A 40868-nucleotide genomic window follows, 5' to 3' on the forward strand; every position below is an offset into this window, starting at 1 on the left:
GCTGCGGGGCGAAGGAGACGGTCCGCACGTCGTCCACGGTCAGCACCGATCCGTCGCGGAAGTAGCCGGAGATCCTGTCGGCGAAGGCGTCGACCTGGCGGATGTTGTAGCCCGTCGTGAGAGCGCCGGCCCGGGTGAACCGCTCGCGGGGAGCGCGGGCCAGCCGGTTCACGATCTCCTGGGCGGTCGACCGCGCGTCCGCGAGCCACGCCTCCTCGCCCCGGGCCGCGATCGCGTACTGGCGCTCCCGCAGGGCGAAGGCGTCCTCGAGGCGCTCGAGCGCCGCATCGACGTGGGGCGCGGAGTAGCCGCCCTTGCGCAGGGTGAACGCGGTGTGGCGCAGGTCGGCGGCGCGGAGGTCCGCCGGTCCCCCGGAGAGCTGCGAGTAGGCCTCGCGCGCCGACGCGAGGAAGGAGTCGACCTCGGCCGTGTCGTAGCCGGGACGGGACTCGCGGGCTCGGGGGAAGGGAGCGGTCATCCCGACATCATGCCAAGCCGCGCGCCGGGAGCGGAATCGGCACGCCCCGGCGAGGCGTGCGCTCAGTGGGCGAAGAGGAAGTACAGCACGTAGGCCGCTGCGGCCGACGGCAGGATCGAGTCCAGCCGGTCGAGGACTCCCCCGTGGCCGGGCAGCCAGGAGCTCATGTCCTTGATGCCGATGTCGCGCTTGATCAGCGACTCGGCGAGGTCGCCGAGCGTCGCGGTGAGCAGCACCACGGCCCCGAACACCGCACCGACCCACCAGGGCTGGCCGAGCATCAGCAGGGCGAGCAGGACGCCGACGACGATCCCCGCTACGGCCGCACCGGCGAACCCCTCCCAGGTCTTCTTCGGGCTGATCCGCGGTGCCATCGGGTGCTTGCCCCAGGTGAGTCCGCTCACGTAGGCGCCGGTGTCGACGACGATCACGAGCACCAGGAACGCGAACGCCCAGAGCTGGCCGCCGGGCTCGGCGACGAGACGGATCGCGAAGGCGCCGAGGAAGGTCGTGTAGCCCTGGACGAACGCGCCGAGGCCGATGTCGAGGGCGAGGTCCCTCCGGCTGGAGGCGGTGCGCCGGAAGAGCTGCTCCCCCAGCCGCCAGAGGCCGACGAGGACGGATCCGCCGAGGACCGTGGCCCACGCGGCGCCGAGGCCGCCGTAGTAAGCGGCCGGCACGGCGACGACCGCCACGATCCCGGTCGGGATGCGCGGGATGTCGCGACCGGCGTGGCGCAGGGCGTTCGAGAGCTCCAGCGCCGCGAGCAGCACCACCACCCCCGCGAGCACCATGAAGAGCTCCTTGACCAGGAGGAGGCTGACGACCATCGCACCGCCGCCGAGGAGTCCGATCGCGGTCGCCGACACGAGGTTCCGGCCCGAGCGCGCGGTCAGGCGGTCGTTCGTCGCCTCGAGCTGGGCGCGGGTCGCCTCGAGCTGGCGCTCGACGTCGGCCCGGCCCTGCTGGGCGCGCGCACGCAGCGCGTCGCGGGTGACCATCCGGGATCCCCGGGCACCCGGGACGTGCGGAGACGGTCTCTTCTCGCCGCCCTCGGGTCCTTCGGGGATCTCGGGCACCGCTACACCTCGAGCAGTTCGGATTCCTTGCGCTTGAGCGCCTCGTCGATCGCGTCGACGTGCTGCTTCGTGAGCGCCTCGAGCTCCTTCTCGCCGCGGGCGAGCTCGTCGTCGCCGATGTCGCCCTTCAGCGCGTCGAGGTCGTCCTTGCCCTTGCGGCGGATGTTGCGCACCGCGATCTTGGCGTCCTCGGCCTTGGTGCGGACGATCTTGACGAACTCCTTGCGGCGCTCGGCGGTGAGCTCCGGCAGGGTCACCCGGATGATCGTGCCGTCGTTGGTCGGGTTCGCGCCGAGGTTCGGCATGTCCCGGATGGCCTGCTCGATGTCGCGGAGCGAGCCCTTGTCGTAGGGCGTCAGGACGAGCGTGCGGGCCTCCTGGTTCTGCATCGAGGCGAGCTGCGACAGCGGCGTCGGGGTGCCGTAGTAGCTCACCAGCACCTTCTGGAACATGCCGGGGTTCGCGCGTCCGGTGCGGACCGTGGAGAAGTCCTCCTTGGCGACCTCGACGGCCTTGCCCATCTTGGTCTTCGCGTCGGCCAGTACATCCGAGATCACAGGGAGCTCCTTAAGAGAGGGAAGTGGTCAGTCTAGTTCGAGACGAGCGTGCCGAGCTCGGCGCCGCGGATGGCCTTCGCGACGTTGCCCGAGGGCTCCATGCCGAAGACCTGCATCGGCATGCCGTTGTCCATGCAGAGGCTGAACGCGGTGGAGTCGACCACCTTGAGGCCCCGCTGGAGCGCCTCCTGGTAGGTCAGCGCGTCGAGCTTCTTCGCGTCGGGGTTCGTCCGCGGGTCGGCGTCGTACACGCCGTCCACGCCGTTCTTGGCGACGAGGACCACGTCGGCGTGCGTCTCGAGCGCGCGCTGCGCGGCGACCGTGTCGGTCGAGAAGTACGGGAGTCCGGCGCCGGCGCCGAAGATGACGACGCGGCCCTTCTCCATGTGCCGGATCGCCCGGCGGGGGATGTAGGGCTCCGCGACCTGCGTCATCGCGATCGCTGACTGCACGCGCGTCTCGGCGCCCGCCTGCTCGAGGAAGTCCTGGAGGGCGAGGGCGTTCATCACCGTGCCCAGCATGCCCATGTAGTCGGCCCGGCCGCGGTCCATGCCGCGCTGCGAGAGCTCGGCTCCGCGGAAGAAGTTGCCGCCGCCGACGACCACCGAGATCTCCACCTCGGTCGCGGCATCGGCGATCTCGCGCGCCAGGGCGCTGATCACGTCAGGGTTCACGCCGAGCGTGCCGGCTCCGAACGCCTCCCCCGACAGCTTCAGAAGCACCCTGCGGCGCTTGCCCGTCGTCATCGCATCCGTCTCCGTCATGGACGTTTCCTCCCGTAGACCCGTACAAACCTATCCCGCGCGGAGCGGGCCCCGCGACCACGCCCGGGACCGCCCCGGGCAGAGCGAAGGGAGCCCGGGTCGACTGAACGACCCGGACTCCCTCCTGCAGTGCTGTTAGGCGCCGACCTTGAAACGGGCGAAGCCCGACACGGTCAGGCCCGCGTCGCTCAGGACCTTGCTGACGGACAGCTTGTTGTCCTTCGCATAGTCCTGGTCGAGCAGGGCGACCTGCTTGAAGTACGCGTTCACGCGTCCCTCGATGATCTTCGGCAGGGCGGCCTCGGGCTTGCCCTCGCCGCGCGAGATCTCCTCGACGATGCGGCGCTCGTTGTCGACCTCGGACTGCGGCACGTCCTCGCGCGAGAGGTAGGACGGGTTCGCGAACGAGATGTGCTGGGCGACGGAGCGCGCGGTCTCGGCGTCCTCACCCGCGTAGCCGACGACCACGCCGACCTGCGGGGGCAGGTCCTTGTTCGTCTTGTGGAGGTAGATCGCGAAGTGCTCGCCCGAGACGGAGGCCACGCGGCGCAGCTCCACCTTCTCGCCGAGGATCGCGGCCTCGTCGTTGATGAGGTCGGCGACGGTCTTGCCGTCGGCGGGGGCCGCGAGGGCCTCCTCGACCGTGGTCGAGCCGGCGGCGACCACCGCGGCGAGCACGGCGTCGGCGAGGGCGATGAACTTCGTGCCCTTGGCGACGAAGTCGGTCTCGCAGGCGAGCTCGATCATCGTGGCGACGCCGTCCTTCTCGGCGGCGGCGACGAGGCCCTCGCTCGTCGAGCGGTCGGCGCGCTTCGCGTTGCCCTTGGCGCCCTTGAGGCGGAGGATCTCGACCGCCTTGTCCAGGTCGCCGTCGGCCTCGACCAGCGCGTTCTTCGTGTCGACCATGCCGGTACCGAGCTGCTCGCGCAGCGTCTTGACGTCAGCGAGGCTGAAATTTGCCATGTTCTCGGAACTCCTCTTGGTTCGGAAACCCTGTGGCGCCGTCACTCGCGGCGGGCTCACGGGAGGAGCCCAGCACGCCGAGGTGACGGCGGTTCTTACTCGTGGTGAACGTGCACCGACCGAGCGGGGGCCGGACGACCGCGGGTGCGGCGTCCGACCCCCGTCACGGAACGGGGTGTCAGGCGGTGGCGGTCTCGTCGGTCGAGGTCGCGGCGGCGTCGGCCTCGGGGGCCTCCTCCGCGGCGGGGGTCTCGGCCTCGACGACGGCCTCGTCGGCGGTCTCGGCCTCGGCGTCGGCGACCTTCTCGGTCTCCGCGCCGGCCTGCTCGTTCGGCTCCTGCACGTCGGCGGCGGGCGCACCGGTGGAGAGCAGCTCCTGCTCCCACTCGGCCAGCGGCTCGACGGCGGAGACGTTGCCCTCGGCCTCGGGCTTCTGGTGGCGCTGGATGAGGCCCTCGGCCGCAGCGTCGGCGACGATGCGGGTAAGCAGGCTCACCGAGCGGATCGCGTCGTCGTTGCCCGGGATCGGGTACTGGACCTCGTCCGGGTCGCAGTTCGTGTCGAGGATGCCGATGACCGGGATGCCCAGCTTCTTGGCCTCGTCGATCGCGAGGTGCTCCTTCTTGGTGTCGACGACCCAGAGGGCCGACGGCGTCTTCGAGAGGTTGCGGATGCCGCCGAGCGACTTGTGCAGCTTGTCGAGCTCGCGCTTCTTGATGAGGAGCTCCTTCTTGGTGAAGCCGCTCTTCGACGTGTCGTCGAAGTCGAGCTCCTCCAGCTCCTTCATGCGGGCGAGGCGCTTCGAGACCGTCTGGAAGTTGGTCAGGAGGCCGCCGAGCCAGCGCTGGTTCACGTAGGGCTGGCCGACGCGGGTCGCCTGCTCCGAGATCGCGTTCTGCGCCTGCTTCTTGGTGCCGACGAAGAGGATGGTGCCGCCGTGGGCGACCGTCTCCTTGACGAAGTCGTAGGTCTTGTCGATGTAGGCCAGCGACTGCTGGAGGTCGATGATGTAGCTGCCCGAGCGCTCGGTCAGAATGAAGCGCTTCATCTTCGGGTTCCAGCGACGGGTCTGGTGCCCGAAGTGGACGCCGCTGTCGAGCAGCTGGCGCATGGTGACGACTGCCATGAGTCGTTCTCCTTGTCTCGGGGCCCGGGCGCACGACGGCGCCGAACTCCCGTTCGGTTGTCTGCGACGGCCGGTCGGCACGTCGCCCTGGCGCCCGGCGCACTCCCGCCCCGGCCGCATGAGCGGAGAGGGACCGTGGGGAGCGGAGGCCGAATGGGCGCGCGTAGTCACCCCGACGAGCGAGGTGCTCCGTGGAGTCTAGCACCAGGACGGCCGCCTCCCCCGCTGCTGCGGGAGGGCGGCCGTCGGGGCTCGGAAGACCGGTGCTACTTGCGCGCCGACTTCATCACGGTGCGGATGTGCAGGGTGTCCATCTCCTCCAGAGAGCGGCCCTTGGTCTCGGGCACGAACATGAAGACGAAGACGAACGAGATCGCCGCGAAGGCGGCGTAGAGGCCGTAGGCCAGGGTGAGCGACACGTCCTGCGAGAGGATCGGGAAGGTCACCGTGATGGCGAAGTTCGCGATCCACTGGGCCGATGCCGCCAGGCCGAGGGCGGCCGCCCGGATCCGGTTCGGGAAGATCTCGCCGAGGAGGACCCACACCAGCGGGCCCCAGGTCGCGCCGAAGAAGACGACGAACGCGTTCGCCGAGACGAGGGCGATCGGCCCCCACGCGCCGGGCAGCGAGACGTCCTCTCCGCTGATCGTCGACTGGCTGAAGGCGATGGCCATCAGCGCGAGCGAGACGGCCATGCCGGCCGAGCCGACCAGCAGCAGCGGCTTCCGGCCGACCTTGTCGACCAGGAAGATCGCCACGAAGGTGACGACGACGTTCACGACCGAGGTGAAGACCGAGATCGCGAAGGAGTTGGACTCGTCGAATCCGACCGCGCTCCAGAGCGAGGTGGAGTAGTAGAAGATCACGTTGATGCCCACGAACTGCTGGAACACCGACAGCAGGATGCCGACCCAGACCACGGGGAGCAGGCCGAGGGCGGGGCCGCGGAGGCTGGAGCGCTTCGCGTTCTCGGAGTCCTCGTCGATCTTCTTCTGGATGTCCGCGAGCGCCTCGTCGACCTCGTCGCGCGGCGTGACCGTCGCGAGCACCGCGCGGGCGTCCTCGGAGCGGCCGCGGGTCGCGAGGTAGCGGGGCGACTCCGGCAGGGTCAGGGCCAGGAGGCCGTAGATGACGGCCGGCACGGCGCAGGCGATGAACATCCAGCGCCAGGCGGCGACGCCGAACCAGAAGGGCTCGGAGGCGCCGTCCGCGCCGTTCGCGATGAGGGTGTCCGAGAGCAGTGCGGCGAAGATGCCGAGCGTGATCGCCAGCTGCTGCAGCGACGCGAGGGCTCCGCGGATGGCCTTGGGCGCGATCTCCGAGATGTAGGTCGGAGCGATCACGGAGGCGATGCCGATGCCGAGGCCGCCGACCACGCGCCAGAGCACGAGGTCCCAGACCGCGAACGCCGCGCCGGCGCCGATGGAGGAGATGAAGAAGAGCCCGGCGCCGAGCAGCATGACCTTGATGCGGCCCCAGCGGTCGGCGAGGCGGCCCGCGAGGTACGCGCCGAGTGCGCAGCCGAGCAGCGCGGAGGCGACGGCGAAGCCGATCAGCGCGGCCGAGAGCTGGAACTCGCCCTGCACCGCCTCCACGGCACCGTTCACCACCGACGAGTCGAAGCCGAAGAGGAAGCCGCCGACCGCCGCCGCGATCGCGAGGCCGATCACCTTCCTCTTCAGCTTCGCCGCCGAGGGGTTCGGGATGTCCGCTCTCCCGCTGGTCGTGTCAGATCGTCCGCTGGTCATGGTCGTCTCCGATTCTCGCCGCCGGTGGGGGCGGGGTGCCGCTCCCGAGCCGGATCACCGGCACGTTACTCCTCGCCGCGGCACCACCGGGACGGGTTGCGCTCTCCCCCGGCCGATGTCCTCCCTCCACAGCCGGGCCCGTCGCGCTCTCCTCCCCTGATCCGCTCGGCCGACCACCGGTCCCGGACCCGCTCCAGGAGGCTGGCCGCATGCTCCGATCCCGACTCCTGCGCCCGGGCGTGTTCGCCCTTGCCGCTCTGCTCGTCGGGGCGCCTCTCGGCGCCTCGCCCTCCGGCACCTCGTCCCCCGGCCGGTCCGACCCGCGGTGGACCTCCCCCGTCGCGGGCTTCTCCGTCGTGGAGCCGTGGGGCACGCCGGCCCACCGCTACGCCCCCGGGCACCGCGGGATCGACCTCGCCGCAGCGGCCGGGCAGCCCGTGGTCGCCGTCGCGGCGGGCACCGTGTCGTTCTCGGGCAGGGTGGTCGACCGGTCCGTGGTGAGCATCGTGCACGCGGACGGTCTGGTCTCGACGGTCGAGCCGGTCGACGGATCGGTGACGGCGGGGCAGGTCCTCACCGCGGGCCAGCCCGTCGGAGCAGTGGGTGCGGGCGGCCACTGCGACGGGAGGTGCGTGCACCTCGGCGTCCGCGAAGGTGGCGACTACGTCTCGCCGATGCGGTTCTTCGGCGGGATCCCCCGGGCGGTGCTTCTGCCGATGGACGACGTATCGCAGGGTGTTGAGCGAGTGGCGCGGAAGGGTGCGTCCGGTGACTCGCGCGTCCGGTCAGGCGCGGGGGTGGGCGAGGCGGTAGGCGTCGCGGATCCGCTCGGTCGAGACGTGGGTGTAGATCTGCGTGGTGCCCAGGCTCGCGTGGCCGAGCAGCTCCTGGACGGCGCGGAGGTCGGCTCCGCCGTCGAGCAGATGGGTCGCCGCGGTGTGGCGGAGGGTGTGCGGACCGGACGGTCCGGAGCCCTGCCCGCCGTCGAGGAGCCTCGCCACCACGCCGTAGACCGTGCGCGGGGTGAGGCGCGCGCCCCGCCGTCCCAGCAGCAGGGCCCCGCTCCCGTCGCCGGTGGCGAGAGAGGGTCGGGCGCGCTCCAGGTAGTCGACGAGCGCCTCCTTCGCGGGGACGCCGAACGGGACGACCCGCTGCTTGGCGCCCTTGCCGGTGACGAGCACGGTGAGCCTGCCGAGATCGACGTCGCCCAGGTCGACGGCGACCAGCTCGGAGACGCGGATGCCGGAGGCGTAGAGCAGCTCGACGATCGCGAGGTCCCGCAGCGCCACCGGGTCCTCGGTCGCGCCTCGCGCCGCGACCGTGTCGAGCACCTTTTCCGCCTGCGGGAGCGTGAGGACCCGCGGCAGTGTCCGTCCCGACTTGGGCGTCTTGAGGCGTGCGGCGACGTCGACGGGGAGCCGCTCGGTCCGATGCGCCCAGGAGGAGAAGGAGCGGACGGCCGCGGTGCGCCGGGCGAGGGTCGCGCGGGCGATCCCCGACTCCGACTCTCGCCAGAGCCAGTCGCGCAGCAGCTCGAGGTCGAGCTCGGCGGTGAGGAGCCGCCCCTTCTCCTCCGTGTGGGCGATCAGGCGCGCCAGGTCGGAGCGGTAGCCCTTCGCGGTGGCGGGCGAGAGGGACCGCTCGTCGAGGACGTACCGGAGGAAGTGCTCGACCGAGTCGGCGAGCGTCTCGCCGGTCATGATCCGTCCGGCATCCGCGACCAGAGGTCGATGCGCCCCTGCTCGTCGAGCCCCTCGAGCCGCTCGATCAGGTCGGTGCCGAACCGCGTCGCGATCGGGGCCGGTGCCGTCGGCACGAACGAGGCGGCCACCGTCTCCGGGTGGACGTGGACGAGCGAGAGGCTCTGCGCTCCGTCGACGCCGGCGAGCTCCCGCTCGGGCGCTCCGAGGTCCATCGTGTAGCTGGTGGCGCCGGCGACGAGCACGGGCACGCCCGCGAAGGTCGCAGCCGTGGGGTAGTGCAGGTGGCCGCCGAGGATCGCGCGGACGTCGGTTCCGCGCACCACCTCCTCGAGGCGGTCGATCCCCCGCAGCTCGAGCACGGTCATCGCGCCGAGCGGCGTGGGCAGCGGAGGGTGGTGCAGGGCGAGGATCGTCCCGAGCGGGGCCGGTGCGGCGAGCTCGTCCTTCAGCCAGGCCAGCTGGGCGTCGGTGAGGTCGCCGTGGTGGAAGCCGGGCACCGCGCTGTCGAGCGCGATGAGCCGGAGCCCGCCGAGGTCGACGACCTGGTCCACGGGTCCCGCGCCCGCCGGGTCCTGCTCGAGGAGCACCCGCCGGAAGGCTCCGCGCTCGTCGTGGTTGCCCATCACCCAGACGATCGGGCAGCCGAACCGCTCGCCCACGGGGTCGAGCTGCTCGCGCACGCGCCGGTAGGCGTCCTCCTCGCCGCGGTCCGCGACGTCCCCGGTCACCACGATCGCGTCCAGGCGTCCGCCGCGCTCGGCCAGCCGGCCGACCGCCTGCGCGAGGCGGGCGACCGTGTCGACCTTCCCGTAGAGCGGAGCGCCGTCGGCCAGCAGGTGCGTGTCGCTCAGATGCGCGATGACCCTGTCGGCGGCGCGGAAGTGCCCGAGCTGCGGGCGCTCTCCGCCGTGTCCTGCTGCCGTGGCGTCCATGCCGCTCCCCTCGCCGATGCCCCTTCAGCGTAGGGCGGACCGCCGACAGCGCCGCGGCGGCGGGGCCGCTCACCCGGGTGCCCGCTCCCAGTCCCCGTCCTCGGAACGGTGGACGCGTCCGTCTGCGAGGAGCGCACCCAGCGCCGACAGTGCCGAATCGAGCGAATCCCCGGAGAGCCGGGCGACGGTTGCGGCGTCACAGCCTCCTTCGGATTCGACGACGGCCAGGACTCGCGCCTCAGCCGCGGTCAGCGCTCGGCACGATCCGTCGGCGTCGCCGACGGCGAGCAGTTCGAGCACATCCGCCGGCGAGGTGACGCAGGTCGCCGCGTACTCGCGGAGGAGCCGGTGGCAGCCGGCGGAGGAGGCACTGGTGACCGGGCCCGGGACCGCGCCGAGGGGGCGGCCCAGGGCAGCCGCGTGGCCGGCGGTGTTGAGGGAGCCGGAGCGGGCGCCGGCCTCGACGACGACGGTGCCCGCGGTGGAGGCGGCGATGAGGCGGTTGCGCTGCAGGAATCGCCAGCGGGTGGGCGTGGTGCCCGGCGGGACCTCCGTCGCGACGGCGCAGCCGGGGGTGGCGATGATGCGGTGGAGGAGGTCGGCGTGAGCCGTCGGGTAGAGGCGGTCCGCTCCCCCGGCGAGGAAGGCGACCGTGCGGCCTCCGGAGCCGAGGGCGGCGCGGTGGGCGACCGCGTCGATCCCGAAGGCACCGCCCGAGACGACGGAGACGCCTCGCGCCGCGACGCCCGCGGCGAGCTCGGCGGCCACGTGCTCGCCGTAACCGGTCGCAGCGCGGGCGCCGACGAGGGCGAGGCGGTGCGGCGGATCGAAGGCGGCGGGATCACCGCGCAGCCAGAGCAGGAGTGGCGCGTGCGGCCCGAGGTCGTCGAGCGACTCGGGCCACACGGGAGCCCCGGGCAGGAGCAGACGTGCGCCGAGTCGCTCGGCGATCTCGAGACGGCGGAACAGGAGTCTGCGGTCCAGGCGCGGTCGCCAGCGCGCCAGCCCCGACTGGAGGGCGGCGACCTCGGAGTCGAGGGGCACGGGTGCCGGGCCTCCTTCGTCGGAGGGAGCGCGATGCGGGGGCGCGAGGATCTCCTCCGCAGACGACGAGGACACGACGTGTGCGAAGGCCTCGGCCGCGCCGACCCTCTCGATGAGGAGGGCTGCGACGGAGTCGCCGGGCTCGGTCAGAGAGTTCCAGCCGCACCGGGCTGCAGCGTCGACGAGTGCGCTCCGAGCGCAGCCGGACTCACCCGAAGGCTCGCCATCGGCAGCGGAGTCCGGATCGGCTGCGCCGCTCGGCAGCAGTCGGCGAACGGCGTCGAGCTCCGCGCCGTCGAAGAGCGCGTCGGGCCGGATCACGCGGCACCTCCCCGGAGGACGAGCGCGCGCGCGAGATGGGCGGCACTCGGCCGGTCGGCTGCGTCGAGGTCCGCGAGCGTCCAGGCCAGGCGCAGGACCCGGTCGTAGCCGCGCATGGTCACCAGACCTCGCTCCAGAGCCCGGTCGAGCGTGCGGGACTCGGCACTGGTCGGGCGCACCGCGTCCGAGCGCAGCCAGGCGCCGGAGACCTCCGAGTTGAGCGTCCACGGGGTGGAAGCGAGGCGAGCCGCTGCGAGGGACCGTGCCGCGGCGACACGATCGCGGGCCTGTGCCGTCGACACGCCGGACGTGTCTCGGCGCGCGGCCAGTTGAGCCGCGCTGATGCGGCGGACCGTCAGGCGGATGTCGACGCGGTCGAGCAGCGGTCCGCTGAGCCGCGCGAGGTAGCGGCGGCGGACCGAGGGAGCGCAGGTGCAGGTCTCTCCGGGGATGCCGAAGCGGCCGCACGGGCACGGGTTCGCCGCGAGGACGAGCTGCACCCGCGCGGGGAACTCGGCGACGGCATTCGCGCGGTGGATGCGGATCACGCCGGATTCGAGCGGCTGGCGCAGCGCGTCCAGGGCCACCGAGGAGAACTCGGGGGCCTCGTCGAGGAACAGCACGCCCCTGGTGGCGCGGGCGACCGCGCCGGGACGGATGCGGCCGCTGCCGCCGCCGACGATCGCTGCCGACGAGGCCGAGTGGTGCGGACTCTCGAACGGCGGCCTGCGCACCAGCGCGCCACCGGTCGGCGCTCCGACGAGCGAGCGCATGCAGGTGGCCTCGAGCGCTGCATCGTCGTCGAGGTCGGGGAGGATGCCCGGCAAGCGCGAGGCGAGCATCGTCTTCCCGGCGCCGGGAGGCCCGAGCAGGAACACGTGGTGCCCGCCCGCCGCCGCGACGACCATCGCCTCGGCCGCCTCCTCGTTCCCCACCACGTCGGAGAGGTCGAGGCGGGCCTCCGGCTCGGACACCGTCTCAGACGGCGGCGCGGCCTCGGGGAGCACCGGCACTTCCCACTCGGCTCCGTGCCAGACGGCGGCCGCCGCCAGCGAGGAGACCGCGATCACCTCGACGCCGTCGACCAGCTCCGCCTCGAGCCGGTCCTCGACGGGGACCATCACGCGGCGCCTGCCCTCGCGGGCGGCCGCGAGCACCGCGGGCAGCACGCCCGGGACGGAGCGCAGTCGGCCGTCCAGGCCGAGCTCCCCGATGTGGACGACCGCGGCGACCGACTCCGCATCGACCTCGCGGAGCGATGCGAGCGCGGCCAGCCCGATGGCGAGATCGAAGGCGGAGCCGTGCTTGGGCATCGCGGCCGGCGAGAGGTTCACGGTGATCTTGTACTCGGCGATGGTGCTCCCGGAGTTGATCGCCGCCGAGCGCACCCGCTCCTTCGCCTGCGCGAGCGCGGCGTCGGGCAGCCCGATGATCACCATGCCCGGGGTGCCGTCGGCCGAGTGGGCCTCCACCCCGACCACGGCTCCCGCGAAGCCGACGAGACCGACCGCGGAGGTCCTCCCCAAGCCCATCAGGCCACCGCCCGCAGGTGCCGGATCTGCGACGGGACTCCCCCGGGAGCGACGATGCCGACCGCGTCGATCCGCAGATGCCGGGAGCGCTCGTGGTGCTCGTCGGCCCAGGCGTAGGCGAGTCGCCGCAGGCGCTGCGCCTTGGCCCGCGTGATGGCCTCGACCGGAAGCCCGAAGCGCGTCGACGAGCGCGTCTTCACCTCCACCACGACCAGTGCCGACCCGTCGCGGGCCACGATGTCGAGCTCGCCCTCGCGGACCCGCCAGTTGCGGTCGAGGATCTCGAATCCGTTGTCTCTCAGGTGCGCCGCCGCGATCTCCTCGCCGCGCCGCCCCAGTTCGTCCTTGTCCATGCGTCCTCCTGCCGGAAGCGTGCCGGAGCAAGAACGAGCGCTGTACGGCCGGGAGGGGATCCGGGGAGAAGAGGGCCGAGGTGGCGGGTGGGGAGGGACGTCGGCCGTGGTCTCGATACGCCGCCGGGTGCGGCTACGCGACCAGCTGATGTATCCGCGCCGCCTGAAGACGAGACCCGCGGAGCCGCGCATCCGAGAGAGCTCCGGAGCGGGGTGGGGCTGCGGGCACCGGGTCTCGATGCGCCGACGGAGGCGGCTACGCGACCAGCAGGGGGTCCGGAGCCTGCCGCGACAGCGCCCTACTCGTCGAGCGCGAGCTCCTTCGGGAGCTCGAACTCCTTGCGGGAGAGCTCCTCGACGTTGACGTCCTTGAAGGTCAGCACGCGCACCGACTTCACGAAGCGGTCGGAGCGGTAGACGTCCCAGACCCACACGTCGCGCATGGTGAGCTCGAAGTAGAAGTCGTGCTCGGTGTCGCGGCGGACCAGGTCGACCTCGTTCGCCAGGTAGAACCGGCGCTCGGTCTCGACGACGTACGAGAACTGCGAGACGACGTCGCGGTACTCCCGGTACAGTGCCAGCTCGACCTCGCGGTCGTAGTCCTCGAATTCGTCCTCATCCATCGTTGGACAATCCTACGCCGAGCCGACGGGCCCGAGCGCCGGGAGCGGCTCCTCGACGCTCTCCCGCGACTTCGACAGCCAGGTCACCCGGTGGAGCGGGGACGGGCCGACCCGCTCGATCCCCGCCCAGTGCGCGGCGCTGCCGTAGCCCTTGTTGCTGTCCCAGGCGTAGTCGGCGAAGTCGTCGTGGTGGCGCACCATCTGACCGTCCCGGCCCACCTTCGCGAGCACGGAGGCGGCGGAGACGGCGGCGCAGTCGCGGTCGGCCTTCACGCGGGTGATGATCGTCAGCTCGGCCGCCCACTCGCCCAGCGCGGGCGTCAGCCAGTCGTGAGCGCCGTCGAGGAGGACGACGGCGGTGGCGAGGTCGACGCCCTGGTCGGCGAGGCGCTCGATGCCCCTCGACGCGGCGCGGCCGAGGCCGACGATGATCCCGGTCTCGTCGATCTCGTCCGCCGAGGACTCGCCGATCGCCCAGGCGGAGACCCACTTCGCTACTCCCGGCAGGAGCGCCTCGCGGCGGGCGGGAGCGAGCATCTTGGAGTCGCGGAGCCCCTCGGGGAAGCGCCCGCAGCGGCTGCCGATCGACACGACGCCGACCGAGACCGGGCCGGCGATCGCGCCGCGGCCGACCTCGTCGCAGCCGATGACCGTCTCATAGCCCTGCCGGAAGAGGCGCCGCTCCTGCGTCAGCGTCGGCTCGGCGACGACCACCTAGCCCTGCCCGCTCTGCGCGTCGTCCGAGCCCTCCTCGGAGGCCTCGGTGTCGACTCCGCGGAACACCGACGGGTAGTCGTCGAGCCACGCCCACTGCTGCACGGGCCAGGTCACGAGGATCGCGCGGCCCACGACGTTGTCGATCGGCACGAAGCCGCCGCCCGGCTTGTCGGTGTTGTAGCGGGAGTCGGCGGAGTTGTAGCGGTTGTCGCCCATCACCCAGAGCGAGCCCTCGGGCACGACGACGTCGAAGGGGGTGGCCGAGACGGCCTGCACCCCGTCCGGCAACTTCACGTAGGGCTCGTCGATCGGGTTGCCGTTGATCTCGACCTGGCCGAGCGGCGTGCAGCAGGTCACGTGGTCGCCCGGCAGGCCGATGACGCGCTTGATGAGGTGGTCGTTGCTGTCGGGAGCGGTGAGGCCGACGAGCGCGAGGGCGGAGTCGACCGCGGCCTGGAACGGCGGCACGTTGGGCTCGGAGCTCGGCGAGAGCCATCCGCCGGGATCGCGGAAGACGACGACGTCGCCGCGCGAGATCTTCACCACTCCGGGCACGAGCTCGTTCACGAGGATGCGATCGTTCTCGACGAGCGTCTGCTCCATGGAGGAGGAGGGGATGTAGAAGGAGCGGATCAGGAAGGTCTTCACGAGGAAGGAGACGAGCACCGCGACCACGAAGATGATCAGCACGTCGCGGAGGAAGAGCAGGACTCCCCGGCGCTTGCGCGGGCGCTTCTCGGACGGATCCGCCGAGTGGCGGGCGTGGTCCTCGCCTCCGGGGAGGCGGACCGGGGCCGTGCTGTCTGTCATCGCTCGCCGTCGCCCCTACTGTGCATCACCGGGTGGACTCCCCGGACGGATCGCCCCGAGAAAGGGAGGAACCCCGGTCCATCATAGGTGGACCGGGGTTCCCGAGAAGTCGTGCGGAAGCCGCTCAGGCGTCGCGCTTCTCCTTGATCTTGGCCTTCTTGCCGCGCAGGTTGCGCAGGTAGTAGAGCTTCGCGCGACGGACGTCACCGCGGGTGACGACCTCGATGTGGTCGATGACCGGCGAGTGCACGGGGAACGTGCGCTCGACGCCGACCTGGAAGCTCACCTTGCGGACGGTGAAGGTCTCGCGGACGCCCTCGTTGGAGCGGCCGATGACGACGCCCTGGAAGACCTGGATGCGCGAGCGGGAGCCCTCGACGATGTTGACGTGGACCTTGACGGTGTCGCCGGCGCGGAAGTCCGGGACATCGCTGCGGAGGGACGCCGCATCGACGGAATCGAGGATGTGCATGCTGTATCGCTCTCCGTGCCCGCCACAGGTCGAACACCGTTTCGTTGATGGAAGTCGGTCGTGCCCACGTCGTCGCGGCTCCCCTGTGGCAGAGCCTGCGCGAGGCACAAGCGCTCATTCTGCCATGCCGCGTCGATCCGAGTCAAAGCAGGGTCGTCGGGAGGGCAGAGTCACCTGGAGGACAGGGTCGCCCTGAGGCCAGAGCCGCGCAGAGGGCGGATCCGTCGAGGGGGCCGAGCCGTGGAGCAGGGCGGGACCTCGCAGTGGGACAGCGCCTCTCGGGACGCCCGACCCCTCAGAGGACGATGGTCTGCCCGTCCTGCGGGCGCTCCGGGTCGAAGCCCTCGCCGGCGACGGGGCGGTGAGCGCCCTCGGCCTGCACGGACGCCGCCTCCGAGAAGGCGAGGAGAGTGGCCCTCGCGTCGGCGAGGAACCGCCACGCCGAGTGCCAGAAGGCCGCCACTCCGAGGACCACCGAGAGCAGGCCCAGCGCCCAGGCGCCGGGCGGGAAGAAGCCGAAGGCGATCAGGGAGAGGTGCCAGGCGCCGACCACGGCCACGTCGCCCCACGCGGGAGTGCGCGTGGGCCGAACGGTCACCCGGAATGCGACGATCGCGGCCACAGCCGCCAGCGCGACCGCCAGAATGGGGAGGGCGATCACCAGGCCGAGCACGGTCCAGCCGCTCGATCCTCCGAAGACCCCGTAGCCGAGGAGGATCCACAAGGGCAGCACGATCGCCGCCGGGAACTGCCAGGAACCGAATGCCCGTCGCGTGCGCATGCACCGACCGTACCCACCACCGCTGAGCGACGGCTCAGCGGACCCCGAGAGGATCAGGATGATCGAGCTACGCACCCCCGCCGAGATCGAGGAGATGCGTCCCGCCGGCCGCTTCGTCGGCGAGGTACTGAAGGCCACCTCCGCCGCTGCCGCGGTCGGCGTGAACCTGCTCGAGCTCGACCGGCTCGCCCACGACATGATCCGCACGGCCGGCGCCGAGTCCTGCTACATCGACTACCACCCCTCCTTCGGCGCGAGTCCCTTCGGCAAGGTCATCTGCACCTCCGTCAACGACGCGGTGCTGCACGGCCTGCCCTTCGACTACCGGCTGAAGGACGGCGACCTGCTCACCCTCGACTTCGCCGCCTCCGTGAACGGCTGGGTCGCCGACTCGGCCATCAGCGTCGTGGTCGGGACGCCGCGCGAGGAGGACCTCGCCCTCATCGACACCACCACCCGCGCGCTCGAGGCCGGCATCGCCGCCGCGCAGCCCGGGAAGAAGATCGGCGACATCTCCGCGGCCATCGCGGCCGTCGCACACGCCGAGGGCCTGTCCATCAACACCGACTTCGGCGGCCACGGCGTCGGCCGCACGATGCACGGCGATCCGCACATCCCCAACGACGGACGCGCCGGCCGCGGCTACCCGCTCCGCCCGGGCCTCGTCGTCGCGATCGAGCCGTGGTTCCTGCAGACGACCGACGAGATCTACACGGACAAGGACGGCTGGACCCTCCGCAGCCGTGACGGCTCTCGCGGCGCCCACATGGAGCACACGATCGCCATCACCGAGACGGGAAACATCGTCCTGTCCGCGCGGGATTGACCAAGCGGTGGACAGTACTGCTATCTGATAGCGATACTGTCCACGTGCGAATCTCGGAGCTCAGCCGCAGCAGCGGCGTCAGCCTGCCCACGATCAAGTACTACATCCGGGAGGGGCTGCTGCCGCCGGGCGACGCCGCCGGCCCCCAGCGGGCGGAGTACGGGGACGCCCATGTCGCCCGCCTGACGCTGCTCCGGGCGCTCATCGAGAGCGGCGGCGTCGGCATCGCCGGCGCGAAGCGGATCACGGCCGCGCTCGACGCGGGCGTCGGTCCGACAGCAGCGTTCGAGGTGGCGCAGGACGTGGTCTCCGTGAGCGCCGACTCGACCGCGTCCGCCACCGAGGCGTCGACGCGGCGGATCGCCGAGGCCGCGGGCTCCGACCACTGCGGCCACCCTGCCGTCGCGACGGCGGCACGGGCGCTCGACGCGCTCGAGCTCTCCACCGGACCGATGAGCGCCGGCTGGCTCGAGACCTACGCCCGCGCCGCCGCCCTCGTCGCCTCCGCCGACCTCGACGAACTGCAGGCCCGCGAGAGCGTGAGCGAGCAGGCTGCCGTCGCCGCCGTCGGCACCGCGCTCGGAGACGTGGTGCTGCAGTCGCTCCGGCGCGTCGCCCAGGCGCGCGAGACGCAGAGCCGCTTCGGCTCGACGGAGGTGCCCCGATGAGCGCCGCGACCGAGACGCCCGCGCCCACAGCCTCCGCTGCTCCGCACCGGCCGCTCCTGGTGCTCGCTGCCGCGATGGCGGTCGGCGCCCTCCTCTGCGCGATCGCGGTGGTCGTCGATCCCCGCGAGCTCGGCGGGCAGCCGCTCTGGGGCAAGCCGCTGAAGTTCTGCCTCTCGATCGCGCTGTACGCCGTGACGCTCAGCCTGGCTGATCGGGCTCGTGCCCCGCCGGCGCCGCCCCACCCGAGCGCTGGGCACAGTCGCGGCGGTCGGCCTGGCGGTCGAGATGGTCGTGATCGGAGGCGCCGCCCTGGTCGGCGAGCGCAGCCACTTCGACGTCTCCACTCCCCTGCACGCCGCGCTCTGGGCCTCGATGGCCGTCTCGATCGTGGTGGTCTGGCTGGCGACGCTGGTCCTCGCCGCCCTCCTGGCGCGGGTGCCGCTCGGCGACCCGGCGCTGACGCTCGCCGTCCGCGCCGGACTCGTGATCGGGCTCGTCGGGATGGCCCTCGCATTCCTGATGACGGGGCCCTCGCCCGGCCAGATCAGCGACTACCAGGGCGTCGTCGGCGCGCACGCCGTCGGAGTCGCGGACGGCGGACCCGGCCTCCCCCTCCTGGGCTGGAGCACCACGGGGGGCGATCTGCGCATCCCGCACTTCGTCGGGATGCACGCTCTGCAGGGGCTCCCGCTGCTCGCGCTGCTGCTCGGACGGCTGGCACCCCGGATCCCCGTGCTGCGCCCCGGATGCACCCGGCTGCGGCTCGTCGCACTGGCCTCGGCAGGCTGGGCGGCCGCGGTCGCCCTCACCTGCTGGCAGGCGCTGCGCGGACAGGCGCTGACCGCACCGGACGCGCTGACCCTCGCCGTCGCTACTGTGGCCGTGATCGCCCTCGCCGGAGGGACGATCCTCACCCTCGCACGAACGGAGGCCCGCGCATGAGCCGGCTGCACCGCGGCTGGACGCCGCTCGGGATCGTCTACCTCGTCCTCGCCCTCGCCGGGCTGATCGGGACCTGGACCTGGAACGTGAGGGCGATGCAGGAGGGCGCGGACGTCCTCGCCGGCCTCGCCGCAGGCGGGCCGTGGGTGTCGTCGTTCTCGACCGACCTGCTGGTCGTCGCGATCGCGGCCGTCGCCTTCATGGTGGTGGAGGGCCGCCGGATCGGGATGCGCCGCGTGTGGATCCTGGTGCTGCTCGCGCCGCTGGTCGCCCTCGCGTTCGCGTTCCCCCTCTTCCTCGCCCTCCGCGACCGGCACCTGGCCCTCGCGGCCCGGTGACCGTGCGGCGCGGGGCTAGGGAAGCAGTTCGGGGCGGACGCGGCGCGTGCGCTCGACGCTCTGCTCGTGGCGCCAGGCGGCGATCGCCCCGTGGTTGCCGCTGAGGAGCACCGGAGGGACGTCGAGGCCGCGCCAGGAGGCCGGCTTGGTGTAGCTCGGGTACTCGAGCAGCCCGTCGGAGTGGCTCTCCTCGACCAGGCTCGCCGGGTTGCCGACGACGCCCGGGACCAGGCGTCCGACGGCCTCGATCATCGCCATCACGGCGACCTCTCCTCCGTTGAGGACGTAGTCGCCGAGGCTGATCAGCCGGACCCGCGCGCGCTCGGCGGTGTGGTCCACGACGCGCTGGTCGATGCCCTCGTAGCGGCCGCAGCCGAAGACGAGGGAGGACTCCTCCGCGAGCTCGCGGGCGGTCGCCTGGGTGAACAGCTCGCCCGCGGGCGACGGGAAGATCACGACGGGGTCGTCCGCGCCGTCGAGGATCGTGTCGAGCGCCTCGCCCCACGGCTCCGGTCGCATCACCATGCCGGCGCCGCCGCCGTAGGGCGTGTCGTCGACGGTGCGGTGGCGGTCGTGGGTGAAGTCGCGCAGGTCGTGCACGCCGAGCTCGATCAGCCCGCTCTGCCGCGCACGGCCGAGCAGGCTGATGTCGAGCACGCCGAAGAACTCCGGGAAGATCGTGACGATGTCGATCCTCACGACCGGGGCTCCTCCTCGGAGGCGGCGTCGGAGGCGGCCGGGGGCTCGTCGTCGGCGGGCTCCTCGAGAGCGGAGTCCGCGTCATCGGAGGCGTCGGTCTCGTAGGCGTCCGCAGGCGCGCTCAGCGCCGGGTCCGCGAGGTCGACGCCGCTGAGGTCGACTGCGGCGGGCTCCTCCTCGGGAGCCTCCTCGAAGAGGCCGATCGGAGGCGTGACCGTGACGATCCCGGCCGCGGCGTCGACGGAGGGGACGATCGCGTTCACGAACGGCACCATCACCTCGCCGGAGGGGGTGCCGACGATGAGCAGGTCCTGCGCGGGGAAGTGGTCGACGCGGCGGACGGTGCCGACCTCGACGCCGTCGCGGACGACCTTCATGCCGACCAGCTGGTAGTCGTACCAGGAGTCGTCCTCGCCCGGCTGGGTCTGCACCTCCTCGTCGATCCAGAGGATCGCCTTCAGGAGGGTCTCAGCGGCGTTGCGGTCGTCCACGCCTCGGAAGAACGCGACGGGGTGGCTGTTGTACCAGCGCAGCTCGACGAGCTCGAGCTTCCTGCCGTGCCACTCGGAGGTGCGCGGGACCTGCAGCGTGAACGTGGATCCGGGGGTGAAGCGCTTGTCGGGCTCGTCCGTGTAGAGCTCGAGCTTGATGGCGCCCTTGAGCCCGTGTGCCTTGGTGAGTCGGGCGACGCGGAGCTGCGTCGTGCCCGGTCCGGTGACCGACACCTCTACTTGTCGGTGTCGACGACGTCGACGCGCACGCGGCGCCCGTCGGCGAGCGCGGCGACGAGAGTGCGGACGGCCTTGGCGGTGCGACCGGAGCGTCCGATCACGCGGCCGAGGTCCTCGGGGTGCACACGCACCTCGAGGACCTCTCCGCGCGGGGAGCTCGTGGCCACGACACTGACCTCATCGGGGTTCTCGACGATCCCCTTGACGAGGTGTTCGACGGCGGGAGCGAGCACTGACTACGCCTCGGTGGAGGTCTCGTCGGCGGTGTCCTCGACCGGGGCGGCCTTGGCCGGAGCCTCGGACTTCGGCTTGAGGACGGGCTTCTTCTTCGCGTCGACGACGAACGGAGCCTTGGGCTCCTTCACCTGGACGGTGCTGACGGCGTCGGCGTCGCCCTTGAAGCGGCCCCAGTCGCCGGTCAGCTTGAGGATCGCGGCGACCTGCTCGGTCGGCTGCGCGCCGACTCCGAGCCAGTACTGCGCGCGCTCCGAGTCGACCTGGATGAACGAGGGCTGCTCGGTCGGGTGGTACTTGCCGATCTCCTCGATCACGCGGCCGTCGCGCTTGGTGCGCGAGTCGGCGACGACGATGCGGTAGTAGGGCGCCCGGATCTTGCCGAGGCGCTTCAGACGAATCTTGACAGCCACAATTCTCCTGTGTGGTCGTTGACCGGTGTCCGGTCGATGATGGATGAACTGAGCCGTGAGCGTGGGGGCACACCCGGCGGAAGCTCGAGGGGGTTTCGTCGGCGGTGAGTAGAGGGTCGACCGCCTCGGACCCGACGGATCATTCTGCCAGAAAAACCGCCCCGGTGCGGGCCCGGCACGCCGCCGCCCAGCGGCACCCTCGCGGGAGCGGGCCTCGCGGGACCGGGAAGGCCTCCGCCGGGGCTCGGCGTCCGTCCCGGCCGCAGGTGGCAGGATGGCGAGGCGCGTCCCGATCGGCGGACGCCCGGATCCGATGAGGACCACGCCATGGAGATCAGCTTCGCCGCATCAGACCGCTCCACGCTCGGGATCGAGTGGGAGGTCGCGATCGTCGACCGGCAGACGGGCGATCTCGCCAACGTCGCCGATGTGGTGCTGGAGGCGCTCCGCAGCGACGACGGCGCCCCGCACCCGCACATCACCGGCGAGCTCCTGCGCAACACGGTCGAGCTGGTCTCCGGCGTGCACACCTCCGTCCGCGACGCGGTCGCCGATCTGCAGGACCAGCTGCGGCAGGTGCGCGAGATCACCGACCCCATGGGACTCGACCTCGTGTGCTCGGGCACGCACCCGTTCGCGCAGTGGTTCGACCAGGCCATCACGGACAAGGAGCGGTACCACCGCCTCATCGACCGGACCCAGTGGTGGGGCCGGAACATGATGATCTGGGGCATCCACGTGCACGTCGGCATCGAGCACCGCGACAAGGTGCTGCCGATCCTCAACTCCCTGCTCGACTACTACCCGCACCTGCAGGCGCTCTCGGCGTCGAGCCCGTTCTGGGGCGGAGTCGACACGGGCTACGCCTCGAACCGCGCGCTGATGTTCCAGCAGCTGCCGACGGCGGGCCTGCCTCCGCAGTTCGGTGCCTGGGCGAACTACGAGGAGTACGTCGACGACATGATGCGCACCGGCGTCATCGACGACCACACGGAGGTCCGCTGGGACATCCGCCCCTCGCCGCAGTGGGGCACTCTCGAGATGCGCGCGTGCGACGGCCTCTCCTCCGCGGAGGAGATCGGAGCGGTCGCCGCGCTGATCCAGTGCCTCGTCGAGCACCTCTCGTCGCGGCTGGACGCGGGCGAGGACCTTCCGACGATGCAGCCCTGGTACGTGCGCGAGAACAAGTGGCGCGCGGCCCGCTACGGACTCGACGCCGAGATCATCCTCGACGCCGCCGGAGCGGAGCGGCTGGTCACCGACGACATCCGCGACCTGCTCGTCACCCTCGCACCGGTCGCCGAGCGCCTCGACTGCGTGAGGGAGCTCGGCGACGTCGAGCTGATCCTGGTCGCGGGAGCGAGCTATCAGCGCCAGCTGCGGACGGCCGCGGCGAACGACGGCGACCTCAAGGCGGTGGTCCGGGCGCTCGCGGGCGAGCTGCGCGACGGGCTCCGGGATCCCCGCTCGTGACGCGTCCCGCCCTCCTCGCCGCAGCCGCGATCGGCGCGCTGGCCCTCGGTCTCGCCGGCTGCTCGTCCTCGACGACGACCGGCCCGGCGACCGCGTCCCCCGCCGGCACCGCCACTCCCCTCCCGACCGTCACCGCCGATCCGCTTCCGCTCTCGATCGGTGGCTCCCTGCCCGCCGGCTCCCGGGTGACGATCGTCGGCGACAGCATCGTGCGCGGTCTGACGGTCGATCCGGAGCAGGCCTGGCCCGCACTCGTCGGCGACGACCTCGGCTGGGAGGTCACGAACCTGGGCTGCGACGGCGGCGGCTTCATCGAACCGGGCGACTGCGGCGTCGCGATCGGCGACCGCGCGGAGGAGATCGCCGACACCCGGCCCGACGCGATCGTGCTGATCGCCAGCAGCAACGACCTGGGCTGGGATCCGGAGGACGTGGACGCCGCGATCGGGCCGGCGGTGGACGCGATCGTGTCCACCTCGCCCTCGGCCCGGCTCATCGCGCTGGACTCGGTCTGGGGCCCCGACCCGCGCCCCTCCGATCTCGACGAGTACGACGCGGCGCTGGTCGAGGCCGTGACGGCCGCCGGCGGCGGTGCGCTGGAGTACCCGGACCCCCTCCGCGAGGACGGGCTGCTCGGCGAGGACGGCGTGCATCCCACCGTCGAGGGCCAGCGCGCCCTGGCCGACGCCTTCGAGGTGGCGGCCGAGAAGTCCGGCCTCGCCCGGGCGGTGCCGACCGGCCAGAAGGCGACGGACGCGCCGGCGGCCTGACTCCGACGCGGGGCGCCGCCGTGACGGCGCCCCGCCGGGTCAGCGCGCGGTGCTGTTCCGGCCGTCGCGCCAGCCGAGCAGGTCGCGCACGGGCGCGAGGTCGATGTCCGGACCGGTGATGCCGAGCGTGAACAGGCGGGCGCCCAGGTCGTACTGCTGGTCGAGCACGTCGAAGGAGGCGTCGCCGACACCGCCGCGCACGCTCGCGCCGGTCGAGATCTCGATCGCGGCCGGGTCGCGGTCGACGCGGCCGCACCACTCCGAGAGCACGCCGAGCTTGCGCTCGAGCGTCGGGACGTCCGAGAAGCTGTGCCAGATGTCGGCGTGCTCGGCGACGATCCGCAGCGTCTTCTTCTCGCCGCCGCCGCCGATCATCACCGGGATGTCGCGGGTGGGCGCCGGGTTGAGCATCGACCACCGGCTGCGGATGCGCGGCATCGCCTCGGAGAGCTCGTCGAGGCGGGAGCCGGGAGTGCCGAACTCGTAGCCGTACTCCTCGTAGTCGCGCTCGAACCAGCCCGAGCCGATGCCGAAGATCAGACGGCCCTCGGCGCCCTTGGCGCTGATGTGGTCGACCGTGCGCGCCATGTCGGCGAGGAGGTCGGGGTTCCGGTAGCTGTTGCAGGTGACCAGCGGGCCGAACTCGATGCGGCTGGTCTGCTCGGCCCAGGCCGCGAGCATGCTCCAGCCCTCGAAGTGCAGGCCGTTCGGCTCTCCCGAGAGCGGGAAGAAGTGGTCCCAGTTGAAGGCGATGTCGACGCCGAGGTCCTCGAGCTGGGCGAGCGTGTCGCGGATGACCTCGTAGGGGACGTGCTGCGGTGCGATCTGGACGCCGATGCGGACGGGGCGCGCGTGTGCGGTTGTCATGCCCTCACGCTAGCGAGCGGTGCGCCTCACGGGGATCCCCGCTGCGGCCCCCGGAGGGACGGCGCGCTACTCCCCCGCCGGGTCCGGCGACGCCGAGGGCGCCTCGTCGCTCGTGGAGCGGGCGAGCTTGACGACGGTGGCCCCCTCGTCGTCGAACAGGCGGAGCCGTCCGCCGTCGATCGAGGCCATCGCCGCCTCCGAGAAGATCATCGGCAGTGCGACGCCGTCGCAGGCGATCAGCGTGCTCGGCCCGGCCGAGACGGTGAGGGCGCCCTCCTGGTCGATCGACCACTCGCCCTGCGCGCCGTTGCATCCGTCCGAGCCCGTCCAGGACCCGTCCTCCGCGATCAGGAGGAACGGCACGTCGGGCGCGTCGTAGGAGACGCCCGTCACCCAGCGGCCGACCAGGTCCTCCGGGGAGGGCGCCGTCATCGCGTCGACCCCGGAGCCCTCGGCGCAGCCGGTGAGCCCGAGCACGGCCGCGAGGACGAGGATCCCGCCCGCGCGTCCGGCCGCGACCCGCCTCATCGCCCGAGGAGCTTCTGCAGCTGCTCGAGCTCCTCCGGCGTGGGCTGGGCGCCCTTGCCGGCGCCGCCGCCCAGGCCGAAGCCGGAGCCGCCCGCGTCGCCCGGGCGGGGCCCGGAGGTGATCGCCGCGTTCTCGGCCGCGCGCTTGGCGGGGTTGCCGGACTTGCTGCTCTTCTTCTTCTGCGGCTTCGGGCGGCCCTGGTAGCCGGCGCCGGGCACGGGGCCCATGCCGGGGACCGAAGGCATGCCGCCCTTGGCGACCGTCTTCATCATCTTGGCGGCCTGCTCGAAGCGCTGGACGAGCTGGTTGACGTCCGTGACCGTCATGCCGGAGCCGCGGGCGATGCGCAGGCGCCGCGAGCCGTTGAGCAGCTTCGGGTTGACCCGCTCCGCCTTCGTCATCGACTGGATGATCGCCTCGGTGCGCACGATCTCGCGCTCGTCGAACTGGTCGAGCTGCTCGCGCATGCCCTTCGCACCGGGCAGCATGCCGATCATCTTCTTGATCGAGCCCATGTTGCGCAGCTGCTGCATCTGGCCGAGGAAGTCGTCGAGGGTGAACGTGTCCCCCATGATCTTCTCGGCGATCTTGCGCGCCTCGTCCTCGTCGAACGCGGACTGGGCCTGCTCGATGAGGGTCAGCACGTCGCCGAGGTCGAGGATGCGGCTCGCCATGCGGTCGGGGTGGAACTGCTCGAAGTCGTCGAGCGACTCGCCCGTGGAGGCGAAGAGGATCGGGCGGCCGGTGAGCGAGGCGACCGAGAGCGCCGCGCCTCCGCGGGCGTCGCCGTCGAGCTTGGAGAGGACGACGCCGGTGAAGTCGACGCCCTCCTGGAAGGCCTTGGCGGTCGCGACCGCGTCCTGGCCGATCATCGCGTCGATGACGAACAGGACCTCGTCGGGGTTCGTGACGCGGCGGATGTCGGCGGCCTGCTTCATCATGTCGGCGTCGACGCCGAGGCGTCCGGCCGTGTCGATGATGACCGTGTCGTACTGCTTGTCGGTCGCGAAGCGGATCGCGTTCTGGGCGACCTTGACCGGGTTGCCGACGCCGTTGCCCGGCTCCGGCGCGTAGACCGCGACCCCGGCCTGCTCGCCGACGACCTGCAGCTGCTGCACGGCGTTGGGGCGCTGGAGGTCGGCCGCGACGAGCAGCGGGGTGTGGCCGTCCTTGCCGAGGTACTTGCCGAGCTTGCCCGCGAGGGTCGTCTTGCCCGCGCCCTGGAGGCCGGCGAGCATGATGACGGTCGGCGGGCGCTTGGCGAACTCGAGCCGGCGCGACTGCCCGCCGAGGATCGCGACGAGCTCCTCGTTGACGATCTGGACGACCTGCTGGGCCGGGTTGAGCGCCTTGTTGACCTCGTCGCCGAGGGCGCGCTCGCGCACCTTGCCGGTGAACTCCTTCACGACCTCCAGCGCCACGTCGGCGTCGAGGAGGGCCCGCCGGATCTCGCGGACGGTGCCGTCGACGTCCGACGCGGAGAGCTTGCCCTTCGTGCGGAGGTTCTTGAAGGTCTCGACGAGTCGATCGGAGAGGGTGCCGAAAGTAGCCATGATGCCCGGAATTCTACCGGAGGCCCGGAGGGTCGGCGGGCGCGGCCGCCGATCGGCTCGCGATCGGCGCGATCACCGTGGAGCGGATTAACTGGTCCGGGTCCAAGAACAGGGTTAGGGTGGCCCGGTGATCGAGACACTGGTGGCGGGCGACTCCGCGGATCCCCTGGACTACACCGACGGCTGGGAGCTGCAGCGCCGCCTGCACGCCGAGGTGGTGGCGGGCTCGAGGCCGGACACCCTCGTGCTCTGCGAGCACTCCTCCGTCTACACCGCCGGCAAGCGCACCGAGGCGCACGAGCGCCCGGACGACGGCTCGCCCGTGGTCGACGTCGACCGCGGAGGGCGGATCACCTGGCACGGCCCGGGCCAGCTCGTCGGCTACCCGATCGTGCGGCTCGGAGAGCCCGTCGACGTGGTCGCCTACGTCCGCTCGCTGGAGGGCGTGCTGATCGCCGCTCTCGACGACCTGGGCGTGCAGGGGCGGCGCGTCGACGGGCGCTCGGGAGTGTGGATCCCGAGGGACGGCGGCGCCGACAAGATCGCCGCGATCGGCATCCGCGTCGCCTCGGGCGTGACGATGCACGGCTTCGCCCTCAACGTCTCGAACAGCCTCGAGCCCTACGCCCGCATCGTCGCCTGCGGCATCGCCGACGCCGGGGTGACCACGCTCGAGCGCGAGCGCGGCGAGGCTCCGCCCATGGAGGCGGTGCGGGCGCGAGTGGCGGCGCGCTTCTCGGAGGCGGCCCCCGCCTTCTCCGCCCGCATCGAGGAGGTCGCCGCGTGAGCGCCGAGGCCGGCGGCCGCAAGCTCCTGCGGCTGGAGATCCGCAACGCCGAGACGCCGATCGAGCGCAAGCCCGAGTGGATCCGCACGAAGGCCTCGATGGGCCCGGAGTACCGGCAGCTGCAGTCGCTGGTGAAGAGCGAGGAGCTGCACACCGTCTGCCAGGAGGCGGGCTGCCCCAACATCTTCGAGTGCTGGGAGGACCGCGAGGCGACCTTCCTCATCGGGGGCGCCCAGTGCACCCGCCGCTGCGACTTCTGCCAGATCGACACCGGGAAGCCCGCGGACTACGACGCGGACGAGCCCCGGCGCGTCGGCGAGTCCGTGGCGCGGATGAAGCTCCGCTACGCGACCGTCACCGGAGTCGCCCGCGACGACCTGCCGGACGAGGGCTCCTGGCTCTACGCCGAGACCATCCGCCAGATCCACGCCCAGGCTCCGGGCACGGGGGTCGAGATCCTGGTCCCGGACTTCACGGGCCGCGCCGAGCACCTGCAGCGGGTGTTCGACGCGGAGCCGGAGGTGTTCGCCCACAACGTCGAGACGGTGCCGCGGATCTTCAAGCGCATCCGGCCGGCCTTCCGCTACGAGCGCTCGCTCGACGTGCTCACCCAGGGCCGGGAGGCGGGGCTGATCACGAAGTCGAACCTCATCCTCGGCATGGGCGAGGAGCGGGAGGAGATCTCGCAGGCGCTGCAGGACCTTTACGACGCCGGCACTGACATCGTGACCATCACGCAGTACCTCCGCCCGACGCCGCGGCATCTGCCGGTGGACCGCTGGGTGCACCCGGAGGAGTTCGTGGCGATCAAGGAAGAGGCCGAGGACATCGGCTTCCTCGGCGTCCTCGCGGGGCCCCTGGTCCGCTCCTCCTACCGGGCCGGCCGGCTCTGGGCGCGCTCGATGGAGTCGAAGGGGCTGCCGGTCCCGGAGCACCTGCGCCACCTCGCCGACGCGGCACTGGGCTTCTCGCAGGCCGTGTAGCCCGCCACCGGGACGGCGCCGGCGCGTCGTCCCGGGCGGGGCCGCTCAGCTGACGAGCTGCTGGGCGAAGACGTGGGGGGTGAAGCCGGTGAGGTCGCCGATGCCCTCGCCCTGACCGACGAGCTTGATCGGGATGCCGGTGCGCTCCTGGACCGCGAGGACGAAGCCGCCCTTCGCGGAGCCGTCGAGCTTGGTGATGACGAGGCCGGTGACGCCCGCGTGCTCGATGAACGCCTCGGCCTGGCTCAGCCCGTTCTGACCGGTCGTCGCGTCGAGCACGAGCAGGATCTCGGAGATCGGGGCCTGCTTCTCGATGACGCGCTTGATCTTCGTGAGCTCGTCCATCAGCCCGCCCTTGGTGTGCAGGCGGCCGGCCGTGTCGATGATGACCATCTCGACGCCGGTGTCCTTCGCGAACTGCACGGTCTGGAAGGCGACGGACGCCGGATCCTGGCGCTCCTGCTGCGGGCGGACGATCTGGGCGTCGGCGCGCTGCGCCCAGGTGGCGAGCTGGTCGACCGCCGCGGCGCGGAAGGTGTCGGCCGCGCCGACCACGACGCTCCGGCCGTAGTTGCGGAGGAACTTGGCGAACTTGCCGATGGTCGTGGTCTTGCCGACGCCGTTCACGCCGACCACGAGGATCACGGCGGGGCGCTCGCTGAGCTTGAGGGTCGTGTCGTACTTCGACAGACGCTCCTCGAGGGACTCGCGGAGCATCCGCTGCAGGTCGCGCGGGTCGGTGGTGGAGTAGCGGGCGACCTTGGCGCGGAGGTCGTCGACGATCTCCTCGGTGATGTCGGGGCCGAAGTCGGCGGTGATCAGCGCCGTCTCGAGGTCGTCCCAGGTCTGGTCGTCGATCGTGCGCTTCTCGAACAGGCCGCGCAGTGCGCGGCCGAGCGACCAGGAGGTGCGTTCTGCCATGGGTCCAGGCTACCGGCGGGCGCGCCTCGGAGCGGTCGGGGAGGCGGGTTCAGGCCGGGGGCGCGGCGACGCGTTGGCCGACGACGGCCGAGACGCCGTCCTGCCGCATCGAGACGCCGTAGAGGGCGTCCGCGATCTCCATGGTCCGCTTCTGGTGGGTGATGACGATCAGCTGGCTCGAGGTGCGCAGGTCCTCGAAGATGCTGAGCAGTCGGCCGAGATTCGCGTCGTCGAGGGCGGCCTCCACCTCGTCCATGATGTAGAAGGGGCTCGGCCGCGACTTGAAGATGGCGACCATGAACGCCACGGCCGCGAGCGAGCGCTCCCCTCCGGAGAGGAGCGACAGCCGCTCGATCTTCTTGCCGGCCGGCCGCACCGCGACCTCGATGCCGGTGGTGAGCAGGTTCTCCGGGTCGGTCAGGCGGATGCTGCCGGTGCCGCCGGGGAAGAGGACGGGGAACACGTCCGCGAACGCCGCCTGCGTGTCGTCGAACGCGGAGGCGAACACGGTCTGCATCGTCTCGTCGAGCTCCTCGATGATGGTGAGCAGGTCCCGCCGGGTCCCGGTGAGGTCGGCCAGCTGCTCGGTCAGGAACGCGTGCCGCTGCTCCAGCGCGGCGAACTCCTCCAGCGCGAGCGGATTGACGCGGCCCAGCTGCCCGAGCTGCTTCTCGGCCTTCTCGAGGCGGCGGCGCTGCTCCTCGCGGACGTAGGGCCGCGGCTCCTGCTCCTCGTCCGTCTCGTCGGGGACGCCGACTCCGGGACCGTACTCCTCCACCAGCACGTCCTCGGCGAGCCCGAGCTCGGATGCGGCGCGCTCGAGCAGACCGGTGAGCTGCAGCCTCTTCTCGTAGATCTGCAGCTCGAGGCCGTGCACGCTCTCGGTGACGGACTGGAGCCGGTCGCGCACGCTCCCCTCCTCGCGGCGGAGCCCCTGCAGCTCGGCGTTCTGCTGCGAGCGCGCCGCCTCGGCCGCGACGAGCTCGGCCCGGGCCTGCTGGACGGAGCGGTCGACGGAGGCGAGGACGGCGGGGAGCGCGGCGGTCACCTCGGCCGCGGCGTCGCGCTGGCGACGGCGGATCACGGCGCGGCGCGCGGCCTCGTCGGCCGCGGCGCGGTCGGCGGCCAGCTGGCGGGCAAGCGCCTCCCCGCGGGACTGCTCCGCCCGCACCCGCTCCTTGGCGGTCTCGACGCCGAGCCGCGCCTCGATCTCGCGCTCGCGTGCGGTGTCGACGTCGCTCTGCAGACCGTCGCGCGCGCTCGCGTCGAGCACCGGCCGGGGCCTGGCGCGCGCGGCGTCGAGCGCCGACCTCGACTCCTGGGCCGCGCGCTCGGCGTCGCCGACCCGGTCCGAGGCGACGGCCAGCGCCCTCGAGCCCCGGCCGTGCTCGGCGGTGGCCGCCTCGAGCTGGGCGCGCACGCCGCCGAGCCGCTCGGTGTGGGCGGCACGGGCGGCGTCGTGCTCGCGGAGGGCCGAGAGCGCGCTCGCGGCCTGCTCCTTCGCGCCGCGGAGCGCACCGGTCTGCTCGGCGAGCTCGAAGCGGAGCCGGTCGATCCCGCCCTCGACCTCCTCCAGCCGGGCGGCGGCGGAGTCGCGCTCGGAGACGAGCTCGATCCGGCTGCGCTGCCCGCCGGAGCCGGCGCTCTGCACGGCGTCGGAGACGGTCGCGCCGTCGCGGGTGACCAGGACGGTGCCCGGATCGATGCGCTCCCTCAGGCGCCGCGCCGCGGCGAGGTCCTCGACCACGAGGAAACGCTCGAGGAGCGAGAGGACCCCGGCCGGCGCCGTGACGAGGTCACCCGCGCGTTCCGCCCCCTCGGGAACGGTGAGAGCGACGTGCGGCCGGGCGGCGTCGGCGACCAGCAGCTCGACGCGTCCGAGATCGCGCTCCAGCGCGGCGTCCAGAGCCGCGTCGGCTCGGGCTGTCGACTCGACCAGCACGGCGTCGGCGACCGCGCCGAGGGCGGCGGCGATCGCGGCCTCGGAGCCCGGCCGCACCTGGATCCGCTCGGCGACCCGGCCGCGCACCCCCTCGATCCGGGCGGCGATCAGCTCGGCCGAGCCGTCCGAGACGTCGAGGGCCAGCGACAGGGCACCCGTGCGGGCGGCCAGCGCCTCGCGCTCGCGCTCCAGGGCGTGCAGCTCCTCGCGCAGCCGCTCGATCCCGCCCTCGGCGGCCGAGACCGAGGACTGGGCGAGCTCGTAGCCCTCGTCGAGGCCGCCGTCGGGGCCGCGGCCCGCGTCGTCCAGCTCGGTCTCCAGAGCGTCGAGCGCCCGCCGCGCCGCCTCCTTCCGCCGGTCGGCCGCGTCGAGGGTGTTCTGCGCGCGCAGGACCTCGCCCCGGACGGACGCGAGACGGGAGGCGGCGGTGTCGGCCTGCCCCGAGAGGGTGGAGAGCTCGAGGTCGTAGCGCGAGACGAGGGCCGCCTGCGCGGCGATCTCCTCGTCGACCGCGTCGAGGGCGGAGCGGGCGGCGACGGTCGTGCGCTGCGCCTGGACCCACGCCGTCTCCGCGTCGAGGACGGCCTGCCGCAGGCGCTCCAGCTCGACCCGCGCCTCCTCCACCTGCGCCGGCGTCACGCGCGGCTGGATCTGCGGCTGCTCGGACTCGAGCTCGAGCATCGCGAGCCGCTGCCCGGCGAGGGCCGAGAGGTTGCGCAGCCGCTCCTGCACCGACTCCAGCTCGAACGAGGTGCGCCGGGCGTCGTCGACCGCGTCGCCGACCGCCTCCGCCTCGATCCGCGCTCGCCGGAGCGTCGCCTGCTCGAGCCGCTGCTGCAGGACCACCCGCTCGCTGTGCCGCTCGCTCTCGGTGCGGGCGAAGCCGTCCAGAGCGGTCCGGAGCGCGACCACGTCGTCGGCGAGCAGGCGCGCCCGGGCGTCGCGCACCACGGCGGCGATCGTCTGCGCCTGCCGTGCGACCTCGGCCTGGCGTCCGAGGGGCTTGAGCTGGCGCCGGATCTCGCCCGCGAGGTCGGAGAGGCGGGTCAGGTTGGCCTGCATCGCCTCGAGCTTGCGGAGCGTCTTCTCCTTGCGGCGGCGGTGCTTGAGGATCCCGGCGGCCTCCTCGATGAACCCGCGCCGCTCCTCGGGGGTCGCGTGCAGCACGGCGTCGAGCTGTCCCTGCCCCACGATGACGTGCATCTCGCGCCCGAGACCGGAGTCGCTCAGCAGTTCCTGCACGTCGAGCAGCCGGCAGCCGCGTCCGTTGATCGCGTACTCGCTGCCGCCGTTGCGGAAGAGGGTCCGGGTGATCGTCACCTCGGTGTACTCGATCGGCAGGGCGCCGTCCGAGTTGTCGATGGTGAGCGCGACCTCGGCGCGGCCGAGGGGTCCGCGGGTGGAGGTGCCCGCGAAGATGACGTCCTCCATCTTGCCGCCGCGGAGCGTCTTCGCCCCCTGCTCCCCCATCACCCAGGCGAGCGCGTCGACGACGTTGCTCTTGCCCGAGCCGTTGGGGCCGACGACGCAGGTGACCCCCGGCTCGAAGGCGAACGTGGTCGGCTGAGCGAAGGACTTGAACCCCTTGAGGGTCAGGCTCTTCAGGTACACCCGGCCGCCTCGCTCCCGTCCACAACGCCTCCACGGTAGCCGACGGCCGCGGCCGGGCCGGGAGGCGGAGCCCCGACCGGCCGACGGACCGCCGCGATCCCGCACCGGAACAGGCGCAGGAGGCCGCCGCGGGCGCCGGGACGTGCACACTGGGGTGGTGAACCGCACCTCCGACCCGGCGCTCCGGATCCGCGAGCTCGCGATCCCCGAGGCCGTGGGCGCCCACGGCTGGAGCGACTTCCTCGCCCTGACCGCGATCGGCGACGCTGTGGAGGCGGAGGGGACCGCCCCGGACTGCCGGGCCGTCTCCACCTGGAACGCCGAGGAGAACCGACCGATGCTCGCCGTGAACGAGGCCGTCGGCTTCACCCCCGTCGCCCACGAGGGCCAGTGGAGGAAGGAGCTCTCATGACCCCGCTCGTCGAGCCCGGACCGCCGCTGACCGCCGCCGAGCGCGAGCGGTTCGCCCGGCAGATCCGCCTGGCGCCCCTCGGGGAGCTCGGACAGCGGCGCCTCCGGAACGCGCGCGTGCTGATCCTCGGCGCGGGCGGCATCGGCTCGCCGGTGATCACGGCGCTCGCCGCGGCCGGGATCGGGCGGCTCGGCATCGTGGACGGCGACGTCGTCGAGCTCTCGAACCTGGCGCGGCAGACGGCGCACGACGACTCCTCGGTGGGCCGGTCGAAGGCGGAGTCGGCGGCGGCGACCGCGCGGCGGCTCTCCCCCGGCATCGACGCCCGGGCCTTCCCGGTGTCGCTGACCTCGGCCAACGTCGACGCCCTGGTGGCGGGCTGGGACGTCGTGGTCGACGGCTTCGACACCTTCGGCGCGCGCTACCTCGCCTCGGACGCGACGACGCGCGCCGGGATCCCGCACGTCTGGGGATCGGCACTCGGCTTCGACGGACAGCTCTCGACCTTCTGGGCCGGCGCCCCGGGCGGAGGGGTGACCCTGCGCGCACTGCACCCCGAGGCCGAGGACGCGGGCGACAGCTGCTCGACGGTGGGCGTGCTGGGCGCGCTCTGCGCGCTGATCGGCTCGGCCATGGCGGCCGAGGTCGTGAAGCTCGTGACCGGGGCGGGCGAGCCGCTGTTCGGTCGCGTCCTCGTGCACGACGCTCTCGACTCCTCCTGGGCCGAGCTCCCTCTCGAGCGGCGGGTGCCGCCGGTCCCGGAGCGGCGGGCCGCGGCGGGCTCGATCACGGCGGCCGAGCTGCGGGAGCGGCTGGCCGGGCCGACGCCCCCGAGCGTCGTCGACCTCCGCGAGGACGACGAGGACCGGTCCGTCGCGGTGCCCGGTGCCGTGCGGATGCCGATGTCGCGCTTCGACCCCGCCGCTCTGCCGGCCGGTCCGCTCGTCCTGCACTGCGCCTCCGGGGTCCGGTCGCGTCTCGCGGCGGAGCGCGCGGCGGCGGCGGGCGTGGCGTCCGACTCGCTCGACGGCGGGATGGCGTCGTGGCGGGAGCGGTGACCCGCCCCGCGGCCGCGTGCGCCGCGGAACGGGAGGGGTGAGGCGCACCCAGCGCCCTGCCGATCGGCGACCCGGGATGTTCGGTGCTCGCAGCGGAGAGGATCCGTCCTTCTCCGCGGATCAGGGCGGAGCAGTGTCCGAAGCTGATCGGCGGTGGCGTGCTCGCGGCCACCGTTCCGAGGAGAGCACCCATGCCGACGCCTTCACCGCACTCCGCGCGGCAGGCGGCGCTGCTCGATCCTCCCGACCCGCTCGACCCCGGCGCGGAGGCGTGATGCCTGAGGTCTGGAGTCCCGCCGAGAGGCGGCTGCGCCGGCTCGGCTGGATTCCGCGGCGCCCCCTGCCGCGAGGTGCCGTCTGCGACGCGATCGTCTCGCCGCGCCTCAGCCTCAGCCGCGCCTGGCTGCAGACCGGGGAGTTCGAGGTCCTCCCCCATCCCGGAAGGCTCCGCGTGCTCTTCAGCCTCGACGGGACCGGCCGCCTCTCCGCCCGGGGCCGCGACCACCGGCTCCCGGCCGGCAGCGCTCTCGTGACCCGCGCCTCGACGGTGCAGTACGCGGCTGCGCTCAGTCCGTGGGCGCGCTTCGAGTGGCAGCTGCGCCCCTCGGTGCTCCGCGCGAGCGAGTTCGCCTCGCTCACGGACCGGGTCCTCGCCCTCCCCGAGGCCTACTGGCGCGCACTCACCGGTGCGGCGAACACCGTCCTCACTTTCGGCGTCGAGCCCTCGGACGCGGCCTTCGAGCACTTCGAGATCGCGAGCGAGCACCTCCTGGCCTCGGCCTTCTCGGCGCTGCTGCCCTCCCCCGACCGGGAGGACCGGTCCCCCGCCGCCGTGTACGCGAACGGCACGCGCCTGATCGAGCGGCACTACCGCGACCGCTCCTTCACGGTGGAGACGCTGGCGGAGCGCCTCGGCGTGTCGGTCAGCCACCTGCACCGGGCGTTCTCGGCCGCCGGCACCACCCCTCGTCAGCGGATCGAGCGCGCACGGGCCTTCGAGGCGCAGCGCCTCCTCGACGAGCTCGGCCCGCGGGCGGCGACGGACCTGGACCGCGTGGCGCGGTCGGCCGGCTTCAGCTCGCGGATCCACATGCAGCGGACCCTCCGCCGGATCGACGACGCGAGCTGACGTGGGCCGCCGCGTCCCCCGCGCCGGACGGGCTCCCGGCGAGGAGGCGGCCTGAGCGGCTCCCCCGGTCCGGCGGCGCAACGGAACGTCCACGGTCGGGCATGGAACCTCGTCGCGGCCCGTTCCGCGTCGACCGGAGGCCGGACGTTCGGCAGGATCGGCGCGTCCACCACCCCTCGCACGAAAGAAAGAAAAGGAACACCATGACGGACACCAACTCCCTGGACCCGACGGCAGCGCACTCGCGCTCCCTCCCCCCGCGGATCGACTCGACCCGCGGGGGGCCCGCCCGGCGGACGATCATGTCGGGTGCGGCCTGGTCCGTCCCCGTCGTCGCCGCGGCGGTCGCGACCCCCGCGGCCGCCGCGTCCACCGGCCTCACCCTCGCCTTCGACGCCCCGGCGTACTCCTTCCCCGCCTGCACCACGAGAACGGTCTCCGTCCTCGCCACGACCAACGGCGCTCCCGCTGCCGGCGATACGGTCACCATCACTCTCCCCGCCGGCCTGACCAGCGGCGGCGCGCAGACCGTCAGGGCGACGACCGGCGCGGACGGACGCGTGAGCATCCCGGTCACGGCCGGGAACGTGGCGCAGAACGGCATCACCCTCTCCGCCGTCTCCGGCGCCGCGGGCGCGACGGCGACCGCGAGCACCACCGCGACCACGGGGACCGCCGTCCGGTACGTCACCGACGGCGGACGGACGACGACGGAGTCGAACGGCAACGTGCCCTCGGGAGCCAAGACCGTCGGACCCCGGTACTACCTGACGGAGTCGGGCGAGCTCTACCACGGCGGGGGCCGGATCGCGCGCGGCGTCACCAGCGTCCAGGGCTTCCGCGACGAGCAGAACCACGACGTCGCCGACTTCGTGGTCGACGGCGTCTTCTACCGCTTCGTCACCGGAGACGCCGCACCGAAGGCCATCGGGAGCGGCGTGCCGGCCGGATCGACGGTCCATGCGCCCGCCTTCTACGTCACACCGAACGGCGAGCTGCGGCGCGCCGGCGGAGCCCTCGTGACCACCGGAGTGACGAGCGCGGACTCCTTCCGCGACCAGAGCAACAACGACGTCATCGACGTGATCGTCGGCTCGGAGCTCGTCCGCTACATCTCCTCCACGAAGAACCAGGTCTACGCCAGGAACGTTCCGGCAGGATCGACGGCCTTGGCGCCCTCGTACCACCTGACGCCGGACGGGCGCCTCTTCAACAGCAGCATCCTGGTCGCCACCGGGGTGACCAGTGCCGACGCCTACCGCGATCGACAGAACCGTGACGTCGTGGACGTGATCCAGAACGGCGCTCTCGTCCGGTACGGCGCGTTCGCGGACAGGACGCAGCCGCAGATCCGCGTCGCCTCCGGTGTGCCCTCCGACGCCACCATCTTCGCGCCGGACGCCTACGTGACCCGGGACGGCCGGGCCTTTGTCAGCGGCGTGCTGGTCGCCACCGGAGTCTCCTCGGCGTTCGGATTCCTCGACGTGCAGAACCGCAACGTGCTCGACACGATGACCAACGTCCTGTGCCCGTGACGCACGGGATCGGCCGCTGATCCGGTCCTGCCCCGCCGCACGCGGGTCCGAGGGAGGCGTCCCGCGGGTCCCTGTGCGGCGGGACAGGACCAGTCCGTCCTCGGGATGCAGCGTCCTCCAGAAGCGCGGACGCACCTGCTGCGGACCGCGCGGATCGGACGCACCGGTCCGGTCGAGGACGGCTCGTCACGGAGGGCTCTTCGGGGTCAGCCGCCGGCGAACGGCGGCAGGACGTCGACCGCGGCATCGGGACGCAGCGGCGTGGCCCTGTTCGCGGTCGACACGCCGTCGACCAGGTAGGTGCACCGTGCGAGCACGTCGGCGGCCGAGGGCGCGGAGGCGACGAGTCTCTCCTCGAGAGCGCCCAGGTCGGGCACCTCGTCGAGCTCGTCGGAACCACGGCCGAGGGCGGCTTTGGCCGCCGCGAAGTAGCGGACCCGCATGCTCATCCGCCGATCGCGCTCATCGTGCGATCGGGCTGCACGAAGCCCGCCCTGTTCATCTCGTGTCCCGCGGGCTTGGCCCACATCGCCCCGCGCCAGAGCTGGGCGACCTCGTGGTCGTCCGCGCCCGCGCGCATCGGGCCGAGCAGGTCCGTCTCCTCGTTCGAGAAGAGGCAGCTGCGGACACCGCCCTCGGCGGTGAGCCGGGTGCGGCGGCAGTCGTCGCAGAAGTTCTCGGTGACGGACGCGATGATCCCCACCTGGCCGAGAACCTCGGACCCCCCGGCCTCGCGGACGTCGAAGAGCTCGGCGGGGGCGCCGTCGCGGGGGGCCGCGTGCGGGCTGAGCGAGAAGCGCTCCGAGAGCAGCGCCCGGATGTCCGCGGCGGTGATCATGGTCGCGCGGTCCCAGCCGTGGTCGGCGTCGAGCGCCATCTGCTCGATGAAGCGGAGCTGGTGGCCTCCCGCGAGGGCCCAGGCGAGCAGCTCCGGGGCCTCGTGGTCGTTGATCCCGGGCAGGAGCACCGCGTTGATCTTGGTCTGGTCCAGGCCGGCGGGACCGAGCGCGTCGATGCCCGCGAGCACGCGGTCGAGGAACGGGCGACGGGTGACCTTCGCGAAGGTCTCGGCGCAGATCGAGTCGAGCGAGACGTTGACGCGGTTCAGGCCGGCGTCGGCGAGCGCCGCTGCCCGACCCGACAGGCCGATCGCGTTCGTGGTGAGCGAGATCTCGGGGCGCGGGTCGAGGGAGGCGACGTCGCGGATGATGTCGACGAGGTCCTTGCGCAGGAGCGGCTCACCGCCGGTGAAGCGGATCTGGCGGACGCCGAACTGCTCCACGGCGATGCGCGCGAGGCGGAGGATCTCCTCACGGCTGAGCAGGGACGCGGGCGGCTGGAACGGCAGGCCCTCCGCCGGCATGCAATAGGTGCAGCGCAGATTGCACTTGTCCGTCAGCGAGATCCGCAGATCGTCCGCGACGCGCCCGTAGGTGTCCAGGAGGAGCGGGGTGGCGGGGCGGTCGGCCGGGAGGACCGCGCTGCGCTGTCGGGGCCGGAAGCCCGGGATCCCCAGTGCTGTGCTCATCCGCTCACACTACGCCGCGGAACCGGGCGCGACCCGGCAAGATGGACTCGGTCCCGCCGCCGGTCGGGCTCCGCCGCTCGCGAGAGGACACGATGACCTCGATCGACCTGCACGCAGCCCGGGTGCGGGCGCTGCTCGCGCCGCTGGCCACGCGGGGTGCCCGCGAGACGCTGAGCCTGGATCCGGCCGCCGTCGCCGCCGATACGGGCGCGTACGACCGGCGGGTCCTCGCCCGCTCCGTCGACTCCCCGCTCGACCTGCCGCGCTTCGACAACTCGCAGATGGACGGCTTCGCGGTGCGGGCGGCCGACCTCGACGCGGCGGCGCCGGAGCATCCCGTCGCCCTGCCCGTCTCGGCGCCGATCCCCGCGGGCGACCGGGCGCCGCGGCACGAGCCCGGCACGGCGACACCGATCATGACCGGCTCGCCGCTGCCGGTGGGGGCCGACGCCGTCGTCCCGGTCGAGCGCGTCGATCCTCCGCGCTTCCCCGCGGAGGGCAGCGTCGCCTTCGCGCACCCGGTGGTGCCGGCGACCTTCGTCCGAGCCCGGGGCAGCGACGCCCGCCGCGGCGAGCTCGCCCTCCCGGCCGGCACGGTCCTCCGCGCGGCCCACTACGGACTCCTCGCCTCCCTCGGGCTGACCGAGGCGGAGGTGCTGCCGCGACTCCGGGTGCTCGTCGTCCCCACCGGCAACGAGATCCGTCCCGCAGGCGCCGTCCTCGAGGAGGCGCAGATCCACGACGCGAACGGCGCCCTGCTGGCCGAGGCCGTCCGCGAGGCGGGCGCGCTGCCCGTCGTCGCCGCCTGCACGAGCGATCGGGCCGAGGACCTCCTGGCGCTGCTCGAGGAGCACGCGGGCGCGGCCGACCTGGTGATCACGGTCGGCGGTGTCAGCGCGGGCGCCTACGAGGTCGTCCGCGACGCGCTCGGCCCGGCGGGCTCGGAGTTCGGCCACGTCGAGATGCAGCCGGGCGGCCCGCAGGGCCTCGGTCTCGTGCGCGTGGCCGAGGGGCTGCACCTGCCGGTGGTCTCGCTTCCCGGGAACCCGGTGAGCGCCCTGGTCTCGTTCGAGGTGTTCCTCCGGCCCGTGCTGCGCTCGCTCGCGGGACGGACGCCCGCCGAGCGGCCGCGGCTCCGTGCGCGCCTCGGCACGGCGCTCGACTCGCCCGCGCACCTGCACCAGATCCGCCGCGGAGTCCTCGACGACGAGGGCCTCGTGCACCCGGTGGGCGGGCCCGGCTCGCACCTGCTGGCGTCCTACGCCCGCTCCACCGTGCTCATCCACGTCCCCGTCGGGACGGACCACGCAGCGACCGGCGACACGGTCGAGATCTGGAGGATCGATGACTGAGAGCGATCGGCTCACCCATGTGCGCGGCGACGGAGCCGTGCACATGGTCGATGTGAGCGCGAAGGAGGTCACGGCGCGCACCGCCGTCGCCGAGGGCTACGTCGAGACCTCACCCGAGGTGGTGCGGCTCCTCGAGCAGGGCGAGCTGCCCAAGGGCGAAGCGCTCGGCGTGGCGCGGATCGCCGGGATCCTCGGCGCGAAGGCGACCTCTACCCTCATCCCGCTCTGCCACCCGCTGGCGCTGGACGGCGTCGACGTGGACCTCGAGCCGCAGGACGGCCGCGTCCGGATCGAGGCGCGCGTGCGCACGACCGGGCGCACCGGCGTCGAGATGGAGGCGCTGACCGCGGTCAGCGTGGCCGCCCTCACGGTCTACGACATGATCAAGGCGGTCGATCGCGGTGCCGCGATCACCGGCATCCGTGTGCTCGCGAAGGCGGGCGGGAGGAGCGGCTCGTGGACGAGCGGAGGAACCCCGTGACGCGGCGGGCGGTGGCGGTCGTCGCCTCCACCCGTGCCGCCTCCGGCGTGTACGAGGACCGGACGGGACCGGCGCTGGAGGCCTGGTTCACCACCCGCGGCTGGGAGTCCCGCGTGGTCGTCGTGGCCGACGGCGACGCGGTGGGCGAGGCGATCGCCGACGCGATCGGCAGCGGAGTCGACGTGGTCGTGACCACCGGCGGGACGGGCGTCGCCCCGAGCGACGTCACCCCGGAGCAGACCGCTCCCCTCCTGGAGCGGCCCCTGCCCGGCCTCGCCGAGGCGGTGCGCGCCAAGGGCGCCGCCCACGTCCCGACCGCCGTGCTCAGCCGCGGGCTCGCCGGCGTCAGCGGCCGCACCGTCGTGGTGAACCTCCCCGGCTCCCCCGGCGGCGTCCGCGACGGGATCGACGTGCTCGACCCGGTGATCGGGCACCTGCTCGACCAGCTCGGAGGCGGCGACCATGCCCGCTGAGCCGGTCGCCCTCGCGCGGCTCGCGGCCGAGGCCATCACCGTCGACGAGTGCGAGCAGGCGGTCGACTCCCCGACGCACGGCGCCGTCGTGACCTTCGCGGGCGTCGTCCGCGACCACGACGAGGGCCGCGGCGTGCTCCGACTGTCCTACGAGGCGCACCCGGACGCCCCCGCCGCACTCCTCGCCTCCGCCCGCCGCATCGCCGAGCGCTGGCCCGACGTCCGGATCGCCGCCGTGCACCGGATCGGCGACCTCGTGGTCGGCGACCTCGCCCTCGCCTGCGCCGTGGCCTCGGCCCACCGCGCGGCGGCCTTCGAAGCCTGCGCGGCACTGGTCGACGACATCAAGGCGTCGGTGCCGATCTGGAAGGAGCAGTCCTTCGTCGACGGCAGCTCGGAGTGGGTCGCGAGCCTCGGCTGATCTTCCTTCGAGCCCGTCCCCGCCGGGCTCGGCGCGGTCGGCCGGAGAGGGTGGTCACGTTTCGCAGAGCGGGGAGCGATCGCCTAGACCGATCCGCTGGCACGCGGATCGATCGTTCGGCTCGGGGGGAGAGCGAGGGGGTGGCGGGTCGACATCGGGAGGTCGCCCACTGATCCGCAAGGTCGGGGCC

Annotated in this window: 44 protein-coding genes and 1 pseudogene (1 of these 45 only partly in view); 17 read left to right on the top strand and 28 right to left on the bottom strand. The window is 72.8% G+C overall.

Annotation, left to right across the window (positions count from 1 at the left end; genetic code table 11):
- The 7 genes from C5B95_RS07985 to C5B95_RS08015 form a co-directional block, all read right to left on the bottom strand.
- Window positions 1-478 carry the 5' portion of a DivIVA domain-containing protein gene (locus C5B95_RS07985; protein ID WP_104226865.1) on the bottom strand. Its footprint begins 74 nt before the window's first position, so 478 of the gene's 552 nt are visible here — the first part of the coding sequence; its start codon is at window positions 476-478; the stop codon falls past the left edge of the window.
- 62 nt (window positions 479-540) lie between these two features.
- Window positions 541-1479 carry a phosphatidate cytidylyltransferase gene (locus C5B95_RS07990; protein ID WP_104232500.1) on the bottom strand — a complete coding sequence of 313 codons (939 nt, stop codon included), beginning with the start codon at window positions 1477-1479 and terminating at the stop codon, window positions 541-543.
- An 80-nt stretch (window positions 1480-1559) separates the two neighbouring features.
- Window positions 1560-2114, bottom strand: a complete 555-nt coding sequence (frr, locus tag C5B95_RS07995; protein ID WP_104232499.1) for a ribosome recycling factor — start codon at window positions 2112-2114, stop codon at window positions 1560-1562.
- A gap of 32 nt (window positions 2115-2146) precedes the next feature.
- Window positions 2147-2860: a UMP kinase gene (gene pyrH / locus C5B95_RS08000; protein WP_374952923.1), complete on the bottom strand. Its 714-nt coding sequence runs from the start codon at window positions 2858-2860 to the stop codon at window positions 2147-2149.
- 153 nt (window positions 2861-3013) lie between these two features.
- Window positions 3014-3841, bottom strand: coding sequence for a translation elongation factor Ts (gene tsf, locus C5B95_RS08005; protein WP_104223895.1), 828 nt, complete (start codon window positions 3839-3841; stop codon window positions 3014-3016).
- A gap of 178 nt (window positions 3842-4019) precedes the next feature.
- A complete protein-coding gene (gene rpsB / locus C5B95_RS08010; protein ID WP_104223896.1) occupies window positions 4020-4967 on the bottom strand; it encodes a 30S ribosomal protein S2 in 948 nt (315 codons plus the stop codon).
- A 266-nt stretch (window positions 4968-5233) separates the two neighbouring features.
- A complete protein-coding gene (locus C5B95_RS08015) occupies window positions 5234-6715 on the bottom strand; it encodes a sugar porter family MFS transporter (RefSeq protein ID WP_104223897.1) in 1482 nt (493 codons plus the stop codon).
- A gap of 209 nt (window positions 6716-6924) precedes the next feature.
- On the opposite strand from C5B95_RS08015, the pseudogene C5B95_RS18080 reads away from it, so the two are divergent.
- Window positions 6925-7377: pseudogene (locus tag C5B95_RS18080) on the top strand (murein hydrolase activator EnvC family protein); the annotation flags it as partial.
- 123 nt (window positions 7378-7500) lie between these two features.
- On the opposite strand, the gene C5B95_RS08025 reads toward C5B95_RS18080, so the two are convergent.
- The 10 genes from C5B95_RS08025 to C5B95_RS08070 form a co-directional block, all read right to left on the bottom strand.
- On the bottom strand, window positions 7501-8415 hold the full coding sequence (locus C5B95_RS08025) for a tyrosine recombinase XerC (protein ID WP_104348901.1): 915 nt from the start codon (window positions 8413-8415) through the stop codon (window positions 7501-7503).
- On the bottom strand, window positions 8412-9350 hold the full coding sequence (locus C5B95_RS08030) for a phosphodiesterase (RefSeq protein WP_104223899.1): 939 nt from the start codon (window positions 9348-9350) through the stop codon (window positions 8412-8414). Before C5B95_RS08030 ends, C5B95_RS08025 begins: the two co-directional genes overlap by 4 nt.
- A 69-nt stretch (window positions 9351-9419) precedes the next feature.
- On the bottom strand, window positions 9420-10394 hold the full coding sequence (gene dprA / locus C5B95_RS08035) for a DNA-processing protein DprA (RefSeq protein ID WP_258059867.1): 975 nt from the start codon (window positions 10392-10394) through the stop codon (window positions 9420-9422).
- Between the two features lie 317 nt (window positions 10395-10711).
- On the bottom strand, window positions 10712-12247 hold the full coding sequence (locus tag C5B95_RS08040; protein ID WP_104348902.1) for a YifB family Mg chelatase-like AAA ATPase: 1536 nt from the start codon (window positions 12245-12247) through the stop codon (window positions 10712-10714).
- A complete protein-coding gene (locus tag C5B95_RS08045; protein WP_104223901.1) occupies window positions 12247-12600 on the bottom strand; it encodes a YraN family protein in 354 nt (117 codons plus the stop codon). The genes C5B95_RS08040 and C5B95_RS08045 overlap by 1 nt, the downstream gene beginning before the upstream one ends.
- 299 nt (window positions 12601-12899) lie before the next feature.
- The gene (locus tag C5B95_RS08050) at window positions 12900-13223 is read right to left on the bottom strand and encodes a DUF2469 domain-containing protein (RefSeq protein WP_055792576.1); all 324 of its coding nucleotides are present in this window, start codon (window positions 13221-13223) and stop codon (window positions 12900-12902) included.
- Between the two features lie 12 nt (window positions 13224-13235).
- The gene (locus C5B95_RS08055) at window positions 13236-13937 is read right to left on the bottom strand and encodes a ribonuclease HII (protein ID WP_104348903.1); all 702 of its coding nucleotides are present in this window, start codon (window positions 13935-13937) and stop codon (window positions 13236-13238) included.
- The gene (gene lepB / locus C5B95_RS08060) at window positions 13938-14750 is read right to left on the bottom strand and encodes a signal peptidase I (RefSeq protein WP_104223903.1); all 813 of its coding nucleotides are present in this window, start codon (window positions 14748-14750) and stop codon (window positions 13938-13940) included.
- A 124-nt stretch (window positions 14751-14874) separates the two neighbouring features.
- The gene (rplS, locus tag C5B95_RS08065) at window positions 14875-15222 is read right to left on the bottom strand and encodes a 50S ribosomal protein L19 (protein WP_104223904.1); all 348 of its coding nucleotides are present in this window, start codon (window positions 15220-15222) and stop codon (window positions 14875-14877) included.
- Between the two features lie 295 nt (window positions 15223-15517).
- Window positions 15518-16003, bottom strand: coding sequence for a hypothetical protein (locus C5B95_RS08070; protein ID WP_104223905.1), 486 nt, complete (start codon window positions 16001-16003; stop codon window positions 15518-15520).
- 58 nt (window positions 16004-16061) lie between these two features.
- On the opposite strand from C5B95_RS08070, the gene map reads away from it, so the two are divergent.
- The 4 genes from map (at window position 16062) to C5B95_RS08090 (ending at window position 18777) form a co-directional block, all read left to right on the top strand.
- Window positions 16062-16829 carry a type I methionyl aminopeptidase gene (gene map, locus C5B95_RS08075; protein ID WP_104223906.1) on the top strand — a complete coding sequence of 256 codons (768 nt, stop codon included), beginning with the start codon at window positions 16062-16064 and terminating at the stop codon, window positions 16827-16829.
- Window positions 16830-16873: 44 nt separating this feature from the next.
- The gene (locus tag C5B95_RS08080) at window positions 16874-17497 is read left to right on the top strand and encodes a MerR family transcriptional regulator (protein ID WP_104226873.1); all 624 of its coding nucleotides are present in this window, start codon (window positions 16874-16876) and stop codon (window positions 17495-17497) included.
- Between the two features lie 219 nt (window positions 17498-17716).
- Window positions 17717-18439: a hypothetical protein gene (locus C5B95_RS08085; protein ID WP_104348904.1), complete on the top strand. Its 723-nt coding sequence runs from the start codon at window positions 17717-17719 to the stop codon at window positions 18437-18439.
- Entirely contained in the window at window positions 18436-18777 is a 342-nt protein-coding gene (locus C5B95_RS08090) for a DUF2834 domain-containing protein (protein ID WP_104250523.1), read from the top strand. The genes C5B95_RS08085 and C5B95_RS08090 overlap by 4 nt, the downstream gene beginning before the upstream one ends.
- A 15-nt stretch (window positions 18778-18792) precedes the next feature.
- On the opposite strand, the gene trmD is transcribed toward C5B95_RS08090, so the two are convergent.
- Genes trmD through rpsP form a run of 4 tightly spaced genes read right to left on the bottom strand, consistent with a single transcriptional unit; the run spans window position 18793 to window position 20854 of the window.
- Window positions 18793-19476: a tRNA (guanosine(37)-N1)-methyltransferase TrmD gene (trmD, locus tag C5B95_RS08095; RefSeq protein ID WP_104256310.1), complete on the bottom strand. Its 684-nt coding sequence runs from the start codon at window positions 19474-19476 to the stop codon at window positions 18793-18795.
- A complete protein-coding gene (gene rimM, locus C5B95_RS08100; RefSeq protein ID WP_104348905.1) occupies window positions 19473-20201 on the bottom strand; it encodes a ribosome maturation factor RimM in 729 nt (242 codons plus the stop codon). Before rimM ends, trmD begins: the two co-directional genes overlap by 4 nt.
- Window positions 20202-20203: 2 nt before the next feature.
- The gene (locus C5B95_RS08105) at window positions 20204-20440 is read right to left on the bottom strand and encodes an RNA-binding protein (protein ID WP_068210678.1); all 237 of its coding nucleotides are present in this window, start codon (window positions 20438-20440) and stop codon (window positions 20204-20206) included.
- Between the two features lie 3 nt (window positions 20441-20443).
- Window positions 20444-20854: a 30S ribosomal protein S16 gene (gene rpsP, locus C5B95_RS08110; protein WP_104223912.1), complete on the bottom strand. Its 411-nt coding sequence runs from the start codon at window positions 20852-20854 to the stop codon at window positions 20444-20446.
- Between the two features lie 327 nt (window positions 20855-21181).
- Here rpsP and C5B95_RS08115 point away from each other — a divergent pair, with 327 nt between their 5' ends.
- Both C5B95_RS08115 and C5B95_RS08120 read left to right on the top strand, forming a co-directional pair.
- Window positions 21182-22327 (top strand): glutamate--cysteine ligase, encoded by a 1146-nt coding sequence (locus C5B95_RS08115; protein ID WP_104348906.1) that lies wholly within the window; start codon window positions 21182-21184, stop codon window positions 22325-22327.
- Entirely contained in the window at window positions 22324-23097 is a 774-nt protein-coding gene (locus C5B95_RS08120) for an SGNH/GDSL hydrolase family protein (RefSeq protein WP_104348907.1), read from the top strand. Before C5B95_RS08115 ends, C5B95_RS08120 begins: the two co-directional genes overlap by 4 nt.
- Before the next feature lie 39 nt (window positions 23098-23136).
- Here C5B95_RS08120 and C5B95_RS08125 read toward each other — a convergent pair whose 3' ends face one another.
- The 3 genes from C5B95_RS08125 to ffh form a co-directional block, all read right to left on the bottom strand.
- On the bottom strand, window positions 23137-23964 hold the full coding sequence (locus C5B95_RS08125) for an LLM class F420-dependent oxidoreductase (protein WP_104348908.1): 828 nt from the start codon (window positions 23962-23964) through the stop codon (window positions 23137-23139).
- Between the two features lie 66 nt (window positions 23965-24030).
- The gene (locus C5B95_RS08130; RefSeq protein ID WP_104348909.1) at window positions 24031-24492 is read right to left on the bottom strand and encodes an META domain-containing protein; all 462 of its coding nucleotides are present in this window, start codon (window positions 24490-24492) and stop codon (window positions 24031-24033) included.
- The gene (gene ffh, locus C5B95_RS08135; protein WP_104226882.1) at window positions 24489-26045 is read right to left on the bottom strand and encodes a signal recognition particle protein; all 1557 of its coding nucleotides are present in this window, start codon (window positions 26043-26045) and stop codon (window positions 24489-24491) included. The genes C5B95_RS08130 and ffh overlap by 4 nt, the downstream gene beginning before the upstream one ends.
- A gap of 127 nt (window positions 26046-26172) precedes the next feature.
- On the opposite strand from ffh, the gene lipB reads away from it, so the two are divergent.
- Both lipB and lipA read left to right on the top strand, forming a co-directional pair.
- On the top strand, window positions 26173-26832 hold the full coding sequence (gene lipB, locus C5B95_RS08140; protein WP_104238539.1) for a lipoyl(octanoyl) transferase LipB: 660 nt from the start codon (window positions 26173-26175) through the stop codon (window positions 26830-26832).
- The gene (gene lipA / locus C5B95_RS08145) at window positions 26829-27815 is read left to right on the top strand and encodes a lipoyl synthase (protein ID WP_104256304.1); all 987 of its coding nucleotides are present in this window, start codon (window positions 26829-26831) and stop codon (window positions 27813-27815) included. The genes lipB and lipA overlap by 4 nt, the downstream gene beginning before the upstream one ends.
- 45 nt (window positions 27816-27860) lie before the next feature.
- On the opposite strand, the gene ftsY is transcribed toward lipA, so the two are convergent.
- A complete protein-coding gene (gene ftsY, locus C5B95_RS08150; RefSeq protein ID WP_104223920.1) occupies window positions 27861-28736 on the bottom strand; it encodes a signal recognition particle-docking protein FtsY in 876 nt (291 codons plus the stop codon).
- Between the two features lie 49 nt (window positions 28737-28785).
- Window positions 28786-32289 carry a chromosome segregation protein SMC gene (gene smc, locus C5B95_RS08155; protein WP_104348910.1) on the bottom strand — a complete coding sequence of 1168 codons (3504 nt, stop codon included), beginning with the start codon at window positions 32287-32289 and terminating at the stop codon, window positions 28786-28788.
- Between the two features lie 157 nt (window positions 32290-32446).
- Between smc and C5B95_RS17995 the strand changes: the two genes are divergently transcribed.
- The 4 genes from C5B95_RS17995 (at window position 32447) to C5B95_RS08175 (ending at window position 36423) form a co-directional block, all read left to right on the top strand.
- Entirely contained in the window at window positions 32447-32701 is a 255-nt protein-coding gene (locus C5B95_RS17995) for a hypothetical protein (RefSeq protein ID WP_181068031.1), read from the top strand.
- A complete protein-coding gene (locus tag C5B95_RS08165; RefSeq protein WP_104283551.1) occupies window positions 32698-33759 on the top strand; it encodes a ThiF family adenylyltransferase in 1062 nt (353 codons plus the stop codon). Before C5B95_RS17995 ends, C5B95_RS08165 begins: the two co-directional genes overlap by 4 nt.
- Before the next feature lie 274 nt (window positions 33760-34033).
- Window positions 34034-34888, top strand: coding sequence for an AraC family transcriptional regulator (locus C5B95_RS08170; protein WP_181068032.1), 855 nt, complete (start codon window positions 34034-34036; stop codon window positions 34886-34888).
- 203 nt (window positions 34889-35091) lie between these two features.
- Window positions 35092-36423: a hypothetical protein gene (locus C5B95_RS08175; protein ID WP_104348912.1), complete on the top strand. Its 1332-nt coding sequence runs from the start codon at window positions 35092-35094 to the stop codon at window positions 36421-36423.
- Window positions 36424-36629: 206 nt separating this feature from the next.
- Here C5B95_RS08175 and C5B95_RS08180 read toward each other — a convergent pair whose 3' ends face one another.
- Window positions 36630-36872 carry a MoaD/ThiS family protein gene (locus C5B95_RS08180; protein WP_104247637.1) on the bottom strand — a complete coding sequence of 81 codons (243 nt, stop codon included), beginning with the start codon at window positions 36870-36872 and terminating at the stop codon, window positions 36630-36632.
- Window positions 36869-37951 carry a GTP 3',8-cyclase MoaA gene (gene moaA / locus C5B95_RS08185; RefSeq protein WP_104348913.1) on the bottom strand — a complete coding sequence of 361 codons (1083 nt, stop codon included), beginning with the start codon at window positions 37949-37951 and terminating at the stop codon, window positions 36869-36871. Before moaA ends, C5B95_RS08180 begins: the two co-directional genes overlap by 4 nt.
- Window positions 37952-38043: 92 nt before the next feature.
- On the opposite strand from moaA, the gene glp reads away from it, so the two are divergent.
- The 4 genes from glp to C5B95_RS08205 are packed head-to-tail and all read left to right on the top strand — an operon-like array spanning window position 38044 to window position 40678.
- Complete coding sequence (gene glp / locus C5B95_RS08190; protein WP_104267298.1) at window positions 38044-39303, top strand: gephyrin-like molybdotransferase Glp; 1260 nt, start codon at window positions 38044-38046, stop codon at window positions 39301-39303.
- Window positions 39296-39784 carry a cyclic pyranopterin monophosphate synthase MoaC gene (gene moaC, locus C5B95_RS08195; protein ID WP_104232482.1) on the top strand — a complete coding sequence of 163 codons (489 nt, stop codon included), beginning with the start codon at window positions 39296-39298 and terminating at the stop codon, window positions 39782-39784. Before glp ends, moaC begins: the two co-directional genes overlap by 8 nt.
- A complete protein-coding gene (locus tag C5B95_RS08200) occupies window positions 39760-40257 on the top strand; it encodes a molybdenum cofactor biosynthesis protein B (protein ID WP_244229433.1) in 498 nt (165 codons plus the stop codon). Before moaC ends, C5B95_RS08200 begins: the two co-directional genes overlap by 25 nt.
- A complete protein-coding gene (locus tag C5B95_RS08205) occupies window positions 40247-40678 on the top strand; it encodes a molybdenum cofactor biosynthesis protein MoaE (protein WP_104232481.1) in 432 nt (143 codons plus the stop codon). Before C5B95_RS08200 ends, C5B95_RS08205 begins: the two co-directional genes overlap by 11 nt.
- The last annotated feature ends 190 nt before the right edge of the window (window positions 40679-40868 follow it).

The organism is Rathayibacter sp. AY1A7 (assembly GCF_002930845.1).
Classification (GTDB): Bacteria; Actinomycetota; Actinomycetes; order Actinomycetales; family Microbacteriaceae; genus Rathayibacter.

What these genes read in the sequence shown, in the direction of transcription:
- C5B95_RS08090 (WP_104250523.1), top strand. Translation starts at nt 18,436, where the DNA reads ATGAGCCGGCTGCACCGCGGCTGGACGCCGCTCGGGATCGTCTACCTC.
- C5B95_RS08015 (WP_104223897.1), bottom strand. Translation starts at nt 6,715, where the DNA reads ATGACCAGCGGACGATCTGACACGACCAGCGGGAGAGCGGACATCCCG.
- rpsB (WP_104223896.1), bottom strand. Translation starts at nt 4,967, where the DNA reads ATGGCAGTCGTCACCATGCGCCAGCTGCTCGACAGCGGCGTCCACTTC.
- glp (WP_104267298.1), top strand. Translation starts at nt 38,044, where the DNA reads ATGACCTCGATCGACCTGCACGCAGCCCGGGTGCGGGCGCTGCTCGCG.
- moaA (WP_104348913.1), bottom strand. Translation starts at nt 37,951, where the DNA reads ATGAGCACAGCACTGGGGATCCCGGGCTTCCGGCCCCGACAGCGCAGC.
- C5B95_RS08130 (WP_104348909.1), bottom strand. Translation starts at nt 24,492, where the DNA reads ATGAGGCGGGTCGCGGCCGGACGCGCGGGCGGGATCCTCGTCCTCGCG.
- C5B95_RS08040 (WP_104348902.1), bottom strand. Translation starts at nt 12,247, where the DNA reads ATGGGCTTGGGGAGGACCTCCGCGGTCGGTCTCGTCGGCTTCGCGGGA.
- pyrH (WP_374952923.1), bottom strand. Translation starts at nt 2,860, where the DNA reads ATGACGACGGGCAAGCGCCGCAGGGTGCTTCTGAAGCTGTCGGGGGAG.
- tsf (WP_104223895.1), bottom strand. Translation starts at nt 3,841, where the DNA reads ATGGCAAATTTCAGCCTCGCTGACGTCAAGACGCTGCGCGAGCAGCTC.
- moaC (WP_104232482.1), top strand. Translation starts at nt 39,296, where the DNA reads ATGACTGAGAGCGATCGGCTCACCCATGTGCGCGGCGACGGAGCCGTG.
- C5B95_RS08070 (WP_104223905.1), bottom strand. Translation starts at nt 16,003, where the DNA reads ATGCGCACGCGACGGGCATTCGGTTCCTGGCAGTTCCCGGCGGCGATC.
- C5B95_RS08025 (WP_104348901.1), bottom strand. Translation starts at nt 8,415, where the DNA reads ATGACCGGCGAGACGCTCGCCGACTCGGTCGAGCACTTCCTCCGGTAC.
- C5B95_RS08205 (WP_104232481.1), top strand. Translation starts at nt 40,247, where the DNA reads ATGCCCGCTGAGCCGGTCGCCCTCGCGCGGCTCGCGGCCGAGGCCATC.
- C5B95_RS08115 (WP_104348906.1), top strand. Translation starts at nt 21,182, where the DNA reads ATGGAGATCAGCTTCGCCGCATCAGACCGCTCCACGCTCGGGATCGAG.
- C5B95_RS08125 (WP_104348908.1), bottom strand. Translation starts at nt 23,964, where the DNA reads ATGACAACCGCACACGCGCGCCCCGTCCGCATCGGCGTCCAGATCGCA.
- C5B95_RS08170 (WP_181068032.1), top strand. Translation starts at nt 34,034, where the DNA reads ATGCCTGAGGTCTGGAGTCCCGCCGAGAGGCGGCTGCGCCGGCTCGGC.
- C5B95_RS08050 (WP_055792576.1), bottom strand. Translation starts at nt 13,223, where the DNA reads ATGGATGAGGACGAATTCGAGGACTACGACCGCGAGGTCGAGCTGGCA.
- C5B95_RS08180 (WP_104247637.1), bottom strand. Translation starts at nt 36,872, where the DNA reads ATGAGCATGCGGGTCCGCTACTTCGCGGCGGCCAAAGCCGCCCTCGGC.
- C5B95_RS08175 (WP_104348912.1), top strand. Translation starts at nt 35,092, where the DNA reads ATGACGGACACCAACTCCCTGGACCCGACGGCAGCGCACTCGCGCTCC.
- ffh (WP_104226882.1), bottom strand. Translation starts at nt 26,045, where the DNA reads ATGGCTACTTTCGGCACCCTCTCCGATCGACTCGTCGAGACCTTCAAG.
- lepB (WP_104223903.1), bottom strand. Translation starts at nt 14,750, where the DNA reads ATGACAGACAGCACGGCCCCGGTCCGCCTCCCCGGAGGCGAGGACCAC.
- C5B95_RS08030 (WP_104223899.1), bottom strand. Translation starts at nt 9,350, where the DNA reads ATGGACGCCACGGCAGCAGGACACGGCGGAGAGCGCCCGCAGCTCGGG.
- ftsY (WP_104223920.1), bottom strand. Translation starts at nt 28,736, where the DNA reads ATGGCAGAACGCACCTCCTGGTCGCTCGGCCGCGCACTGCGCGGCCTG.
- map (WP_104223906.1), top strand. Translation starts at nt 16,062, where the DNA reads ATGATCGAGCTACGCACCCCCGCCGAGATCGAGGAGATGCGTCCCGCC.
- C5B95_RS07990 (WP_104232500.1), bottom strand. Translation starts at nt 1,479, where the DNA reads ATGGTCACCCGCGACGCGCTGCGTGCGCGCGCCCAGCAGGGCCGGGCC.
- rplS (WP_104223904.1), bottom strand. Translation starts at nt 15,222, where the DNA reads ATGCACATCCTCGATTCCGTCGATGCGGCGTCCCTCCGCAGCGATGTC.
- C5B95_RS08165 (WP_104283551.1), top strand. Translation starts at nt 32,698, where the DNA reads ATGACCCCGCTCGTCGAGCCCGGACCGCCGCTGACCGCCGCCGAGCGC.
- C5B95_RS08045 (WP_104223901.1), bottom strand. Translation starts at nt 12,600, where the DNA reads ATGGACAAGGACGAACTGGGGCGGCGCGGCGAGGAGATCGCGGCGGCG.